Genomic DNA, 48,511 nt, shown 5'->3' on the forward strand with positions numbered 1-48,511 from the left:
GGCGCTCACCCACACCGACACTGGCGCTCACCCACGCCAATCGGGATTCCGACCACGGCGCTCACCCGCACCACCTCTGGACCCCCTGAAGGCCAATATTCAGTGATGAACGTGGTTCCTCGATTCGTGCCCGAAAGTCGTGATCCTGCCGAATCCGGATTGGTGACTCGGGTCGTGTCGCTTCTGCGGTCGGTATCGTCCGCCGCTGATAAGGCCAGCGAGTCGGAGTTGCCGCCGAAAGGCAAAAAATGGGGTGTGCACAATGTGCACACTTTGGGCCTCGGACTGAGGCGTACATCGGTCGGATCGGGCCGGATTCCGCATGTTTCCGGGGGAGTCCAGTGGTTTCGGGGGCTGGATTCCGGTTCGAGTCCCGCCTCGGGCACAGTGTTTCCTCAGGTCAGGGGCTTTTGAGTGTTATTTCGTGTGCACATTGTGCACACTCTGGACTCTGATCTGATGTTCCGGGTGTGTGGGGTCCCGGAAACGGCCTATTCGGTTGTGTGGGGAAGCGGCTGCCTACGGCGGGCCGGGTACCGCCCTGCGGGGTCTCTGCTGGGAGTTCATCCTCGTTCGTCCTTCCGTCGGGTTTTCGCGTTCACTTCTTCATGGTGGCTAGAGCCGCGTACAACATGACTTGCTGGTTATTCTTTGGATGGACCTGGGTTTGCGGCCGGTCCGGAATTTTCCGCTCTGATACCTGTTCATGCAGGACAGCGGGGGGAACGGCATGACATAGCCACTGATTCGGAGCTGATCATGAGCTTGCTGAGCCTGGCCAGTCGGCAGGCGGGGCCGGCCTCGAGGGCGAGTTGTAGGAACTGGTGGGCCCTGCTGCCATGGCCTTCCCACCATTTAGCTCGCCGCCGCAGCCATCATTTTCCCGTCATCGCCGCATCCGGCTTCTGGGTAACCGGCGTCTCTGTCCTCGCTGTATTGGCGGTGGGAGCTGGCCACGTTGCCCTCAATCAGATCCGGACGATCTCTGCCTCCGCCGGCGTCAACGCGGCGAGGGCCTCGATCCAGAAGGCCGAAGCGAAGGCGCTGCGGGCCAAGAATCGGGAAGAAGAACAGAAGGCCGTCGCCTCGCAGGTGCCCGAACACAACGAGAGACCGGCCCGCCGCATAGGCTGACCGGTCTCTTCCAGGAGCTCTAGAGCGGCTGGATGTTTTCCGCCTGGGGCCCCTTGGGACCCTGGGTGATGTCGAACTGGACCTTCTGGTTCTCGTCCAGGGACTTGTAACCGCTGGAGGCGATTGCCGAATAGTGTGCGAACACGTCAGCGCTTCCGTCGTCGGGGGCGATGAATCCGAAGCCCTTTTCGGCGTTGAACCACTTGACAGTACCTGTAGCCATGCTGATGTCCTTCACGGGTCGCTGGTCGGTTCCGCTTCTCGGATTGCCGTCCCGGCCACTCACACGGCTGAGCTTATGTGGGTGGTCCGGCCACTGGCAAGAAATTCCGTCAGCGGCGGACAGAGAGCATCCTTGGGCTTGTGCTGAGCGCGTGCTCACCGCGCGACCGGGCCGAAGGCCCCTTATGCGGGACGCCGGGACCGGTTAATGCGTTCAGGGATCTGGTCGTGGACGCCACATTGCGGCGCACGGCCCTTTCGAGCCCGGGCCACCGGAAAACTGCCCGCTGAATAGCCACCATTCCGTGTACGCGGAAAGGCTTAGCCAAGAAGGTCATTTTCTTGCTTCATGTTGTAGTCCACACCGCTGTAGCCGCCGTCAGTGACGATGAACGCTGCTTCCGGGCTTAGTAGAAAAGCGACGACCGAGGCTATGTCTCCAGGTGCTCCGTTTCGACCCAGCGGAGTCAGGCTTGCTGCTTCGTATGATTCGCTGATGATGCCGCTGTCGACCCAGCCCGGGGTCACAGCGTTGACCCGGATTCCTCTGGGCCCAAGAATGTTGGCGAGGCTCCGCGTGACGGAAAGAAGTGCCGCCTTGCTAGCTGAGTAGCCGATGCTTCTGAAGGACCCGATGTGAGCGTCCGTGCCGGCTATGGCGACGGAGGTGGATTTACCATCGGTTCCCGTCCTCGGCCGGTTTTTGTCCCGGCAGTGATCCGCGCTGGGGCGGACCATTGTGCCGTCCGTGGGGATTTGGAATTGGACGTTGTCGGCGGGGCTGCGCGGGGATCATCACGGGCCTCATTGCGGCTTGGTCTCCGCGATGCACGCGGGCGACGGTCCCCACTTAAACTGCCAGAATCAGCCCTTGGCCAGCTGCAGAAGAGTCCAGTCGATACCGTGCGTCGGAACCGCCCACGAAAGCAGCACGCGGATCATGATGGGCGGAATCATCAAAACAGCCAATTCGGCTTCTTCTGCCCAGCGACGCCGGGGGGCTTCCGCATACCATTCGGCGACGGGAACAGTCCGGTTACGAATCGAATTTGGTGTCGAGAATCTCAAAGTCGTTGGATCTCCGCAAGCGACTAATTGCTGAGCAGTATTTGCATGAAGATGCCAAGCAGGATTGAGGAGGCCTAAGACGTGCCGCTAGCAATCCCGGCGTTGAGACTTGGCGTGATCCGCGCGTTCAAGCAGCCGGGACACCATGTAGCCGATGACGAGCCCCCAGAACGCCGGATGGATGTTGAAAAGGCTCAAACCGGAGATGGTCACGACGAAGGTCACCAGGGACCCCAATGTGAAGGCTGTGGCGAAGGCGGTCAAAAAGGCTTGCTGGAGGGCCCTCAGCATCGCAAGGCCGCCCAGGGCCAGGATGAATTCCGTGGGCGCGGCGAGCATGAGACGGGTGAGGGTGGGAGCCAGGAGGGCGCAGATTATGGCCAGAACGCCGTACACCACTGCAGCTGTGTACTGGCGCTGCCTGCTTCCCGAGGAGGTCATGAGGGCGTTCGTGGGGCCGGTCACGCAGGCTGAAACAGCGCCGCAGCAAGCGTTGAGCAAGGAAAACGCGCCTGAAACGATGGCGAAGACATTGATCGGCGGATTGTGGCCGGCGGCACCGAGAACGGCGACGCCCTGGCCATTCTGAACGAACAGCACGGTGAGGGCCAGGGGAACAACCAGTTCGAGCTGGGCAGCCCAGGTGAACTCAGGAAGGGTGAAGACCGGGGTGGCAAGAATCGGTCCGCTTTCCCGGAGGGCAAACTGACCACTTGCCGCCACGGCCAGGCAACCGACCACAAGGGTGCCGAGCACCGGGGGAATGAACCTGCCCAGGGCAGGCACGGCCGAGAGGACCAGGAAGACGGCCACCATCGGGACAGTCACCACGGGGTTCGCCTGGGCTGAGGCAACGACGTCGGTGCCGAATTTCAGGAACACAGCGGCCACCATGGCCATGACGATCGGCATCGGGACGGCTGCCATGATCCGGCGAACCATTCCGGTGGCACCCAGCCCGAGGATGAGAATGCCGGACGTGAAGAACGCCCCGACCACCTCCGGAAAGGACAAGTGCTGCAGGGACGGGCCCAAGAGCACTGTGCCGGGAATGGACCAGGCGAAGCCGAGGGGCTGGCGATAGAGGAGCGACATGAACAGGGTCGCCGCCCCGCCCGAGAAGAGGATGGCAAACACCCAGGACGCGAGCTGGCCTTGGGTAAGTCCGCCCGCCGTTCCAACGGCCAGCGTGACCGCTATCGGGCCGGAGCCGGCAAAGATGAGGCCGATCACCCCGTTGGATACGTAGGGCGTGCCCAGGTCACGGAGGAATTGGCGCACCCCCGCGGGGCGAACCCCCGGGCGTTCGAGCAGCGGCTGGGACTCCGGGGCCACAGCGGCTTCCGCGTGGGGCATAGCGGGCTGGATCTCGCGGGATCGCGGCATTCTGGCTCCTGGGAACGGCGGAAAAAAACACTGGCGCCCCGGAGTTGGCACTCCGGGGCGCCGTCCGTGCAAGAGCCGAGGCGCCGGCACCGATTTCGGGCGGTGGTTCCTACTTGTGCTGGCCTTCCTTGGCGAGGACGTAGTCATAGACCACTTCTTCGCCGGACTGGCCGTCCGTGCGCGGCCGCGGGTCCAGCATCAGCTCGGGCTTGACCGCCGATGCGATGTCATCGTCGTTGTGAGGATCGCCGGGGAAGTACAGCTGCTGGGTTACAGGCTGGAAGCCGGGCGCGGAGACCTTGATGTGGATGTGCGCCGGGCGCCAGGCGTGCCACCCGGCCGCGTTGATCAGCTGCCCGCAAGCTCCGTCCGTGGGAATCTGGTACGGCGCCGGGCGCATCGTGTTGATTTCGAAGCGGCCGCCGTCCTTCGCCTTGACCGTGGCGCGGAAGAGCCACTCGGGGAGGCCCGGGGCGTACTGGGAGTAGAACCCGGCGCTGTCCGCATGCCAAATTTCCACCTGGGCACCTTGGATTGCATTGCCTTCGGTATCAGTGAAGCGGCCCGTGAAGTGCAGTGGGGTGCCCTCCTCGTCCTCGCGCATCTCCACGGTGCCAGGGCTCTGGAGCACGGGGGAGCCGGGGACGTAGTAGGGTCCCTCAATGGTCCCCACGGTGCCCGGACGGTCCTGGGAGTTGACGTCCTCGACAGTGTGTTCCAGCCACACGTCCAGGAACAGCGGCCATTCCCCGTCTGTCCCTACCTTGATCAGCCAGGCCTTGAGTGCGTTGTATTCCTCGTAGGTGACCTCGTGTTCGACGACGATGTCGTTGGCGGCCTTGATGAGTGCCCCTGCCAGCAGGCTCACCCTTTCCTTCGGCACGTCCAGCTGCGCGAGCTTTCCTGAGGCGGTAAAGCGCTCGGTGGCCTTTGAACCGGCTTCGACGGCAGTGCCCTCGTCCTCTTTACGGGCGTCCGTTTGGGTGTCAGTCATGGTGTTCTCCATACTCTTCGTTGAACAGGGGAGGAAGGGTTCCTGCACCCGGTGCGAGTCTCAGTGCGCCGGGGTGTAATTCCGCGGTGACGTGGCTTCGCGTGATGTCTGTCTCATGATAGGCCTCGCGATAAGGACGCCACAAATATCAATTTGGCCGCTTTTTAGTCATGAAGCCTACATAATTTCACCCTTGGTCGAACCTAGGTGTTTGCCTGATGTGAGGGTGGTCACGATAGGGCAGGATTGCCTGACAACGTCCCCCGCCGGCGCCCCCGGCTGGCCCGGACCTTCCGCCAAATTTGTATAGCACCCTCCAATGAAGGAGCAGCCATGACCGAGAACCTGACCCATGTCCGTGAGGTCCTTTCCGACGCCGTGATCGACGACCGTGAGAACGGCGTCATCCGGGCCAAGCGCGAAATTTTCACCGATGAGGATATTTTCGAACTGGAGATGAAGCACATCTTCGAGGGCAACTGGGTTTATCTCGCCCATGAGTCCCAGATCCCCAATGTGGGGGACTACTTCACCACGAACATCGGCCGCACTCCCGTAGTAATCACCCGCGACAAGGACGAGAACCTGAACTGCATCGTCAACGCCTGCTCCCACCGCGGCGCGATGCTGTGCCGCCGCAAGACGGACAACCGCACCACTTTCACCTGCCCGTTCCATGGCTGGACCTTCAAGAACTCCGGTGAGTTGCTGAAGGTCAAGGACTCCCGCAACGCCGGCTACCCGGAGACTTTCAACAAAGAGGGCTCCCACGACCTCACCAAGGTTGCCCGCTTCGACTCCTACCGCGGTTTCCTCTTTGGTTCCTTGAAGGCGGACGTGCTCCCGCTCGAAGAGCACCTGGGTGACGCCACCAAGGTGATCGACTCCATCGTGGACCAGTCCCCGGAGGGACTCGAAGTGCTGCGCGGCTCATCCACCTACACATATGACGGCAACTGGAAGGTGCAGGCGGAGAACGGCGCCGACGGCTACCACGTCACCGCCGTGCACTGGAACTACGCTGCCACCACCGCCCGCCGCAGCGCAGGCGACTCCGCCAACAAGACCAAGGCCATGGACGCCGGCAAGTGGGGCAAGGTCAAGGGCGGCTTCTACTCCTACGACCACGGCCACCTGCTGCTATGGCAGGAGTGGACCAACCCCGAGGACCGCCCGCTGTGGGACCGCCGCGAGGAGCTCGTGGCGAAGTACGGCGAGGAAATGGCCAACTTCATGATCAACATCTCGCGGAACCTGTGCCTGTACCCGAATGTCTACATCATGGACCAGTTCTCCTCCCAGATCCGCCACTTCCGCCCCATCTCCGCGGACCAGACCGAGGTCACCATTTACTGCATCGCACCCAAGGGCGAATCCCAGGAGAACCGCTCCAAGCGCATCCGCCAGTACGAGGACTTCTTCAACGCGACGGGCATGGCCACCCCCGACGACCTCGAAGAGTTCCGATCCTGCAACAAGACTTACTGGGCCACCTCGGCGCCGTGGAACGACATGACGCGCGGGTCCACCCACGAGATCGCCGGCCCCGACGAGCAGGCCCGGGCGCTGGGTATGACCAAGGTCATAGCCTCCGGGGTGCGCACGGAGGACGAGGGGCTCTACCCGATCCAGCACGGGTACTGGAAGGAAGTCATGGACCGGGGCTTGGCGGAGGCGGAGCGCTCCGCTTTGGATAGCCTCCCCGTCACTGCCTGACCGCGTCCACGTCGAACCAGAGAGAGTGCATAACCCATGATCAACCTGACAAAACCTGCTCCGGCGCTCAAGACCGCCGAAGAGATCGCCACGCTCGAAACCGTCCGTGCCTTCCTGTACCGGGAGGCCCGGCTGCTGGATGAGCGCCAATTTGATGACTGGCTCCAGTGCTACCACCCGGACTCCGAGTTCTGGATGCCCGCATGGGACGTCGACGACCGGCTGACCGAGGACCCGCAAAACGAGATCTCGCTCATTTACTACGATAACCGCGGCGGCATTGAGGACCGGGTCTTCCGGATCAAGACGGACCGGTCCTCGGCCACCTCCCTCCCGGAGCCCCGCACCGGGCACAACATCACAAACATCGAGATCGTGGAGCACGACGGCGACCAGGTAAAGGTGCGCTTCAACTGGTTCACCCTGTACTTCCGCTACAACACAACGGACACGTACTTCGGGACCAGCTTCTACACGATCGATCTTGCCGGCGGGGAGCCGGTGATCATGAAGAAGAAGGTCGTCCTCAAGAATGACTACATCCACCACGTGGTTGACGTCTACATGATCTGACGGCAGCGTGCCGGTGCCCGCCCGGCCCCGGCCTTGACCGTTTCAAAACCGTGCCCGGCGGGCACATCCACACTTTCCCGGGTCGCTACGACGCGATCCCCAGCCAGGAGGAAATCATGGGCCACAAAGTAGCCCTCAGCTTCGAGGATGGCGTCACCAAAGTCATCAAGGTCGGCGACTACGAGACCGTGATGGACGCCGCGTACAAGGCACGCATCAACATTCCGTCGGACTGTCGTGATGGTGCGTGCGGCACCTGCAAGGCGTTTTGCGATTCCGGTTCCTTCGATCCGGGTGATTACATTGACGACGCCATGACGGAGGAGGAGCTCGAAAAGGGCTACATGCTCACCTGCCAGGCAGTGCCGGAGTCCGATCTGGCCATTCAGATCCCTGCCACGTCGGAGTCGGCGAAGACCTCGGCCACCACCTTCACTTCCACCGTGAAGGAACTCAACAAGCACACGGAAACAACGGTGTCCTTCACCTTGGACGTGGAAAACCGGGATGCTCTGGCCTTCCTTCCGGGCCAGTACGTCAACGTCAAGGTCCCCGGAACCGACGCGGAGCGTTCCTATTCCTTCAGCAGCGGCCCCGAGGTGCACGATGCGTCGTTCATGGTGCGGGTGACGCCCCAAGGTGCGATGTCCGAATACCTGCGCGACAGGGCAGCGGTGGGCGACACCATAGAATTCACGGGTCCCTACGGCTCGTTCTTCCTGCGCGAGCCCAAGCGACCCCTGCTGCTCCTGGCAGGCGGTACCGGCCTGGCCCCGCTCTTGTCCATCCTTGAGAAGCTCTCCGAGAATCCGCAGTCGGTGCCCGTCCACCTAATTTATGGTTTGACCCGCGAGGCGGACATCGTTGGCTTGGACTGGCTGCGGGAATATGAGGCGAAGCTGCCCGGATTCACGTGGGACTACATTGCTTCCGAACCGGGCACGTCTGCTCCAAACACGGGTTATGTCACCCAGATCATTGCGCCCGCGCACCTGTTCGACGGCGATGTTGACATCTATCTTTGCGGGCCGCCTCCCATGGTCAATGCCGTGTCGAAGTGGCTGGACTCCGAGGGCATCAAGCCCGCCAACTTCTATTTCGAGCGGTTTGCCCCGAAGGAGACCACCGGCGGCGACGCGGAGACAGGTGCACCGGCAGCCGTGGCGAAGATCGAGGCGGAAGGCGACACCATGAGCCGTAGCGAGGCCGTCTCGTCCCTCGAGACCGGCCGGCTGGATTTCCGCAAGGAGGACAGCTTTGCCCAGCTCGACGCGCGCATGGGCCTGGAGCTCGCAGTGAGCGAGCTGATGCTGGGCCGGCTCAGCCAGGAGCAGCTGCACCAGTTCCGCCGGCTTGCCGAGGCCACCACGCGCTTTGTCACCGGTGGCACCATCCAGGACCCGGATGAGTTCGCGCGGACCAACGAGGAGTTCCACGAATACCTCTTTATGGTCTGCGACAACCCCATGCTGCTCGAGTCCTACCGCCGGCTCGACGTCCATGCTCAGATGGCGGCGGCCTTCGAGGCGGGAACCAGCATCTTCATGCGGGTCACGCAGGACCATCTGGATATCGTTGACGCCTTCGAACGTCAGGACAAGGCGCGGGCGCGCGAGGTCATCATGGCCCATGCACACGACGCCAAGGACACCATGGCGAACGCGATCGATGCCAAGGCCGCCCACTGATGACGCAGCCATATGCTGGACAGTTCATTACTCCTGGCCGTTATGCCGGCAAGGTGGCTCTTGTGACCGGCTCCGCCCAGGGCATTGGCCAGAAGGTAGCGGAGCGGATCGGGGCCGAGGGCGGCGCCGTTGTCCTCGTGGACCGGTCCGACCTGGTCCATGAGGTGGCGCAAGGGATCGAGGAGGCGGCCCAGGGTTCCGGTTCAGTAGGCTCGGCTACCTCGGTGACCGCAGATCTTGAGACCTTCGCAGGTGCGCAGCAGGCCGTGGAGGCTGCGCTGGCCGCCCACGGCCGGGTGGACGTACTGGTCAACAATGTCGGCGGCACGATTTGGGCCCGCCCGTACGAAGAGTACGACGAGGAGAAGATCGAGAAGGAAATCCGCCGCTCACTCTTTCCCACCCTCTGGACCTGCCGGGCGGTGCTGCCGGCCATGCTGAAACAGGGCTCCGGTACCATCGTCAACGTTTCCTCGGTGGCCACCCGCGGGCTGCACCGGGTGCCCTATGCAGCGGCGAAGGGCGGAGTCAATGCCTTAACGCAGTCGTTGGCAATGGAGGTGGGCGGACGAGGCATCCGCGTGGTCGCAACCGCACCGGGGGGTACCGAGGCGCCGCCCCGCAAGGTCAAGCGGGGGCCCGAGGCCGAATCCTCCACGGAAAAGGCCTGGTACCAGGTGATCGTTGACCAAACCGTGGATTCTTCCTTTTTCAAGCGCTACGGGACCTTGGACGAACAGGCCGCGCCGATCGTATTCCTTGGATCAGATGAAGCGTCTTACCTCACCGGAACCATCCTTCCAGTTGCTGGCGGGGACCTGGGCTAAGGCCGCCGTGATGAATTCCCGCCGCCAGGGCCGTACGGTCCGCTCCAGTAGGATTGCGGTCATGACGACGGGCTCCATAAGCGGTGAAATGGCGGAGGACCTTCCGCTCGTTGGCCGGCGGGAGGTCTTCGAGGAGCTGTTGGAGATTCTCCGCACTGTCCGCAAGGGACATGTGGGCGCAGTGGTGATCTCCGGGCCATCGGGCTCCGGGAAGACCGCAGTGCTCGATTTATTCCTTGAGCACTGCCGCACCGGGGTCCGTGGTGTCCGCGTACTGTCCGCCATGGGCGACGAATGGGAGGCGCAGTTTGCCCTCGCCGGTTACTCCCAGCTTATGCTCGCCGCGCCGCTTCGCTCGGCAAAGGATTACGACGGCGGCCCGCCGGTTCCCGCTGGCCCCGTCGCGGCTCTCATGCCGGCCCAGGTGGTCAATTACGCTTCGACGCTCAGCGCCCACCTTGAAGGACTGCAGTCGCACGGCACCGTAGTTGTCGCCGTCGACGACGTTCACAAACTCGACGCCGAGAGCCTGCGCATCCTCACCTTCGTCATGCGCCGGCTGCACGGAAAAATGATTCTGTTCCTGCTCACGATCAACCCCGATGACGCAACACGTGTCCCCGTAGGTGCCCTGGACTTCCTTTCAGGTCATCAGGTCACCCGGATCCCGCTGGATCCGCTCACGCCCAAGCAGGTCCAGCATCTTGCCCGGACGAGGCTCGGCATCGACCTTAGTGCCACGGCGGCCCACGGTCTGGTCCAGCACACCGGCGGAATTGCGCAACCGGTCGTCGAGCTGCTCCAGGAGTTACCAGCGGAGACGTGGCAGACGTGGTTTCCTACCCTGCCTCCGAGCTCCCGGGTGCGCGCCCGGATGCGCAGCGTCCTGGCGGCCGCGTCTCCCGGGCTGGTCTCTGTGGCAGAGGCTGCGTCCGTGCTCGGACGCAGCGCGGGTCTGGCGGAGGTTTCCCAGGTCAGCGGGCTGGAGTCGGTCATGGAGGTACTCGACGAGGGACACCGGGCAGGGCTGCTGGGGTTGACTGTTGATCAGGCCCGTTCTTCCGTTGTGTTCTTTGAACCAGGCACAGCTCAGGCCATCTACGAACAGATCGTCCCCAGCCGGCGCATCGCGCTGCACCGGCTGGCAGCTGAGGCCGTGCAGCCCGAGGGTGAACGTCTGGGCCACCGCGTCTCAGCGACTCCCGGAGCAGACGAGGCCCTTGCTGAGGAGTTGGAGGAGCACGCCCGGGGCCAGGCCCTGCTGGGGGTGTGGCAGGATGCCTCGACGGCGCTGTTCTCCGCGTCCCGGCTTTCCCAGGACACCCGTTCCCGGAACGACAGGCTGTTGAGAGCCGTGGACGCCCTGGTGGGTTCCGGCAATATAGCCCAGGCCCAAATGTGGAGCGCGGCAGTGGACGCCCTGCCGTCCTCACCGCTCCGCTCCTCAGTCCTGGGATACCTCTCTACTGTGTCGGGACAAAATGACAGCGCGCAGACGCAGCTGGAGATGGCGTGGCGCACCTGCAACCCGCAGCGTGATCCCGCGGCCGCCGCGCAGGTGGCGCAGCGCTTCGTCCTGCACGGGGTAGCGTCCTGGGACGGCCCGCTGATTACCGGCTGGGCCGAACGGGCGATGGAACTTACGCAGCCGGGAACCCCTGCGCACATTGAGTCAGAGGCAATCTACGGCTTGGGCCTGTATGCACAGGGCCGGCTTTCGGAGGCGGAGGCCTCCTATCACCGGGCCTTCGAACATGCTGCCGAGAACGCCCAGAAGCAGCGGGTCCAGATGGGTGCCGGCTGGCTGGCATTGCGCCTTGACAACGTTGAGTCAGCGTTGATTAACTTCGAGGCGGCTGCTCCCACTGAGTACCGTGGCGGCTCGATGCGGATTTCCCTGTGGGCCGAGGCCTGGCTGGCGCGTACCCACCTGGTGCTTGGCAACTGGGATGCGGCTGCTGCCACCGTGGCGCGCGCATCTGTCCGCCTCGAAACCTCGCGAATGCCGCTGATCCGGCCCCTGCTGTACTGGACAGCGGCGGAGCTTTGGTCCATGCGCGGGGACTGGGACCGGGCTCGATACTACGTTTCACAGGCAGCGGTGCAGCCGGGGACCTACCGGGCCATGCAGGTGCCGGCAAGCCTTGCCCGTGCCCGCTTCCACGAGGCTCGGGCCGACTATGAAAGCGCTTTGGCTGTGCTGCAGCCGCTGACGGAGCTGGACCCCTGGACTGAGAACCGGGTGTCCTTCTGGCCCTGGCAGGACACCTACGTCAACGCCCTTGTCATGACTGATCAGCTCGACGCCGCCGACTCGTTCCTTACCGCGTTTGAACGGGTTCCGCGAGAGCGGGAAGTGCCTTCGGATCTGGCGCGGATGGCGTGGGCGAGGGGCCGACTCGTGGCCGCGCAGGGGGACCCCGACACTGCCAGGGAGCACTTCGAGACGTCCCTGGGCCACCTCCGCGGGCTTAACCGGCCGTATTTGCGGGCGCGGGTCAGCTTTGCCTACGGCCAAAGCATGCGCCGGGCGGGCAAACGGCGCTTGGCGTCCTCGGTCCTGCGCGTGGCCCGCGACCTGTACGACTCCCTTGGGGCGGCCACGTACGTGGAACGGTGCGACCGTGAGCTCAAAGCAACAGGTCTTGACGTCGGTAACCTGCCCGATCCGGCCGATCCCGTGCTCATGGCGGCCAGCGACCACCACCTTCAGTTAACAGCACAGGAACGGGCGGTGGTCGAACTGGTAGCGGCCGGGGCTACCAACAAGGAGGCGGCGCGGGCTCTGTTCCTGGCGGAGAAGACGGTTCAGTACCACCTGACGCGGGTCTACCGGAAGATGGGAATCCGTTCCCGCAGCGAACTTGCGGCTGTGTTCCGGGCCAAGGACTGACCCGGAACACAGCTTGTTCTGAAGTAAGCAGGTGTGACTTGACCCGGCGTTTACTTGACGTCGGACGGGTGCTTGGCGAGCGGCACCACCGAGATGTCCATGAAAGGGAACAACGGCAGGTTCTGCAGGATCTCATGAAGTTCGTCGTTCGAATCGACGTCGAAGATTGAGTAGTTGGCGTACTCCCCAACCACTCGCCAGATTTCCGGCCACTTTCCCGAGTGCTGTAGCTCATGCGAGTAGGCCTTCTCCTTGGCCTTGATCTCCGCGGCTTCCGCGGCGGGGAGGTCGGCGGGCAGGTTTACGTCCATGTGGACAAGAAATTTCACGGATCTACTTTCGGAGGTTGGGATGTCATCGGTCTGAGCGGTACAGGGAGAGCTTGTCTTCATCAACGGCTGTGCCCACGCCTGGTCCCTCGGGAACACGGATGCGACCGCCGGTGATGGCCAGGGGCTCGGCCAGGAGGTCGTCGGCCATGTCCAGGTAATTCGACAGCTCCGCCGCACGCTTGGCCGTATGGGCGAAGGCAGCGCCGAAGACCACCGAGGCGGCGGTGCCGACCTGAGTGTCGATTTGGTTGCCAATATAAACGTCGATGCCCATACCCTCGGCCATCCCCACGATTTTGGCGGCCTCGGTAAAACCGGACCGTGCCGTCTTTACAGCCAGGAGGTTCGCGCCCCCGGTGAGGATTTCCCGTGCGGCCTCACCTAGATTGGCAGCAGACTCGTCCGCAGCGATGGGGATGGGGGAGTTCGCCACGAGGCGACGGCGCCCGAGGACTTCGCGGGCGTCGTCGGGTTCCTCCAGGAACTGCAGGCCCAACTCCGCCGTGCGTCGCAGCACTTCGGCGGCCTCGTTGGCGGACCACCCGCGGTTGGCGTCCATGTAAAGCTCAGCGTCCTCGCCAAGGCCATCGCGCAGTACCCGGGCGGCCTCGATGTCGAGGTGAAGGGGACGGCGCCCGGTCTTGAGCTTGAAGGTGTTGATGCCATAGGTCTCGCGGAACTCCAGCGCCAATGCCAGCAACTCCTGGGCAGGCTTAAAGCCGAGCATATGGGAGACCCGGAGCGAGTCGGAGTACCCGCCCAGCAGCTTTGTCACCGGCTGCCCGAGAGTCTTGCCAATGACGTCCCACAGGGCGATATCCACGGCCCCCTTGGCCGTCTGGTTGTGGACAGTCCGGTACAGGATTTCCTGGACCTTCTCCCGGTCAAAGATGTCGACCCCGATCAGCTGCGGGGCAAAAATATCTTCTACCACCGCGACGATGGACTTCTGCGTCTCACCATAGGTGTAGGGGCGCGGCGGTGTGTCGGCAGTGCCCACCAGCCCGTCGTCTGTGCGGAGCCTGATGATCACATGGTCTGCCTCGTGCACGGACCCGGAGGCGAAGTGCAGGGGGTGGAGATAGGGGATCGAGTAGGGGATCGCCTCAATGGCTGCGATCTTCATCAGCGGGTCAGCCTTTCATCAGTGGGAAACGGCACGGGGCCGGGGTGAGGGGGCAGGCGCCCGGGCTCTGCAGTCGCGGTATCAACGACTTCCAGGAAATTTTGCAGCAGGGTGGAGGGATGCCCGCGCATCCAGGCGACTGCGAGTTCGACCGCGGGGACGTTTTCAATCTCCCGGTAGGCCACGCCTTCGAGTTGGATGGCCCGCACGCTGGACGGCATGACGGCCACCCCGCCCCCAGCGGCCACGAAGGCCAGCATCGTGGAGGTCTCTCCCACCACCTGGGCGATGCGTGGCCGGAAGCCGGCCTGGCGGCACAGGTCCGACGTGGTGCGGTAGAGCACAGATTCGGGTGCATAGGCGATGAAATCCTGGTCCTGCAATTCGTGCATGGCCACGGTCCGGTCTACGGCCAGGGCGCTGAACGAGGGAAGCGCGACGACAAGCGGTTCCTTGGCCACAATCCGGTAGTCGATGTCCGGTGAAGCAACGGGGGGGCGCAGCAACGCGGCGTCGAGTCTACCCTCCCGCAGCCCTGCTTCCATGGAAGGAGTGAGCATTTCGCCGTGCAGCGCAAGGGACAGGCCGGGCAGGACCTGCTTGGCAAGGCGGGCGATCTGCGGCATGACGCCGTAGGTTGCCGACCCTGAGAAGCCCACCCTCAGGACGCCGGTGGCGCCCTTGCCCACTTGAGAGACATCGGCCTGAAGTGTCGCTAACTCGTTGACAATCTGCCGACCGCGATCCAGCAGGAGTTGGCCCGCCGCTGTGAGGTCCACCCTGCGGGTGGTTCGGTTGAGCAACTTCACGCCAAGCTGGTCCTCCAACTGACGAATCTGCTGCGAGAGAGGTGGCTGCGCCATGTGGAGGCGCTTGGCGGCGCGGCCAAAGTGCCGTTCCTCGGCAACCGCGATGAAATAGTTCAATTGGCGGATGTCCAAGGTGCTGCCGTCCTTCTGCCGGGACCGGCCTCAAGGATGCTGCCCTGTGCGCGGTAATTAGTTCAAATAATAACTATAATAATCCCTACTAGGTAATCTGGCACGCGTAATACTGTCAGGGCAGCATCACGCGGGCTACCTGAGTTGCTCCGAAGGGATACTGTCCCTTGTCCGCCCTTCGACGATCTCCTCCACTTTGTGCTCGGCTTCCTCCAGCTTTCGCTGGCGGGGGACCAAAACGGTCACGACTGCGCCGACGAGGGCTACGGCCCCATAGATATAAAATGCAGTGGCCCCGCCAATGCCTGCGGCAGCCAGCCAGCCACCGATGATGGGTCCCAGTATCCCGCCGAAGCGTCCCACACTTGCGCACCATGCCACGCCAGCGGCCCGGGCATTGGTGGTGTAGTAATTCGACTGGAACCCATAAATCAGGACCTGGGTGCCCAGTGTGCCTACCCCGGCGAAGGCGATGAAGGTGAACAGCAATGGCAGCGGGAAGCTGAAGGTCATCAGCACCAGGCTGATGGTCGCCAGAACAAAGGTGGAGGCGATGACCCGCTGGGGGCCGCCCTTGTCAGCGAGGCGCGAAAGCAGCAGACCGCCCGCGACGGCACCCAGGTTCAGCGCCAGGGGGAAGAACAGGGAGTATGTGCGCCCGTAGCCGTAGCCTTCCATGATTTTCGGCAACCATGTGTTCAGGCCGTAAGTCAGGAGCAGGCCACAGAACGACATCAGGCCAAGCAAAATGGATGGCACAGCGAACTGCCGGGAGAACACTGCGGCGAAACCTGTTTTTTGCGGTGCGGCGCCCACCTGTTGAATGACCCGTTCCTCGATAAGCGGAACGCCGGTGCGATGCGAAGCGGCCTGGGCTTCCTGCTCACGGCCGCGGGCCAGCAGCCAGCGCGGAGACTCAGGGAGCTTGAACCAGGCGATGGGCACGAGGAGGACGAGGGGTAGGGCGCCGATCATGAACAGCCCGCGCCAGCCGATGTCATTGAGCAGCAGGATGCCCAGGATTGATGCCAGGACGCCGCCTGCAGGGACTCCGGAATACACAATTGCGTTGTAGAACTGACGCCTTCCGGCGGGTGCGAATTCAGCCATGGTGGCGCCGGCAGTAGCGATAACCACTCCCAGGCCAAGCCCGGTAACAAACCGCAAGGCTCCAAAAGCAGTGACGCTGGTGGCAAAGGCCGTGACGAACATGCCCACCGAGAACCAGGCGATGCCCAGGAGCATCAGCCGGCGCCGGCCGAAGAAGTCGCCGACTGCGCCGCAGATCAGGGAGCCCACGAGGACTCCGATGAGTGCCCAGGATCCCAGGAGGCCGGCGGCGACTGTATCAAAAGCGCCGATCTGGCTAGGGTCCGCAAGCAGCCCCGGAAGGACAGTGCCGTAAATAACGAGGTCGTATCCGTCAAACACGAGGGCTGTGCAGATGATGAAGGCCACCCAATTGGCGGTGCGCGCCTCCTTTTTTGGATTTTCGGCTATAACGGCATGCGGTTGTGTCATGATGCCAGGTCCTCTCTGGGGGAAGTGAAGGCGGAGCAGCGCAGCGAAGGATCTTCGGGGCCGTCTTCCGATTGCTTTCAGCCTGACAGAGCTGTGATGCAAGTCATATGAGGGAAATACCCGGCTTTTCGCCCGGGGGATATTTATATGCTGCACATATCAAATGGGTGTTTTGGGAGCAAGACCCGGGGCAGTCCCGCCCGTCTCAATCCATACGATCTGGATATGGAACAGCAGGGCAGGAACGCTGGTCGGAATACTGACGCGTGGATAGGCTGGCAAAATGATCAAGCCCGCACGCCTTCACTCAGACCTGTCCCGCCTCGGCCGGGAGTCGGACATGTTCCTGGCCACCGTTGAGTCCCTTGTCGACGACGAGATGACCGCTCCCTCGCTGTGTGAAGGGTGGACGCGAGCCGATGTCATCGCCCACGTCGCCTCCAGCGGCCGCGCTTTGGTGAAGCTCATCGACTGGGCCACGTCAGGTGAGGAGCGTCCCTTGTATGCCTCACGGGACGCCCGCTCCCAGGAGATCGCCGCCTTGGCCGCTCTCCCGAGGGAAGAGCTCGTCGGGGAATTGCGGGAGTCGGCCCGGAACTTCGCCGAGCAGGCACAGCGGCTGGGCGGGGGGCTTGCGGCCCCTGAGGTGCAGCTTAACGGCGGTGCGCTCCCTGCCACCTCCATCGTTGCGCTCCGGATTGCCGAGGTGGTGGTGCATCACCATGACCTCGACACTGCCTGGACCATCGAGGAGGCCGATCCGGATTCGCTGCTGAACGCCCTCGAAGCCGTGGTGCGTTCACTCCGGGCCAAGGGGTCGCCGGGAATGACGTTGGTGACCGAGGAACGTGACGAGTGGGTGATCGGCGACGGCGGTCTGCGGGTTGTGTCCGACCGCGAAGGCCTGCTCCAGTGGCTGGCCCGCGGGGACGCCGAACATATTGACGTGGACGGCCCGGTGCCGGTGCTGCCATCCTGGTGAGCGGACGTGCGGTGGCACAAGGCATGACTGCAGCGGTCCAGGACATGGATGCGGAAGGAAGTCGGGCGACGGCCCGGGTGTCCTTGCCCGATTCAACGTTGCCTGCGGCAGGCTGAAAGGGGTGTGCACATTGTGCACACCCTGGGCTTCGGATCGGGTCGTACTGGTGCCGGACTGGGCCGGATTCGGGATGTTTGCGGGGGAGTCCAGTGGTTTCGGGGGCTGGATTCCGGTTCGAGTCCCACCTTGGGCACGTATTCCCCCCTCGTCAGAGGGGGTTTTGCTTTTAATGTGTGTACATTAACCCTCCGCGGGTCCCTCTGATTGTGGCCGCGGTCTGTGGCTGGTCCTAGTGGCCTCGCGGTTGTGTGGGTGGCGGGCTAGGGTCCTGGCTGGTGGGCCCTCCGCCTGCTGGCGTCCTGGGTTGTCGGTCCTCTTTGTGGCTTGTTCTGATGGCCCTTGTTGGCCATCACTCATTCATGGCTACGGGTTGTGTTGACGACATGACCTAGGGAAATTTCCTTCTAGCTTTTCCTCCAATAGCTGCTTCCTGTGGGCCAAGCAGAGCGCGCGCATCGCGGGTTTGTCCGGCCAAAGGGGGTGTGTAGATTGTGCACACGCCCCTGGACGGGCATCCGTTCGGCGTGCATTGCGGTCCTTTCCTGCAACTTTTCGGCTGGTATCAGTTCATGCGTCCTGGCGTTCTGGGTGACATGTCCTGAGGGAAAATCGGTGTCTGTCGCGTTGTTAGGATTGCTGGCCGCCCAGTTGGCCATCACGTGAGTCCTCCCGTTCTTTCTCTTGCTTCAACGACGTGTTCCATTTTCTGGGCGTCGTTTCCGACGTGGGCAGGCGGAGCCCTCGTTTACGCTGACCCGCTTTACGATCTGAGCTTTGGGTACATCCCGCTTCAAATGCAACTTCCTGGCGGGGCGGATACGAGGGCGCTGCATCTTTCGCAGACCGTGCGAACTGCCATACGCTAAAGCTAATGGCACGGGAGCCATGGCGGCCTGCGGACTTGGCTCCGCGGCATGTCAGGCACTCCCGTCGCTTGCGGGGAGCACTGGCGTGGCGTAGGCGTGGCTGGTCTGGACGATGCCGGTGACGGTGTCGAGTTCGGTCGCATTCCGTGGCCCGTAGATCATGACCATTCCGTGGGCGAGGCGGATGCCCGCGAGGGGGTGGGCGACGGCCCATCCCTTGGCGATTGCGTCGCGGCTCAGCGCCAGCGGCAGTGCCAGATGCAGAGAACCGTCGTAGTCGGGGTGGAGGTGTGCGAACTCGCCAATTTGTGGCACGAGGAACGCATCAAGCGGGGCCCCCGGGCCCTGTTCGACCATGAAGCCAGATGCGCCGGGTACGGAGATGGCTGACTGACGGGCGGTTACCCCTGGCAAGGCCGTGATGCTGCTGAGAAGTTGCTCTCGGATATGGAGGGGGCTGTTGTCGGAGCGTTGCTGCTGGGGAATCGACCAGGAAACTTCGGGCCGGGTACCTTGGCGGGCCGGAAGTTTGCCGTCTGGAAGGGTATCCCACCTGCCGGGCCCGGAGGGCAGAATGCTGCGGGTGGCAAGGAAATTCAGACGTTCTGCGATCCAGCCGCCAAGCTCGGCAATGGTGGTGTTGGTGAGCCCGTGGCCGCCGGGGTCGCGGCGTGCGTAGGCGGGTGCGCCGGAATCGCCGAGCAGGTAGGTCCACGTGCGGTCCAGCAGTTCGCGGGGGATGACTGTGTCCGTGTCGCCTTGGGCTATAAAGACCGGCACTCCGGCCAGGCGCGCAGGTGAGGTTGGGACGCCGGCGTCGAACGGTAACGTTCCGTACAGGATTGCAGCGCCGGCGAAGCGCTGCGGATCGGCCAGAAGCAGACCACCGGCGAACGCGGCGCCGCCGCTGAAGCCAACGAGTATGACCTGGCGGCCCGCGGGCGCCACGTCGTCGAGCCACTCCCGGAACCAGGCCATGGTCTGAGTGAGGGACTCCGCGACCGGACGGCCGATTCCGCGGTTGGCGAACCAGGCGTATCCGCCTCCGGCGGGGATCGGTGCGCGGACGGCTGCGTACGATGGTCCGGGTGGCAGGTGTCCGGCTAGGCCAATGATGCCGGTCTCGTCGGCGCCGCGTCCGTGCAATAGGACCACAAGGGGACGGTCGGGGGCGTCAGGGCTGTGCCAGATGGCGGTAGGTTTGCCGAAATCGTCATTCATGAGTTGTCCTCCTCAGTGCTGGCTGTGGCGATGCGGCCGGCGGTGGGCACGCCGGACCATCGGGCCAGTTCGGCGTCGAGCTCCAGCGGCTCGACGGGGGCGGTGTTCTCGTACTCGCCCCAATGCTGCCGGGGAAGCATCCACATAAGTTCGAACTCGTTGCCGTCCGGATCTGCGCCGTAGATGCTCTTGGTGGCGCCATGGCTGGACTGACCGGTGTATGCGCCAGCGTCCGTCAAGGTCCGGCGGGCCTCGGCGAGCTCATCGATGGTGTCCAGCTGCCACGCGAGGTGGTAGAGCCCGACGCCGCCACGCACCTTAGCCGCCGCGGCGGCGCCTACGCCGAAGAGGCCGAGGTCGTGGTGGTTGCCGGAGCGGGGCAGCCGCAGGAATGCAGCGTTCGCAGCCGGTTCGCGGGCGACCACTTCCATGCTGAAGACGTGGGTGTAGAAGCGCTCGGCCCGGTCAAGGTCGGTGACGAATAGTACGGCGTGGTTCAGCCGGACGGGGGAGACTGGCATCGGAGGTAATTCTTTCTCTGTTTGGGGCCATGAGCGTGCCTCGGGAGCCGGCCAGAATGAAGGCGGGGCGGCTCCCGGTGATGCGATGCTGCGGGGTTGGGCTGACCGTCGGGTCAGGCCTGGACGGCGAATCCTCCAGTCCAAGAGATCTTCTCGCCGGCCGCGAGGGCGATCTGAAGGAAGCCCTTTGCCTCCAGCTCACGTGCCCGTCGCAGTGAGCCGGCATCAATGGCGCGCAGGCCGCCGGCAGTGATGACCTCCGCGAGCCGGGATTTCGCGTCGGCGTCGTCCCCGGCGATCAGCACAGTGGTGGGTTGCCCGGCGATCTCGCCCGCGGCCAGGGTGGCCGCGAAGGTGGTGTTGAAGGCCTTCACCACGTGGGAGTTCGGTAGCGCGGCCTGGATTTCGGCAGCGGCCGAGGAATCAGCCGGCACGGTCAGGGAGTCGAAGGTTTCAAAGTTCAACGGGTTGGTGATGTCCACGATGATCTTGCCGGCGAGCTGGCCAGCACGTTGGGCCAGGATCTCCTGCACGGCGGGGTAGGGAACGGCCAGGACGACAATCTCACCGGTGACCGCCTGGGCAGTGTCCTCGCTGCCGAGGACCTGGACGGTGTTGCCGCCTTTTTCAACGATGCCGGCGATGGCCGTGCCCATGTTGCCCGTTCCGAGGATGCTTACAGTGGTCATAACGGTCTCCTTCGTTTCGAACCCCAGTTGATTGAGGCTTCAACTAAATAGTAGCGGCTAAGGTTAGTTGTCGCAACAACAAACTTCGGAGAGAATGGAGCCATGGAAACGAACTGGCTTACAAAAGACGAATTGGCTGCCTGGGTGCGGCTGTATACGGTGGTCGAGCTGCTGCCCAATGTGTTGGACTCCCAGCTGCGCCGTGACGCGGACCTGACCAGTTTTGAGTACTACGTGCTCGCGATGCTCTCCGAAGCCCCTGACCGGACCCTGCGAATGACCGCCCTGGCGGCCCGGACCAGCGCCACGCTGCCCCGCCTGTCCCACGTCGTCAAGCGGCTCGAGGCGCGCGGTCTAATGGAGCGCTTTCCCTGCCCCGAGGACCGGCGTGCAACCAACGCCCGCATCACCGATGATGGATGGCGCAAAATCCTGGAAGCCGCGCCGGGCCATGTGGCAAACGTCCGCAGTCACGTCATTGACGCCCTCACTCCCGAACAGCTCGGCCAGCTCCGGGGGATCGCCGATGCCCTCCTGGGGAAGCTGGATCCTGATGCGGCTATGGCGCCCCTCTATCGCCGTCATGACGTGACTGCATGAGCCCCCTCGCCAGTCCCGCTCAGAAAATACTGCGCACAGTCGACAAATTAGTTGACGCAACAACCATTGACCCTTAGAGTGGTACTTGAAACATCAACTAAACTTCCGAAGGCCGGGCTTGAACCGCCCCCTTCAGGAAGCCAAGACAAAAGGAACGATCCCATGACTTCTCCGGTCTATCCCGCTGCCACGCAGTCCAATCTCGCCCGTACAGTCCTGCGCCTGGCCGTGGGCGTTGTCTTCTTTGCCCACGGCTGGCAGAAGATCTTTGAATACACCATCCCGGGCACGCAGGCCGCTTTCGTTCAGATGGGGGTACCGGCTGCTCAGCTGGTTGCTCCCGCCATCGGCTTTCTGGAACTCCTTGGGGGCGCCGCCATCATTCTTGGCGTACTGGTCCGCCCAGTGGCCGCCCTCCTGGCACTGGACATGCTAGGCGCCCTGTTCCTGGTCCACGCCCCCGCCGGCATCTTCGCTGACAAAGGCGGATACGAACTCGTGCTCGTCCTCGCGGCCGGCGCGGCAGCCCTCGCCATCGTCGGGGCAGGCCGGTTCTCCATCGACGCCCTGGTCTTCGGCCGCAGCCAGAACCGCACTATCGCAGCCCTGGCCTAAGCAGCAGGCAGCCTCAAGACAAAGCACGGCGCCCGGAACCCGCACAAACGGGTGCCGGGCGCCGTTCTTGGTTACCGACTCGATCGGATGATTCTGAGCGTATCCTCCTTGCACCATGTGGAGCCGTGAAATGAGGCATGGAGGGATGCTTGATGCAGGCGTCCTCGAGGAGCTTCTCCAGCCGCTGGATCTCCCGGGTCCGCTCCCGGGTGATGATGGTCCTGGCCCGGGTCAGGTCCCGCAGTTCACGGATCGGCGGCGGTGGCACGAACGAAGCACGGACCAGCCCGTGGGCTCCCAGATCCGCGAGCCAGGCAGCGTCGGAGACATCGGTTTTGCGTCCCGGGACGTTCCTGGCGTCACGGGCGTTGACCAGGACCACGTTCAGGTCTTCGTCTTCAAGCAGGTAATAGAAGGGACGCCAGTAATCACCGGTCGCTTCCATCATCACCAGGCTCACCCGCTCCTTGAGCAGGTGCTCCTTCAGGTCCAGGATCTGACCGGTCATCGCACCCCGAGTGGTGACCGTAGAGGCAGTTGCCTTCGCTCCGCGGCCCTGGACACGGACGCAGACCTTCGCGTCCTTCTTCGAAATATCAATGCCCGCGCACCGCGGGTGGATCACTTCCATGGCGGATCACCCTTCCCAGTCGTTCCGGCAGGAATCAAGATGCATGCGTTCCGGGGAGGGCAGATAAACGACAAATCTGACATTCGTGCTCAAAGGCAACAATCCACGGTCCCGCGGACAACAAAACTGTGCCCTCCACCACCAAACTAGTCCACAGGCTCACCGGCACCATAGGGGAATCGGGGTCCACCGAAACACACACATCAAGTGTGTCCCCACAGCCTCTGCAAGCACCAGAGATCCACCGGATCAGAGGTGACCCGGCCAAATTTTCCATCCCCACGGCGGAGCGAAGCACCTCAGGAACTAGGCCCGGGAGCAGGAAATCGAGCTCGTCCATGCCGACAAATCTGGTGAAAAGGGCGCCCGCTACGGTCACTTTGCGGCGGTGGTTCCGGAGGTTGCGAGGTCGATGCCACGGGTTTCCGGGAGGCCGAAAGTGGCGAAGAGGCTCACCAGGCTCACGCCGGCCAGAAGCAGCCCGATGGCGGGACTCCCCAGGCTGGCGCCGAGCGATGCGGCCACCAGCGGCGTGATGCCGCCGCCGACGAGCGCTCCGAGGTTGTAGGCCATTCCGGCACCTGTGTAGCGGTAACGGGTGGCGAAGAGCTCCGGCAGGAAGGCGCCCACCGGACCGTAGATTCCGGCGACGATCAGCAGCGTGCCGGACAGCCCGACTGCAAACGACCAGGTGGTGCCGATGTCGAGAATCGGGAAAAGCAGGAGCGACCAGGGGATCGCCACGACGCACGAGCCAACGATCACGGCTCGGCGGCCGATCCGGTCGGAGAGCACTGCGCTGCCAATAGTTCCTGCTGCGAAGAACATCGCGCCGACGATTCCCAGCGAGAGGATGGTGGGTCGGCTGTGGCCAAGGCCCTCGGCACTTGTGCCATAGCTGCTGAGAAAGGCTGTGCCGATGTAGAAGAAAGCGAAGAGCATCATGGTGGAGGCGCCGCCCAGGAGGATCTGGCGTGGCTGGTTTCGCACCGACTCCCACACGGGTAGCTTGCGGGGCCCGGCCGGGACGGCGCTCGAGTTGCTGGCCTCCTTGAAGACCGGAGTCTCTTCGATCTTGAGGCGGATGTAGAGACCGATCATAACGAGCACTGCACTTCCGATGAAAGGAATGCGCCAGCCGTACGTGAGGAATGCCTCCGACTTGTCGCCGAGTGACAGATTGATGATGAGGAAGGTTGCACTCGCGAGGGCGAAGCCAATCGACGGGCCCAGCTGGGGGAAGGCTGCGAAGAGGCCCCGGTGTTTGGGCGGGGCGTACTCGGCGGCCATCAGTGCCGCGCCGGCCCATTCGCCGCCGACAGCGAATCCCTGAAGAAAGCGGAGAACAACGAGGATGATCGGCGCGGCGATCCCGATTACGCTGGCGTCGGGCAGCAGCCCGATGGTGACGGTCGCGATGCCCATGATGAGCAGTGTGCTGACGAGCGTTTTCTTGCGCCCCAGCCTGTCACCGAAGTGGCCGAACAGGACGGCACCAAGGGGGCGCGAGACGAAGGCCACGGCAAAGGTTCCGAATGAGGCGAGAGTGCCGGCGGCCGGGCCGAGCGCCGGGAAGAAGACCTGGGGGAAGACGAGGGCCGCAGCCGTACCGTAGATGAGGAAGTCGTAGAACTCGATGATGCTGCCCATCGAGCTGGCGACGGCGACCCTGGCCATCGAGGTGCGGCGCGGACCGGACCGGTTCGCAACCGGTGCGAGGCTTTCGAGCATGCGATATCTCCTTTGACATCGGTCGTCGAAACGAGGTTTGTTTCGACGCGAAGATGTCATCGTGCCAGCGCCGTGCGTTCGCCACCACCTCCCGATGGAGGTGTTTTCGCGCCACCGGTCAGGGCAAAAGGCGGAGCCGGCGTGCGGCCACTACGGCCTCCGCACGGCTGTGCGCGTCCAGTTTCGCCATGATCGTCTGCATGTAGCTCTTCACGGTCACTGCCTTGAGTGAGAGCCGTTTGCCGGTTTCGGCATAGGAACAGCCGAGCGCCACTTGGGCGAGCACATCCGTCTCCCGCCGGGTGAGGTGCGGGACGCCGGCCGGCGCCGCGTCGGAGCCCTCGAGCCGTGCGGTCACGGCGATGATGCGCTGGGCGAGTTCGGGATCAGTCGTGGTGCTGGCCACCGAGAGGAGCTCGGCATGCGCGAGCCGGACGGTCTCGATGAGGTTCCGGTCCGGTGGCTCCGCGGCCAGGCTTTGGACGACCCGGAGAATCGAGACTCGGTGGTCCACCTCGTCCCGAATGGCCAGTTCCCGCGAGATCCTCGAGGCGCCGGTGCTGAGTTCGGTCACCACGGACTCGCCGATCGATGTCCGCTCCCGCGTTGCCGCGTAGAGGACACACCGGGCACGGCCGTCTACGAGGATGGGGAGCGCCACCATAGTCCGCAGCCCCTCGATGCGTACGGCGGCGTCATGATGATGGGTGATGCTGTCCGAGTCAAAGTAATCGGCCACCCCGACCGTGCGCGCCTGGGAGAGGGCCCGCCCGCCCACCCCCTCCCCGGGCTGCACGCTGAGGTTCTTCAGACCGTGCGTCGTGGTGCCGAAGAACTCGGTGATGGTGAGCTCGGTGCGGTTGACGAGGCCTGCGAAGAACACCGCTGAGCCTGTCCGGGCTGCGGTTTCCCGGATCGCCCGCTTCAGCAGGTCGCGGTCGCTCGGACGGTAGACGTCGTTGTCACTCCCTGTCATAGGGCCCTTCCCCGGTTAGATGGAGCAGGTGGACTGAGCAGCCGGATGGAGCAGGCTAGACGGAGCGGCCGTCGATCTTGTCCTGGATGCGCCGCGCCAGCTCAGCAGTGGGTGTCGAGCGGGGAAAAACAGCCACAACCAGGTCGTCCCCGGCCGGGACGGATGCGGGGCCGCCCTGCGGCAGTACCCCGAAAATACGGCGCACCGCCAACAGCTCGTGTTCCAGGTTCTGGAGGGAACCGCGGGAGGAGTCCAGCATCATTTCGCGCAGCACATAGTTATGGGTTGAGGTGACAGCAGCGGCGAACCGGATTGCATCAAGCGTTGATATGCCCGGCAGTGCCTGGCGAAGGTAGTCCGAGAAAAGACGTTCATAGCGGGAGACCATGATCGTTTCCCGGTCCCGCAGCGCGGGCACCGCCTGCACCACGTGGTAGCGCTTTTGGGACAGCTTTCGGCGTTCGGAAAATTTCACGAAGACCAGCTCTGCGGCCTGGCACACAGCCTCCCACGGATCGGGATGGCTGGCTGCCAGGTAAACCGTCAGCTCGGTGAGCAGGGCTTCGTGGTCCGCAAAGATCACGTCTTCCTTAGCGCGGAACTGACGGAAGAAGGTGCTGCGGGAGATTCCGGCAGCGAGGGCAATATCGTCCACGCTGGTCGGGTCGTAGCCATTGTCGGTGAACAGATCCAGCGCGGCCTCGGCCACGCCGGAACGGAAATTAGCCACTGATGCCATCCCGGTACAGTAGCAGCGCGTCACCCTGTCCGCCGCCGCCACAAAGCGCGACGGCGGATTTGCCGCTCCCGCGCCGCATTAGTTCATGGACGGCCGAGACCACCAGCCGCGCTCCGGAGGCGCCGATCGGATGTCCGATGGCGATGGCTCCGCCGTTGATGTTCACCTTGTCCAAACCGACGCCCAGGGCTGCTGCGGAGTGGGCCACCACCGAGGCGAAGGCCTCGTTGATCTCCACAAAGTCAAGATCCCCGGCCGTCCAGCCGGCGCGCGCGAGGGCCGCGGTGATTGCCTGTGCCGGCTTGTCCGGCAGTGTTGTGTCGGGCCCGGCGATCTGCCCGGCGGGCCCGACGACGGCCAGCACCTCGAGCCCGTGGGCATCGGCGTACTCGCGGGTCACCAGCACGACGGCGGCGGCGCCGTCGCTCAGCGGTGAAGCATTTCCGGCGGTGACTGTTCCCTCCGCGGTGAAGGCCGGCTTTAGCCCGGCCAGCACCTCCTGCGTGGATTGCGGGCGGACGCCCTCGTCATCGCCTACCAGTACGGGCGCGCCGCGCTTCTGCGGCACCGAAACAGGGACGATTTCGGCGCTGAATCTTCCCTCGGCCCGGGCCGCGGCTGCCCGCTGGTGGGACAGCGCCGCGATAGTGTCCTGCACCTCGCGGGAGAGCTGAAGGTCCGCGTTGGCGCGGTCCGTGGCAATGCCCATGAGCTCCTGGTCAAAGGCATCCGTGAGCCCATCATGGCTGGCCGAGTCCACGGCCGTGATGCCGCCGTAGAGGTAACCGGCGCGCGAGCCGGTGAGCAGGTGCGGCGCCTGACTCATGGATTCCTGGCCGCCGGCGACCACCACATTCGCCTCGCCCAGTTTGAGCAACCGGACGCCCTCGATGATGGCACTCAGCCCGGAGAGGCAGACCTTGTTCACCGTGACGGCGGGGGCACTGAGCGGTATTCCTGCCGCGACGGCGCTTTGCCGCGCGGGGTTCTGGCCCGCGCCGGCCGTCAGGACCTGGCCCACGATGACCGCGTCGACGGACGCCGGTCCGATCCCGGAGCGCTCCAGGGCCGCGGCGATGGCCGCGGCGCCCAGCTGCACAGCGCTTTGTGAAGCCAGCTGGCCCATCAGCTTTCCTTGAGGGGTGCGGGCCGCGCCCACAACAACTATGTCCTGGCTACTCATTTAGTGGGTTCCTTGCTGGGGGCGGGGGCGCTGAGGTCCAGGGCACGTAGCCGCGACTTCAGGACTTTGCCGGTGGAGTTGTGAGGGAGCTCTTCGGGGAAAAGGATCCTGTCCGGAACCTTGAATCCTGAGAGCAGGCCCTTGACGTGCGAGCGGATCTCCTCGGCCGTGACCGAGCTGGAGCTGCTGCGGATGACAAAGGCCACCGGGCGTTCGCCCCATTTCTCGTGCGCGACGCCGATCACGGCCACGTTCAGCACCGCCGGGTGGCTCATAATGGCTTGCTCCACCTCAATTGTGGAGATGTTTTCTCCGCCGGAGATGATGATGTCCTTGGCCCGGTCCTTGAGCTGGATGTAGCCGTCGGGATGCATCACGCCGAGGTCGCCGGTATGGAACCAGCCGCCGCGGAAGGCGTCGGCCGTGGCCTCGGGATCCTTGAAGTAACCGAGCATCACGTTGTTACCCCGCAGCACGATTTCGCCCAGCGTTGCGCCGTCGGCCGGGACATCGAGCATGTCCAGATCCACGATGCGCGCCGTCTCGGCCTGCAGCATCCCCACCCCCTGGCGGGAGATCTTGACGGCCCTGTCCTGGGCGGAAAGATCATCCCACTCGGTTTGATGCTCACAGATCGTGTACGGGCCGTACACCTCGGTCAACCCGTAAACGTGGACCACGCTGATCCCGATTGACTCCAGTGACGCGATGATCGCGGGCGACGGCGGCGCCCCCGCCGTCGTGATCCGCAGCGGCACCTTGAGCTCGTGGGCCTGGGGTGCGCCGGCAATAATGCTGCACACCGTGGGGGCGCCACAGAGGTTGGTGACTCCGAGAGTGTCGATGGCGTCCCAGACGGCGTCGGCGCGCACTGCCCGCAGGCAGATGTGGACGCCTGCGGCCGCCGTCACGGCCCAAGTGGTGCACCAACCGTTGCAGTGGAACATCGGAAGGGTCCAGAGGTAGCGCGTGTCGCCGGTGAAGTGATTGTGGAAGGTTTCCCCGAGCGAGTTCAGGTAGGCACCGCGATGCGAATACAGCACTCCCTTGGGCTTGCCCGTGGTGCCGGAGGTGTAGTTGAGCGTGATCGGGGCGCGTTCGTCCTCTACGCTCCACGGAAGATCTGCGTCCTGGTGTCCGGACGCGGCGAGGAAGTCTGCGTACTGCGTCGTGCCGATGCCTGCCGGGACGTCCGGATACGGGATGGTGCTGTCAGGCACTTCGATCACCTCAGCCAGCTGTGTCAGGCCCAGGTCCATTCCCGCCACGGTGGCCAGCAGTTCCGAATCGGCAAACAGCAGCCTGGCTTCGGAATGCTCCAGGATGTATTGGAGTTCCCTGGCGGACATCCGCGAGTTCAGGGCCACCAGGACGCCGCCAGCCAGGGGGACGGCGTAATGGGCAATCAGCAGTTCCGGCACATTAGGACACAGGAAGGCCACCCGGTCTCCGGGCTGGATCCTGCTCTTGATCGCTTTGGCCAGCCCCTGGGCTTCGGCGGCGAAGTCCCGGTACGTATAGGAGCGGTCACCGTGGATGATCGCCGTCTTCTGTCCGAACACCTCGGCGGAGCGCTGCAGGAACCGCAGGGGGCTCAGCGGGGTTTCATTGGGAAGTTCAACTGTGGTCATGGCGAATCCTTAGGCGAAGGCGCTTTGTCCGGTGACATCGCGGCCGATCAATAGGGTCTGAATGCTTTGCGTTCCTTCGTACGTATGTATGGATTCGATGTCGAGAAGGTGCCGGATCACGTGGTTTTCCAGCAGGATGCCGTTGCCGCCCAACATGTCGCGGGCAATGGACGCCAGCTCGCGGGCCTTGCGGGTGTTGTGGTACTTCGCCATCGAGGCCTGGGTGGGGCGCATCTCGCCGGCCGCATCAAGTCCCGCGAGGTGGAAACAGTGCAGCTGCATGCTGGTCAGCTCCGAGAGCATGTACGCCAGTCGCTCCTGGACAAGTTGGAACTTTGCCAGCGGCTTGCCGAACTGTGTCCGCTGCGTGGCATAGTTCAACGCGGCTTCGTAGACGGCGGTGGCGTGGCCGAGAGCGGACCAGGCGACCCCCAAACGCGTGGCAACAAGGATTTCGGACGTGTCCTTGAAAGTGCGGGCGCCGGGGAGAAGATTGGCCTTTGGAATGCGGACGTTGTTCAGCTTGATCCGGGCCTGGTGGATTGCGCGCAGCGAGGCCTTTCCGGTGATGGTTTCGGCCTCGTAACCCTCCCGGTCCTGTTCCACCAGGAAACCACGGACATCGCCGTCGTCATCGCGTGCCCATACCACCGTGACATCGCCTACGGAGCCGTTGCCGATCCACTTCTTCTCGCCATTGAGGACGTAGTCCTCCGCGTCGAGCGAGGCGGTGGTTTCCAGTGCCACGGAATCGGAGCCGTGGTCCGGTTCCGTCAGGGCGAAGGCGCCGAGCTTTTCGCCGCGGGCCAGCGGACCGAGCCAGGTCCGGCGCTGGGTGTCGGAGCCAAAAAGGGCAATCGTCCGCAGTACCAGGCCGCCCTGGACTGCGATGACAGTGCCCAGGGAACCGTCCCCGCGGGAGACCTCCATGTTGACCAGGCCGGCGGCCAGCGCGGACATGGGCTCCAGGCCCTGTACGTCAATGCCATCGGCCAGGAGGTTCATGGTGCCCATCCGCTTGGCCAGATGGGCGGGGAACTCGGCCCGTTCCCAGTAGTCGTTCATCTGCGGTATGGCCTCCGCGGTGAAATCCCGGGCACGCCTCCACGCTTCGCGGTCGGGTGCGGAAATGTTGGCGAAGACGGAGTAGTAGTCCGTGTCCAGCGGTTCAGCGACGTCATAGTCGGGCATGGGCTTACATCCTTTTTTGGGGAGGAATTGAGAAATGGCGCGGAGGTGGCGGCGCTTGTTTGAGGCGGGCCGCGCGGCCCTGGCTATCAGGCGAAGCCGGACCCGGGGTGGAAATCTTTACCCCACACACGCCGGGAGGCGCCGCTTTGGTCTAGCAGCGGGGTGAGGCCCCCCAGACGCTGGGGGAAGTTGGCGCCCAGCAGCATGCACAAATCCACTTCCGCCGGACCGGCCACCACCTTTTCGGCGAGCATCAGGCCCACCTCCTCGGCCAGGGCGTCAAGTATCCCTGCCCTGATGGCCTCCGCGTCAGGTGCCGGCACCGAATCTCCGGCATCGGCAGACGGCAGCAAGGCGGCCGCCTCGGGAAGCACCGTGCCGGACTTAGCGAGGTAGCCGCGCAGCCGGGCATCCGCAATGGCTGCCAGGCTGGTACTGACATAAAACCGGTCAGGGTAGGCGGCGTGCATGGTCTCGCAGATGTGCAACTGGACCGCGGGTCCGATGAAACCCAGCAGCGTCAGCGGGGTCATGGGTAGCCCGTGCGGGTCCAGGGCATGGTCCGCCAGCTCGATATCCGTCCCGTCATCAATGACCTGCAGCAGTTCGCAGAACAGCCGGGTCAGGATCCGGTTCACGACAAAGCCCGGCGTGTCCGTTACCAGGACCGCAGTCTTGCCCAGAAGCCGGGCAAGCGAACAAGCGGTGGCGACGCTGACGTCGTCGTTGCTTTCAGTGCTGATGATTTCCACGAGCGGCAGCACAGCCACCGGATTGAAGAAATGCAGTCCCACCAGGCGTTCCGGATGGGCCAGGCCGTGACCCATCGCCGTCACGGAAAGGGACGACGTATTCGTCAGGAGCAGCGCATCAGTGCGCAGCAGGGGCTCGATCTCCGCGAAGACGGCGCGTTTGACGGCCAACTCCTCGAACACCGCCTCGATGACCACATCGCAGTCCCGGTACTCGCGCTTATCCACGGTGCCGCGGACAAGACTTCCCAAGTCGCGGGCCGCCGTTTCGCTGAGTTGCCCCCGGCTCACCAGCTTCTCCAAGTGCCCGGCGATCCAGCCAAGCGCGCCATCCACCTTTGCCTGGGAAAGATCCGTGATCAGGACCGGAACGCCGAGCTGTTTGGCAAAAACAAGGGCAAGCTGGCTCGCCATGAGCCCGGCCCCGATTACGCCAACGCTTCGGACGGGGCGCGGATCGGCGCTGGGTGCGCCCGCCGGCCGCTGCCGTTGAGTGTCCAGTAGGGCCGCGGCATACGCCTGCGCCGATTTTCCGGGCGACTTGCCGGCGTCGACGGCAGCGCCCGTGAGTGAGGCAGTTTCTACGACATTGTCAGGAACCATGTCACCGTTCTACAGTGAAACTGAGTGTCAAGTCAACTGATACTCAGTTTCAAAGAAGGTGATTGTGGCTTTGGAACGGCTGGGTTGGCGCGATGATCTCCGAGATAGTTCCCTTTTCTGTGCGCCTCAATTCGGCTGATGTCGCAGTAGGGCGAGACTAAATCGGGGCTATGCGAGACAATGGGAACGGCGGCCGCCACGCGCAACAGTGAGAGCAGTCACATTGGCCGGACGTCTGTTCAGCCGGTGTGGACTGTAAGTCTCAATGAGGAGGAACGATGGGTAACGAAGCCGAAACTCCGGACGCAGCGGCGTCCGTGGACTTCGAACAGGTCCAGTCGACAGAGCGGTTCCAGGAACTGCGCAAACGTCACCGTAGCTTTGTCTTTCCCATGGCCATTGCATTCCTGCTCTGGTATTTCGCATACGTCCTGCTGGCTGACTACGCCGTCGAGTTTATGTCCACCAAAGTGTGGGGAAACATCAACATCGGCCTGATCCTGGGCCTGCTGCAGTTCGTCTCCACGTTCGCCATTACCGGTTGGTATGTGAGCTACTCCAACCGGAAACTGGACCCCATCGCCGCCGAAATCCGCCACGAAATCGAAGGCCACGAGTTCGACCAATCCGGCAACCGAGTGGACGGAGCGGCGAAATGAGAGGGACCCGGTTCCTGTGAGAAGCCGTGTCTTACGGCTTGAGAGGCGGAATCCCGGCTTTTCCAGGGGTCTGCCCTTTCGCCTTGGAGCCCTTCCATAGATGATGGGAGCGGTGGCTGCTTTCGGTATGCAGCACCAAGACGGGGCAGTCCGCGTGGGCAACACACGCAGTGCTCACGGAGCCGAGGTGCATGCCAAGGAAGCCCCCATGGCCCCGGCGTCCAACCACCAGCAATGAAGCGCCGGCCGCCACTTCCACGAGCTTCGCCGCAGCCGGTCCGCGGACCAGTTGCGAGGTCAGTCTTTCCGGAGTCTCCTCACCGAACGCCTTTTCCAAGGCGTCCGCAAGAGTCTTCGCCGCAGCCGCTTCAAACCGGGCGAAATCGGGTGGAACATATCCGGCGTAAATCTCCGGAAAATCCCAACAGGCAATAGCGACAATGGTGGCGTTCAGGGCCGGAGCCAGCTGTGCCCCCAGACGGAGGGCCTGGATGGACGATTCCGAACCGTCCACACCGACAAGAACCTTGGCTTCCGCATCCATGATCATTCTCCTTCGAAGGTGAATCCCCTGGTTGTTCCTAGTCTGCAGCTCCCATTAGCGGTAGCTGTGTGCCGAGCATATGCGCACCCGCAGGCGAACGGAACTGCCTACGGATGTTTCTCGGGTCTGTCCGGGAATCCGATGCTATTTAGGTCCAATCACCGAAGTAGCCGCATGGGCTAAAGCAGTGTCCACGGGTCCGTCCAAACCGTGTAACCACTCGCCTTATCGACAAATTCGCGGGAGCAAGAGCCTTGAGCTGCTATCCAGAGACCGGATGAGTCGGGCATGACATCACCCTGGGCTCCTCCTTCTACCGCTGTGGGCTGATTTCGTTTTCGTAGTCATTCATAGTGGGCCACGACTGGAGCTACAAACTTGAGGAACTGCCTGAACCGGAGAAGCTTCCGCCGCTGCTGCCATAGCCCGTGGTTCCGCCGGCGCCCCTGGCAGAGCTGACGCTGCCCACGCCGGTGTTCAGGCCGGAGTTGGAGGCAGGAACAGAGAAGAAATAGTAGGACGGGTAGACGGGGCCGAGGATGCTGGGTTCGTAAGTCTGCTTACGGTGGCGGTCCGTGCCTTCCTGCGCGTTCTCCATCTCCGTGCGCATGAGCTTTGCTTCGCGGTCGGTCTTGGTAAGACCCTCGATCACGGTTTCTGCGTGGTTCTTCAGGAGAACTGAAAGATGGCTCCTGGCGTCGCGCAACCCGTCCAAGGCAGTTTCCGGTGTGATCGTGCCGTCCGCGAGTTCTGCGGTCCAGCGCTCGATCTCGGGCAGGCTCGCGTCACGGAAGGACCTGAGGGCCGCGGCGGTGGCGGAGTCACGTTGCCCGTGACGTTTGCTGAGCAGTTGCTCCACGCCCGCCAGATCGCTGCGGAAGGGCGCCAGCTGCCGGTCCCAAGCTGTGGGCCAGGCAGTGAGCTTGTTGAGCAACGCGTTGCTGTCGGCAATGACGTCGTCCAGGGCGTCCAGTTCCGCCGCCGCATCTGCGTACTCCCGCACCAGCTTGAGGTTCGACCGGCGGCCCAACGCCTTCGGTGTCAGGGCATGGACCCGGTTCGAGAGCCCGGTGGTGGCGTTGTACCGGTTGAGGAAATTGCGGTGCTTTTCCACAACACTGCTGCCATAGGAAGAGGACTGGGGGATGGTGCGGGCATTCAGTTCCGTGACATCCAGGTCCGTGCTCACACTGGCATAGCTCCGGTCTCCGCGCGCCAAGTCCTTCCGGCTGCCCGCCCTTGTCACCGCACCCACCGTTAGCCATGCCGCAATGCCCAGGGCGGCCAAGGCGCCGGTCACCCACGCAGCGACCTGGAATGCCGTGGACCGGTACCAGGGCTGGTTGATCAGTTCGGCACCGCGCCGGACTCCGGCGATGGTTCCGTCCGTCCATTGGGCGTCCCGCAGGAGGTCCTTTGCGGCATTTTGGATGTCATCCCTTTATTCCAGCGAGACCTTGCGGTCCTCGCCCATATAGGTGCTCACATGCCGGCCGACAGGATCGAGCGCAAAGATGAAGAGCCCGTTGGCCCACTTCTGCCCGTCGGGACTGATCCAGTCCGGGTGTTCCGCGCAGGCGAACCTGAGAACCTCCTCGTTCAGGTTGTCCGCGGCGCTCCCGTTGTAGGTATACACAGCCACCTTGGTGGGCTCATGGAACTCGATCGCAGTGATGGCCGGGACGAGGGTGTTGCGGTCAAGAACTCCTGCCCGGTCCTCAACAACGACGTTGGTCGGCGGGAGCCCGAGGGCTGCAGCGCAGCCGACAAGCAGTAGCGCAAACACTAAGAGCAGCCTGAACGTCTTGAGCATCATGCAACCGGCCACACAATTTTTGTTTGCGGTTCCGGGGTCAATCCATTCAAAAGGACAAGAATCCGCTGTGGATCTGCAGCGGGACAAGGGCCAGGCACGGGGGTTACGGAACTAATCGCGACGACCTTGCGGTTTCCAAGGGAATAACCTCTATCCGAGCTACTTGACCGTCCGCAGGCCCGATCACCAGCAGGACGCGCTCGGCGGCGACACCGGCAAGCGCAGCGACCACCCGTCTAACCAGCTCAGGTTCCGAGGCGAAGACGACGCCGGCAGGTAGCGTTGTGCCGCCGGCGTCGGCTCTTTTCCAGACAGTGACTTGGGCGCCTGTCGCGGTGGTGATGGCTTTGGACAGCGGCGCTGGATCGGCGGCCGTCACCATGGTGACGTGATCAATGGTTCGCGCCGAGGCCGGCGAGGCGGCTGCCAGGAGCACGTGCTCGCGGCGCCACAGGGCAAAGTGGTAAGCGGCTACGAATCCGGCCGCAACCAGGAGACCGAGCGGCGCGCGGACACGGTCCAGGAGGCTGCCTCCGGTTACCTCACCCAGCAGAAACTCGAAGAGCCGGTAGCCAACGACGAGGAGGGCGATCAGCGCGACCACCGCGCTGATGCCGAAGAACGCTACGAGGTAAACACGCCTGCCTGGCGGAATAGTGTCCGCGGTTCGCGGTTGCCTCGTAGGCCTCCACGCCCGCCACCAGACAGGACCGCCCACAACGAGGGAACTGATACCTCCCAGCAGGAGGGTTCGTGTGCCGCTGCCCGCGAGGGGTGAAACGGCCATGGCAAGCGAAGCATTGATGACTACGCCGACGCCGGACGCAGCCGCTGCCAAGGCAACCCCCGATGTCACCAGCCGACTCGCACGCCGGGTGGCAACAGACCGATGAGCCCCGCTGACGCGGTGATAGCGCCACACCAAAGCACCGACGGCAGCGGCGGCGATGGCTGGACCCAGCGGGGCCAGCAGTTCGTTCATAGGCTCACCCCGATCGAATGCCGTTCTGAGGAGCACAAAAACCACGACGCCGGCGCCACCGAGTGCTGTGATGCCCGCCGCGAAGATCCCCACACCAATCAACGCCACATCCACCAGAGTGGTGTCCAGTTTTCGCGCGCCGCCCCGAAGCCAGTGCCACCGCCACACCATACTTCCGCCAATGGCCCAAACCATCGCCCGGAGCGCCGACTGCCACCACGCGTCCCCGCCCGGGGTGAGGCTGATGTACCCCCGGATCGCGACGTCAAGCAGGCCGCCCAACGCCGTGATGGCGGCAACCGCGCCCACCGCCAGGCCGAAAACCAAACCGATGACCGCCGGGACATCCTCAAGGTGGACTGGATGTTTGACGGGGTGCCGCCACATCCAGCGGTGCCAGACGAAGATGCCGGCCCAGACAAGCCCATCCGACAAGGGCGAATACCACTGAGGTTCCGCCCGGCCGATGAACGACGCCGCCATCCCGAGGAAGGCCGTCACAGATGCGATCAGTGAGACCGCGTAGATGGCAGACAAGTAGATGCCCCACCCCACTGAGCTGCGCTCCGCGCCGTCGTCGAGCCTTTTCCAGACAACCCACCACAGAAGCGCGGCGAGCGGTCCTCCGATCAGCGTGAACGCAAGGGAACGCGCCACACCGGCCACATCGGTTGACGCCAGCACCGCGCCCGTGCTGAACAGGCGCTCCAAGAGGCCACTGAGCCCTACCGCCGCGATCAGCACCAAGGCGAACAGCAGTACGTAGACGATCAGGCGGCGGAGGGTGAGTTGGGCGGAACCTGCCGCTGAAATTGTCGTCGGCACGTCCGAATTCATGGCTTCACGGACGTTCCGGTGCACGACAGGAGCTGGTACGGTGCCTGGTCGATCAGCCATTTGCCATCTGTCTTGACCAGGGAGAAACGATCCTCCATCTCGTACTCGGACGGTCCGAACGGGCCGCCCGAACCTGAACTGACGACGGAGACCTTCACGAGAGCCGAGTTGTCCCGCTCTGTGGCAGAGATCAAAACCACCCGGGTGGGCAGCGGGCCGCTTTCACGGAAGCCGCCGCACGAGGAACTGGCCGCTTCCGTGAGGTAGGAATTGGCTGTGGCCGTATCGCCGCCGATGACCGCGGTGCTGTAACGCTGGACCACTCCCTGGGGTGTCGACCCGTCCAGTGCCTCTGGCTCGCCGCGTGTAAAAACGACTGCCAGTGCCACGATCACCAAACAGCGCAATTGCGGAAAGGATTGCGAGGAGAATCCGCTCGGGCTTTCTCGTCGCAGCGTTCATGCCGTCAGTATGGCGCAGCAGCAGCCCTTTGTATGTGTCGTCCGGCCCTGAGCCGGCATTCTCAGAGAATTTCGACCTGCCGCGGGGCACTGCGACCCAGCCGCAGTAGGAGGAAGCCAAGTTCAGCCATCCCCGGCGGCAAAGTAGACGGCTTGGAGAATGCTGAAGGGCACGAACACCAGCTGGATGAAAATCCAGATCAGGATCGAACGCGCTCAGGTGGATTCCGCCAACAGTGAGCGCGAACAGGAGCTCTGGTACGAAGTAGGCCCTGAATTTGGCGATTCCTGTGCCTCGACTGCTCCTATGGGTCCTGCGAATACGTCTCAGGAGTAGGGTTGCCCTAGTCGACGAAGGGGTCAACATGAGCTACAAATATCGAACCGTCCGCGTTCGCGGTACCGGGCTGGTTGGAACAATCGCCCGGAAGCATGGAAGCGGACCTGACATCTACGAAACGTCCAAGGACCCGAACACATCAGTGGTTCCGGTGTTCTTCGAGGCAACTGGCGAGGTCCGTTTTTTCGACAGGTCGATGCTTGAGGACGTCGTGGCGCCTGTCAGTTAGCAGCGAAAGTAAAGCAACGGTCATAGGTGTGGAAGGCAACCGCACCTGGCGGTGAAGCCAGCGCCGGTGGCGCGGTTCCACCCGCTGATCGACGGCAACAACGCACGGCGTGGGCTCTCGTGCTCTCCGTTAACGCCCACCGCCATGATTTGAGCACCGCTGTCGCTGAAGCTCGCGTCGCCGCGGCCGCGAACCGTGCCGGTTGAGGCCGCCATAGCGGCATCTGCGCGAGGGATGGGGCCCTGGAAGACGGAATGCCTGAGGGTACGTTCAGCTGCCTGACATGTCTCCCCGACGAGATCGCCACGCTCTGCAACTCCGGAAACTGACCTCCGGAAACAGCTGTATCGTTACCGGCCAATCCACTGCATCCCGGGCTACTAGCCGGGTAATGCTGGGATAACGCAGTCGCCGAGAATTTCTCGCACCTCGATCAGGAATCCTTGGCCGCGTAACCGAAATACAACGACGAAACTGTCTCAAAAACTTGACGTGCGCATGCTCTATGGAATGGGCAGATGAGGCACCAGCCAAGAGCGTCGCCCGACCACCTGAATTGTCCCGGGCCCTCGCCCTGGACAACGTCGGGTGGCCGCCAACCGCATACCCTAATAACCGACGGAAGTCACCTCCGCCTGTTCCACCGGACCGACGCGTAGACCACACTCCTGGACTCTACGGACTCGAGGGACTCCTTCCGCCGGGAAACCAGCATCACCCGTGGCATCAACAGCGCCGTCTAGAAGCAGCACGGGGCAGGAATATCTTACGAATGACGCCAAAGCTACGTGGACCGTTCGCCACCGTGACGGTCCGGGGTGCTTGGAAGGACAGGAGTCTGATCCAATCAGGCTGGTGGTCCTGCAGCTGCACGTCCGTCAGTGCAGTGGCAGTCTCCTGGACAACTAGGGCGGCCTCCAGTTCGGCGAGCTTGGCGCCGAGGCAGCGGTGGATGCCGGAGCCAAAAACAATGCCATGGCTGGTGGATTGACCGCGGTGGGCCGTCTCCGCAGGCATGGACTGGCTCGCGAGTGCGGCCGGTGACGTGATTTGGTTGCCGCTGAGTTCGAGGAGGATTTCGGTGCCTGAAGGAATTCGGGCGTCACCGAGGTTCGTATCGTGGGCTGCCACCCGGCGCCACGTGGGGACGGATGATTCGGTGGCCAGCACGTGCCGGACCATGGCCCTGGAACCGGCGTCGGATGCCGCGTCCTTCCAGCCCACGGGCGTGGACCCTTCCAGGAGCCGGAACAGCGTGGTGCTGATCAGTTGGGTGGTTGTTTCCTGTCCGGCGATCAGCAGGAAGTAGCCCAGCGAGCAGATTTCAGTCGTCGACAGGCCGTGCTCTGCCAAGGATTTGAACAGGTTCCGTCCGGGGGCCGCCCTGGATTCCGCGACGAGCTTCCGCAGCCAGACGTAGAAATCTGCGGCGCTGTGGGCCAGTTCGAGTTGCCGGTCTTGGTCCGGCCAGCCCCAGAACAGCTCCATGGACTCACGGCCCCACCGCTTGAGGTCCGCAAGATCCCGAACGGGCAGCCCGAGGAGTTCGAGCATGACGACTGCCGGGGGAAAAGCAGCCACCGCCTGCACGAGGTCCACGCTTCCGGAGAAGCCGAGCTGGTCCGCGGCGTTTCGTGCCGCTTCCTGGGCCAGCTCCCGGATCCGCGGCTCCATGGCGGCGACCGTGGCAGGGGTGAAAAAGCCCGCCACGACCTTGCGGATCCCGGCGTGTGTGTCCGTGTCGTTGCTGGCCAGCACGGGAGGCAACGCAAAGCGGACGCGCTGCAGCACGCGCAGGGCGGGCCCTTCCAGTGGCGTCACGGCGACCAGGGCATTCGCGGGGCTGAAGTCGGCAGGCCGGTGCAGCACTTCGCGGACCGCGTCCGGGTCGCGCACCACGAGGTACGGGCAGCGGGCCCCGTCGGAGCCTTCCGTCTGACGCATGGTCTCCGTCTGTCCCGGACCTCCCACCCGCGGCTTCTCGGTTCTGGCGGTCATCATCGCCGGATTCATGCGGGCAGGCCGTTCAGCCATGCAGCCGCACCGGCGCGGAAAGCAGCCGGGGGCAGTTCCGAGGCCTGCTCGGGAAGGGCGCCGAGCAAGGGCGCCCGCAACGAATCGAGCACCTGCCGGTTGCTGTGGTGTACGAAGTCGGGTTTTCCGGGCCAGCTTCCGAGCACCACCCCAAGGACCTGCAGGTCCCGCGCGTCCAGCGCTTCGAGGGTCAGGGCGGTGTGGTTCAGGGTACCGAGCCCCGGCCGGGCGACCAGCACAAATGCGGCCGCCAGGAGGGATCCAAGCTCCGCCAGGGTGCCGCCGTCGGAATCCAACTCCACCAGCAGGCCGCCTGCGCCCTCCACCAGGACGTGATCGTGGGACGCGGCGAGCTCGCGGACCTTCTTGGCGTGCGCAGCCAGCGTTGGGAGCGGCGTTCCGTCGACGGCGGCAGCGGCGACGGGCGCCAGCGGCTCCTGCAGGACAACTCCGGTTTCTGCTGTCACGGCGCCGGCGAGCCGGACAATCTCGGCAGCGTCGGAATCGCCGTCGGCTGCTCCTGACTGGCACGGTTTGTAAACCGCGACGCTGCGCCCCGTTCCGTGGAGGACGGCGGCGAGGGCCGCCGTCGTGATGGTCTTGCCGACGCCGGTGTCCGTTCCGGTTACGAGGATGATGCCGGGCAGGTTCATGGAAGTTCCTCCAAAATGCCGCGCAGCACTGCGCAGCTGTCTTCGATTTCCTCGTGCGTCAGGGTGGCACGGGCGGTGAGCCGCAGCCGGGAGATTCCGTCCGGAACGGACGGTGGGCGGAAGCATCCGATCCGGACACCGGCAGTCCGCGCCGCCTCGGCAGCTGCCAGGGCTGATGCGGCGGACGGCATGGCGATGGACTGGACGGCCCCCGCCGTTTGCTCGACGGCGGCCCGGTCGGCCGCTGTCTGCTCGACGACGGCGCCGCGGGCTGCAAGGGCAGGGCCAAGCCCGGCGGCCAGGGCTGCAGCGTTGCTTCGCACGGATTCCGCCCGCCAGGGCTCATCCCGGATGATCCGCACCGCCGCGAGGGCTGCGGCGGCGGAGGCCGGCGCCAGCCCGGTGTCGAAGATGAAGCTGCGTGCCCGGTTGAGCAGGTGTTCCCGCAGCAGGGCGGATCCCAGGACCGCTCCGCCCTGGCTGCCCAGGGCCTTGGACAGCGTCGCGGTCACGACCACATTCGGGTGCCCGGCAAGGAAGGTTCCGGCCACCGCGCCGCGGCCCTGGAAGTCACCGGTGCCGATGACTCCGAGGCTGTGGGCCTCATCGATGAGCAGCACGGCGTCGTGGTCCTCGGCCAGGGCCAGCAGGGCAGCGAGCGGGGCTTCGTCGCCGAGGACGCTGTAGAGGGATTCGACGGCGATCAGCGCCCGCGGCTCCGACCGGCCGGCAAGCAGGCGGCCGGCGTCCTCCACGCTGTTGTGGGTGAACGATTCGGTGCGGGAGCGGCTGAGCCGGAAACCGTCGATCATGGAGGCGTGGCAGTGTTCGTCCGCAATGATCAGGGTTCCGGGGCCACCGAGCGCCGTGATCACACCGATGTTTGCCAGGTAGCCGGAGGAGAACACCAACGCCATTTCCATCCCCGCCAGCAGGGCCAGTTCCTCCTCGAGGTCCAGATGCAGCCGGGTGGTTCCGCCCACCAGGCGCGAGGACGTGGCGCCCGCGCCCCACAGCGACGCGGCCGCCGCAGCGGCCTCGGCAACCCGAGGGTCCGCCGCGAGGCCCAGATAGTCGTTGCTGGCCAGGTCGATGAACTGTTCGTCCGCGGCACGGGGGAGCGGGCGGCGGACCAGGCCCCGGCGGTCCCGGACCGCGGCCTGCCGCTCGAGCCACTGGATCATGGAGCGGCTCATGCCGCACCTCCCGCCCGTGCCGGGACGCGCTCATGTACGACGCGTCCGTGTACTTCGGCGACGGCGGCCGTCATGCCCGCCGTGATCTGTTCAATGTCCGCTGCGGTGCTGATGTACGGGGGCATGGTGTAGACGAGGTTCCGGAACGGCCGGACCCAGACCCCGTGCCGGATGGCCGCGGCGGTGACCGCGGCTACGTCGACGGCGTCGTGCAGCTCGATGACTCCGACGGCGCCGATGGTGCGGACATCCCGGACCGCCTCAAGGTCCAGGGCGGGAGCGAGCCCTGTTTCGAGGCCGGCGCCGATCCGGGCGACGTCGGCCCGCCAGCCGCCGTCGCCGATGATGCCGAGGCTGGCGTTGGCAACCGCACATGCCAGCGGGTTGCCCATGAAGGTGGGGCCGTGCAGCAGCGCACCGGCCTGGCCGCGGGACACAGTCGACGCAATCTCCGCGGTGCAGACCATGGCGGCGAGGGTCAGGTAGCCGCCGGTCAGTGCCTTGCCCACGCACATGATGTCCGGCACGACGCCGGCATGATCGGCCGCGAACAGCTCGCCGGTGCGGCCAAAACCGGTGGCGATCTCATCGAAGATGAGCAGCAGGCCATGCCGGTCCGCCACGTGCCGCAGTACTGTCAGGCATTCGGCCGGGTACGCGTGCATGCCGCCGGCACCCTGCAGGACCGGTTCGACGATGATCGCGGCCAGCTCCCCGGAATGCGCCGCCGCGATGTCCCCGAGTTCGGACGCCCACGCACGCACGGTTTCCGGGGTCGCGGAGGCGGCTGCCGGGGGACGGGGCGCGAACACGTTGCCGGCCAGCAGGCCCGGGAACGCGGAGTGCATCCCGTCCACGGGATCACAGACACCCATCGCCGCGAACGTATCGCCGTGGTACCCGCCGTGGATGCTCAGGAACCGCTGCCTCAGCGGGTGCCCGGACGCGGTCTGGAACTGCACCGCCAGCTTCAGTGCAACCTCCACTGCGACCGAACCCGAGTCCGCAAGGAATACCCGCTCCAAGCCCGGCCGGCCGGGCGCGGACGGGGCCATGTCCACCAGCTGCTCGGCCAGTTCCACCGCCGGGGCGTGCGTGAGTCCGCCGAACATCACATGGCTGAAACTCTCTAGCTGCCGCCGCGCGGCGGCGTCCAGCACAGGGTTGCGGTAGCCGTGGATCACCGACCACCACGAGGACATCGCATCAACCACCTCGTGGCGTGCGCCGTCCTCGGCCCGAAGCCGCAGCCGCACGCCGTCGGCCGCCTCGACCTCCCACAGCGGAAGATCCGGGGACGCCGGCGCGTAGGGGTGCCAAAGCCTGGCGCGGTCCCGCTGGATCAGGCCCGGCGGTGTCTCGCCACTCATGGTGCGAGCATTCCGTGGCGGGAGCATTCGGCGGTCCAGCCCAACGGAGTCACCTGGACTTTCATGCGGCGCCGGCAGGCGGCGCAGTACCGCGGCGGCTCCATTGCGAGCCGTTCGCCGCAACGGTGGTGAACGTCCGACGCCGGGCCGGCGCCGACGTCGGACGGTTCACCGCAGTGCCCGCAGAACTCAGCCGTGGTTGCGGTTGCTGCATCGCCGGTGGTTGAGCCTGTCGAGCCTGGGGAGCGGTGGGGGATCATAGTGTCTTCTGGAGTTCCTTGATGGGCATGTTCAGCTCGACGAGCAGGTTCAGGTCGGCGTCTGCCGGGCGGCCCAGGGTGGTCAAGTAGTTGCCGACGATGACGGCGTTGATGCCGCCCATGAGGCCTGCCTTGGTTCCGAGGTCGCCGAGGGTCAGCTCCCGTCCGCCGGCGTAGCGCAGCACGGTGCGGGGCATCGCAAGGCGGAACGCGGCGATCGCGCGGAGGGCGTCCTTGCCGTCCATGATGCCCTGGTTTTCCAGCGGGGTTCCAGGGCGGGGGTTGAGGAAGTTCAGCGGGACTTCGTGGGGTTCGAGGGCCGCGAGCTGGGCGGCGAGTTCCGCGCGCTGCTCCAGGCTCTCGCCCATGCCGATCAGGGCGCCGCAGCACAGTTCCATGCCGGCGTCTTTAACCATGTTGCAGGTGTCCAGGCGCTCCTCGTAGCTGTGGGTGGTGACGACCTCCGGGAAGTAGCTGCGGGCAGTTTCGAGGTTGTGGTTGTAGCGGTGGACGCCCCAGCTGGCGAGCTGGTCCACCTGGCGCTGGGTGAGCATACCCAGGGAGCAGGCAATGTTGATGTCCACGGCTTCGTTGATCCGGTCGATCGCGAACTTGATCTGGTTCATCAGCTTGATGTCGGGGCCGCGGACGGCGGCGACGATGCAGAACTCGGTGGCTCCCGTTGCAGCGGTTTCCTTCGCGGCCTTGACGAGTTCGGGAATGTCGAGCCAGACGCCACGGACGGGGGAGTCGAAGAGGCCGGACTGGCTGCAGAAGTGGCAGTCCTCGGGGCAACCGCCCGTCTTGATCGAGATGATGCCTTCCACCTCCACGTCCTCACCGCAGTGCCGCAGCCGGACCTCGTGGGCCAGCTGCAGGGCGGCGGGCAGATCCCGGTCCGGTAGCCTGAGGATTTCCAGAAGCTGGCTTTCGGAGAGGCCGATGCCCTGCTCCAGAACCTGGTTCCGGGCGGTCTCGAGGATTGGGCCGGGGTTGGCCTGGAGCTCTGGCTGCATCGTCATCGATAGTCCTTTGGGGGTGCATAGCTGCGGATATTGCCTCGGAACAAACGCTAGTTCCCAGTTACAAGCGAGATTTTGTTGGGTTTCGACAAAGTGGTGAAGCTGAAATTAGAAGGACCAATACCCAAGCGACGGGACGCTGGACGGAATGTCTTGACTACCTGCAGCCGGGCAATGTGGTGATGGTGGCAGATCTGTCCAGGCTGGGCCGTAGCATCGCTGACCGGCTGACATCGTGACAGTGCTCCGCCAGCGGGGGGATAGTTCCGTTCCCTTGGTGTGGACGGCGACAGCGGAATCCATTCTCGAAAAAGTCGCGCGCGGACGAGTTGCACTCCAAGCCGTCAAGCAAAACTGAGACACACCACTAGAGCATCGCTCCGCCCCTGTGATGGTGTTCGGCGGCGCTGGAATTCAATGAAGGTCAGGAGGCCGCAGGCTCAGCAGCCAGGCTCGGGGGAGAGCGGATGCTGGCCAGGGATGTTTAGGGCAGACTGGTGGCGTGAGCGGAATCCGGTGGGTGCTGCATGTCGATCTCGACCAGTTCATCGCGGCGGTCGAAGTGCTCCGGCGGCCGGAGCTTGCGGGGAAGCCGATAATTGTCGGCGGTCGGGGGGACCCCACGGAACGAGCGGTGGTATCGACCGCATCCTACGAAGCCAGGGCGTTCGGTGTGGGTTCCGGGATGCCCTTACGCATTGCGGCCCGGAAAGTGCCCGACGCTGTGATCCTGCCCGTCGATCAGGAGGCTTACCTCGCGGCGTCTGAAACGGTGATGGCTACGCTGCGCGCGCAGCCCGGCGCCACCCTGCAGGTGCTGGGTTGGGATGAAGCCTTTATGGGCACTGAGACAGAGAATCCGGAAGCCTACGCCCGGCAGGTGCAGGCGGCTGTCCTGGAGCGAACGCAGCTGCATTGCAGCGTGGGCATCGGCGACACGTTAGTCCGAGCCAAGGTCGCCACCGGATTCGGCAAGCCGGCCGGCGTTTTCCGCCTCACTGCCGGGAACTGGCTCGACGTTATGGGCAGTCGGCCCACCAAGGACCTGTGGGGTGTCGGAATCAAGGTGTCGGGCCGGCTGGCCAAGCTCGGCATCAATACAGTGGCCGAGCTCGCCGCGTCCGACCCCCAGAACCTGGTTCCGGAGTTTGGCCCCAGGATGGGTCCTTGGTACGCGGAGCTCGGACGCGGGGACGGCGCCAGCGTTGTGGACGATACGCCGTGGGTTGCCCGCGGGCATAGCCGGGAGACCACCTTCCAGCGGGACCTGACCGAGCCCGCCCAGGTGGACGACGCCGTGAGGGAGCTGACAGCGCGTGTCCTTGAGGATGTTGTGGCTGAAGGACGGCCCGTGGTTGGGCTGACTCTGAAGGTTCGGTACGCGCCGTTCGTGACCAAGAACCACGGGAGGAAGATTCCCGAGACATTCGACCGGGAGGAAATTCTCGCGAGGGCTTTGGGCCTCGCAGCAGGAATCGAAGCGGGCCGTCCGATCCGACTCCTAGGCCTGCGGGCCGAAATGGCCATGCCCGACGATGCCCGAAAGGGACATACGCCTACGCGGGGCGGTTGGTGAGTGAGATGAAGTGTTCCGTCTGGGTTTTATTGGCCGCCGTCCTGTGGTTGTGCGGGTGCACCAGTCCAAGCGGTCCGGTCACGGGGCATTCCGGGGACGTTGCCGGTGTGGTCCTGACCGCCCCGGTCTGTCCCGTCGAACGTGTTGGTCAGGAGTGTCCACCGCGCCCAGTATCAGGGGCCGCGGTTGTGGCTTTGGACGGGGACGCCGTCCGGGGCTCAACACAAACCGATAGCACCGGTGCCTTCCATCTGACGCTGCCTGACGGACGTTATGTAATCAGGGCGACCAAAGTCGACGGCTACCGAGCTTGTGGTCATCTCGGACAGGCCCGTTCACATCACGCTGGTTGTTGACAGCGGGATTCGCTAAGCCTGGTCCGCGCAGGGCCGGCAGATGTCGGCACCGAACCAAGCTATTCCGGCGGCATACGAATGGGGAAACCCCGCACCGTAAGGAGAACGATGACCGAGCCGGATCAAGGACGCGGCTGGTGGCCCGAAGAGTGCTGCCCGGCGGCGTAGAGCCGGACCCGCGGTTCACCCTGGCCAACGAGCGAACCTTCCTGGCTTGGGTCCGCACCGCCCTGGCCTTTCTCGCCGGCGGGCTGGCGCTGGAAGCCTTCGCGATTGAGGCATTCCCCGAACCCTTGCGCAAAGCGCTGGCCCTACTCCTGGTAGCTATCGGGATGCTGATCAGTGCCGGCGCCGGTCACTGCAGCTGTGGTGATCATCCTGATCGCACTGAACTAATGCCGGGAGCTCGAGCTGCTCCCACGCACCAGGACCCCGGGCTCCAACCCGAGCGCACGGTGCTCTGCTGGGGCCGGACCGCGATGGCTCTTTTTGCCGCCGCGCTGGTTTTCCTGCGCTGGCTGCCTCACTACCGTTTCTGGATTCTGATTCTCATCGCGGTGGCGGGCACCATCGCGGTCAGCTTTTACGCCACACAGCGCGGCCGCTATTCCGCGCGCGTCAGGGGCATCGCGGCGGAACAGTTTCACTCAGACGTGGCTGCCGTCTTCTGGTCCAGCGGCTCCGCTCTGCTGATGGGGATCCTGGGCCTGATCATCCTGTTCACGGGCTAGCGTCCAGCATCCGGGTTCTCGTCCCGCGCTCTCGGCCGACAACTCTGGTGAGATCCGCTCGGTGGCGGCTGCCGCCGTCGTCCGGCATTTCCACTGTGGCACTGACGCCGCCCACGGCGGCACGGCCGCGCCTACCTGGCGGAGACCAACACCGGCTGGCCGCGTGCACGCTGAGCCGCGATTCCCGCCTCGTCCGGTCTCCTAGGGGCTTTCCTTCTGCCGGGCCGACGTCTCCGATGGTCTGCGTTGATGCTGGCGGACTGCGAGCAGCGGAAACAGGAGCACCGATAGCATTCCCGCTCCAACGAGGGCGGAGGCGATTCCGCCTGAGATCAGCCCCTCGTCCCGGCCAATGCCTGTCACCGCCACGACAATCGGCAATCCTGTTGCACCAAACAGGATGATGGCCCGCTTGTCGGCATGGCTGGACTTTGGGGGAGCAGCGGGAAGCGACGGCAGACCTCGGATGATGAGCAGGAGGAGCAGGAACAGGGGGACCAGTGCGAGAGCTGCGGGGCTGGCGGTTAGCGCGCGTAGGTCGAAGTCTATGCCTGTGTCGATGAAGAAGAGCGGCACCAGGAATCCGAAAGCGATGGCGTCGATTTTCCCCTCAATGACTTTCCGGTCTTGCTCGGGAGCGCGCGCGATGGCGACTTTCCAGAGGACTCCGGCGGCGAATGCACCCAACAGCATGTCGAGTCCCAGGACCATGCTGAGTACAACGAGCACAGTGAGGATAAAGATGATGGACCGGAGGGCGAACTGGCCGCTGGTGTGGAGGGTCCTGGTGACCTGGGAATGGAGCAGTGAGTGCCGTGCGCGCGACGCGAGATAAATCGCCAGGCCGGTCAGGAGAACAAACCCGAGGGGTATAGCTGTTGCCGGGCCCAACTGCCAACGAAGAAGAGCATGGCCAGCCCGAAATCGGCGAGCGTATCCGTGAACTGGGCGGGTTGGATCCATCCCAACAGGCTGGGGCCGAGCATGATTCCGAGGACAATTTCGAAGACCACGATCGGCACCTTGACCACCCGATCAAGGAAACGGGCCGCAAGGGGCGCCGCGATAGCCAGCAAGGCGATCAGAACCATTGACGTCGACAAGCCATCCATCGGCGGTACCTCCGGTAGCTCGGCTGCTTCGAAGGAAAAGTAATCCAAAGCTACCGCCACTGTTGGGGATGGCGCCATAACAGCCACCTCCCACTGGGACACGATCAGGAAGTCGTACTGACGATCGCGGTGGGCGAAAGCGTTAGCCCGCGGGTCCATCCGGCTGGCCACCCCCATGAGATATAAACCGAGTGGCTTGCCGCGACTTCGGACACGGTTGAACCGGCTCGTCCCGCCATGGCATGTTGCGCGACCGGTGGGATCATCCGGTCAGCGGAGGCGATCAGGTACCAACCGGGCAAGGAACGCAAGGCAGGTTGGGTGATGGCTCCTTCGAGGGCATCGACGCCCCAAGGGACCTGCGAGTGAGATGGCGCGACCCTGACCAGCTGAGGACGAGGTTCGGCGGGACGTCAGGTTTCCCTGTTCCGCCGGGAGAACTGGCGGTGGAGTTTGTTCCTGGCGCCGTGTTCGACAAGGGTCGGGATGTAGGTCCGGATCCGGCCGGCATCCAGTGTTTCGTACTCCTCTGTGACGACCCGGACAACCAGCGGCCGGGGTGCGTCGGGATAGCGTGCGGCGAGGAGGTCGCTGACTTTGGCGATGGTGTCGTGCTTCTCCGTATCTTCCATCCAACTAGTTTGATGCCGAAGACTTGTGGCGTCTATCACATTTTGCTGGGATGGGGGAAGCGCTGAAGACCCGCTCGACGCGCGCACGTCCGGTTTCCGTTGCGGTGTCAGGATCCCGGGCGCCCGGGCCACTGCTTGCCGGCCCACGGGTCGTAGTCGGCGATGAGCTCCTCCTGTGGCGGACGCTCCGGTTCGGGGACGTGCTGCAGGTTCACCCGCACCCGGTACC

General features: G+C 64.2%; 43 protein-coding genes and 3 pseudogenes. 14 read left to right on the forward strand and 32 right to left on the reverse strand.

Annotated features, from left to right (window positions below):
• Positions 1 to 759 precede the first annotated feature (759 nt).
• Positions 760 to 1,134 carry a hypothetical protein gene (locus NG698_RS20030; protein ID WP_252598674.1) on the forward strand — a complete coding sequence of 125 codons (375 nt, stop codon included), beginning with the start codon at positions 760 to 762 and terminating at the stop codon, positions 1,132 to 1,134.
• A gap of 19 nt (positions 1,135 to 1,153) precedes the next feature.
• Here the strand turns inward: NG698_RS20030 and NG698_RS20035 are convergent, their stop codons facing one another.
• The 4 genes from NG698_RS20035 to catA form a co-directional block, all read right to left on the reverse strand.
• Positions 1,154 to 1,357, reverse strand: a complete 204-nt coding sequence (locus tag NG698_RS20035; protein WP_091256599.1) for a cold-shock protein — start codon at positions 1,355 to 1,357, stop codon at positions 1,154 to 1,156.
• A 320-nt stretch (positions 1,358 to 1,677) separates the two neighbouring features.
• Entirely contained in the window at positions 1,678 to 2,094 is a 417-nt protein-coding gene (locus tag NG698_RS20040; protein ID WP_252611959.1) for an SDR family NAD(P)-dependent oxidoreductase, read from the reverse strand.
• A gap of 417 nt (positions 2,095 to 2,511) precedes the next feature.
• Positions 2,512 to 3,810, reverse strand: coding sequence for a benzoate/H(+) symporter BenE family transporter (locus tag NG698_RS20045; RefSeq protein WP_252598676.1), 1,299 nt, complete (start codon positions 3,808 to 3,810; stop codon positions 2,512 to 2,514).
• 109 nt (positions 3,811 to 3,919) lie between these two features.
• Positions 3,920 to 4,816 carry a catechol 1,2-dioxygenase gene (gene catA, locus NG698_RS20050; protein ID WP_252598677.1) on the reverse strand — a complete coding sequence of 299 codons (897 nt, stop codon included), beginning with the start codon at positions 4,814 to 4,816 and terminating at the stop codon, positions 3,920 to 3,922.
• A gap of 321 nt (positions 4,817 to 5,137) precedes the next feature.
• On the opposite strand from catA, the gene benA reads away from it, so the two are divergent.
• From benA to NG698_RS20075, 5 genes are all read left to right on the forward strand, one after another.
• Complete coding sequence (gene benA / locus NG698_RS20055) at positions 5,138 to 6,520, forward strand: benzoate 1,2-dioxygenase large subunit (protein ID WP_252598678.1); 1,383 nt, start codon at positions 5,138 to 5,140, stop codon at positions 6,518 to 6,520.
• 36 nt (positions 6,521 to 6,556) lie between these two features.
• Positions 6,557 to 7,093, forward strand: coding sequence for a benzoate 1,2-dioxygenase small subunit (benB, locus tag NG698_RS20060; protein ID WP_252598679.1), 537 nt, complete (start codon positions 6,557 to 6,559; stop codon positions 7,091 to 7,093).
• Positions 7,094 to 7,209: 116 nt separating this feature from the next.
• Positions 7,210 to 8,781, forward strand: coding sequence for a benzoate 1,2-dioxygenase electron transfer component BenC (gene benC, locus NG698_RS20065; protein WP_252598680.1), 1,572 nt, complete (start codon positions 7,210 to 7,212; stop codon positions 8,779 to 8,781).
• Positions 8,781 to 9,608 (forward strand): 1,6-dihydroxycyclohexa-2,4-diene-1-carboxylate dehydrogenase, encoded by an 828-nt coding sequence (locus tag NG698_RS20070; RefSeq protein ID WP_252611961.1) that lies wholly within the window; start codon positions 8,781 to 8,783, stop codon positions 9,606 to 9,608. The genes benC and NG698_RS20070 overlap by 1 nt, the downstream gene beginning before the upstream one ends.
• 61 nt (positions 9,609 to 9,669) lie before the next feature.
• The gene (locus NG698_RS20075; protein ID WP_252611963.1) at positions 9,670 to 12,501 is read left to right on the forward strand and encodes an AAA family ATPase; all 2,832 of its coding nucleotides are present in this window, start codon (positions 9,670 to 9,672) and stop codon (positions 12,499 to 12,501) included.
• 50 nt (positions 12,502 to 12,551) lie between these two features.
• On the opposite strand, the gene catC is transcribed toward NG698_RS20075, so the two are convergent.
• The 4 genes from catC to NG698_RS20095 form a co-directional block, all read right to left on the reverse strand.
• Positions 12,552 to 12,830, reverse strand: coding sequence for a muconolactone Delta-isomerase (catC, locus tag NG698_RS20080; protein WP_252598683.1), 279 nt, complete (start codon positions 12,828 to 12,830; stop codon positions 12,552 to 12,554).
• Positions 12,831 to 12,855: 25 nt separating this feature from the next.
• On the reverse strand, positions 12,856 to 13,959 hold the full coding sequence (locus NG698_RS20085; protein ID WP_252598684.1) for a mandelate racemase/muconate lactonizing enzyme family protein: 1,104 nt from the start codon (positions 13,957 to 13,959) through the stop codon (positions 12,856 to 12,858).
• The gene (locus NG698_RS20090; RefSeq protein ID WP_252611965.1) at positions 13,959 to 14,900 is read right to left on the reverse strand and encodes a LysR substrate-binding domain-containing protein; all 942 of its coding nucleotides are present in this window, start codon (positions 14,898 to 14,900) and stop codon (positions 13,959 to 13,961) included. Before NG698_RS20090 ends, NG698_RS20085 begins: the two co-directional genes overlap by 1 nt.
• Positions 14,901 to 15,035: 135 nt before the next feature.
• On the reverse strand, positions 15,036 to 16,421 hold the full coding sequence (locus NG698_RS20095) for an MFS transporter (RefSeq protein WP_252611966.1): 1,386 nt from the start codon (positions 16,419 to 16,421) through the stop codon (positions 15,036 to 15,038).
• 283 nt (positions 16,422 to 16,704) lie between these two features.
• Here NG698_RS20095 and NG698_RS20100 point away from each other — a divergent pair, with 283 nt between their 5' ends.
• The gene (locus NG698_RS20100) at positions 16,705 to 17,403 is read left to right on the forward strand and encodes a maleylpyruvate isomerase family mycothiol-dependent enzyme (protein WP_252598687.1); all 699 of its coding nucleotides are present in this window, start codon (positions 16,705 to 16,707) and stop codon (positions 17,401 to 17,403) included.
• A gap of 1,037 nt (positions 17,404 to 18,440) precedes the next feature.
• Here NG698_RS20100 and NG698_RS20105 read toward each other — a convergent pair.
• The 3 genes from NG698_RS20105 to NG698_RS20115 all read right to left on the reverse strand — a co-directional run bounded on the left by NG698_RS20105 (position 18,441) and on the right by NG698_RS20115 (position 20,820).
• Entirely contained in the window at positions 18,441 to 19,610 is a 1,170-nt protein-coding gene (locus NG698_RS20105) for a luciferase domain-containing protein (protein WP_252611968.1), read from the reverse strand.
• Complete coding sequence (locus NG698_RS20110; RefSeq protein ID WP_252611970.1) at positions 19,607 to 20,131, reverse strand: VOC family protein; 525 nt, start codon at positions 20,129 to 20,131, stop codon at positions 19,607 to 19,609. Before NG698_RS20110 ends, NG698_RS20105 begins: the two co-directional genes overlap by 4 nt.
• Positions 20,132 to 20,244: 113 nt before the next feature.
• On the reverse strand, positions 20,245 to 20,820 hold the full coding sequence (locus tag NG698_RS20115; RefSeq protein ID WP_058929036.1) for an NADPH-dependent F420 reductase: 576 nt from the start codon (positions 20,818 to 20,820) through the stop codon (positions 20,245 to 20,247).
• 102 nt (positions 20,821 to 20,922) lie between these two features.
• Here NG698_RS20115 and NG698_RS20120 point away from each other — a divergent pair, with 102 nt between their 5' ends.
• Both NG698_RS20120 and NG698_RS20125 read left to right on the forward strand, forming a co-directional pair.
• Complete coding sequence (locus NG698_RS20120; protein ID WP_252611971.1) at positions 20,923 to 21,420, forward strand: MarR family winged helix-turn-helix transcriptional regulator; 498 nt, start codon at positions 20,923 to 20,925, stop codon at positions 21,418 to 21,420.
• A gap of 162 nt (positions 21,421 to 21,582) precedes the next feature.
• The gene (locus tag NG698_RS20125) at positions 21,583 to 22,035 is read left to right on the forward strand and encodes a DoxX family protein (RefSeq protein ID WP_058929034.1); all 453 of its coding nucleotides are present in this window, start codon (positions 21,583 to 21,585) and stop codon (positions 22,033 to 22,035) included.
• Between the two features lie 136 nt (positions 22,036 to 22,171).
• Here NG698_RS20125 and NG698_RS20130 read toward each other — a convergent pair.
• The 8 genes and pseudogenes from NG698_RS20130 to NG698_RS20165 all read right to left on the reverse strand — a co-directional run.
• A pseudogene (locus tag NG698_RS20130) lies at positions 22,172 to 22,666 on the reverse strand (IS110 family transposase); the annotation flags it as partial.
• 375 nt (positions 22,667 to 23,041) lie between these two features.
• Positions 23,042 to 24,397, reverse strand: a complete 1,356-nt coding sequence (locus tag NG698_RS20135; protein ID WP_252611973.1) for an MFS transporter — start codon at positions 24,395 to 24,397, stop codon at positions 23,042 to 23,044.
• A gap of 118 nt (positions 24,398 to 24,515) precedes the next feature.
• Positions 24,516 to 25,373: a LuxR C-terminal-related transcriptional regulator gene (locus NG698_RS20140; RefSeq protein ID WP_252611975.1), complete on the reverse strand. Its 858-nt coding sequence runs from the start codon at positions 25,371 to 25,373 to the stop codon at positions 24,516 to 24,518.
• A 55-nt stretch (positions 25,374 to 25,428) separates the two neighbouring features.
• The gene (locus tag NG698_RS20145) at positions 25,429 to 26,112 is read right to left on the reverse strand and encodes a TetR/AcrR family transcriptional regulator (RefSeq protein ID WP_252611977.1); all 684 of its coding nucleotides are present in this window, start codon (positions 26,110 to 26,112) and stop codon (positions 25,429 to 25,431) included.
• The gene (locus NG698_RS20150) at positions 26,096 to 27,295 is read right to left on the reverse strand and encodes an acetyl-CoA C-acyltransferase (protein ID WP_252611979.1); all 1,200 of its coding nucleotides are present in this window, start codon (positions 27,293 to 27,295) and stop codon (positions 26,096 to 26,098) included. The genes NG698_RS20145 and NG698_RS20150 overlap by 17 nt, the downstream gene beginning before the upstream one ends.
• A complete protein-coding gene (locus NG698_RS20155) occupies positions 27,292 to 28,926 on the reverse strand; it encodes an AMP-binding protein (RefSeq protein ID WP_252598695.1) in 1,635 nt (544 codons plus the stop codon). The genes NG698_RS20150 and NG698_RS20155 overlap by 4 nt, the downstream gene beginning before the upstream one ends.
• Before the next feature lie 9 nt (positions 28,927 to 28,935).
• Positions 28,936 to 30,117 carry an acyl-CoA dehydrogenase family protein gene (locus NG698_RS20160; protein WP_252598696.1) on the reverse strand — a complete coding sequence of 394 codons (1,182 nt, stop codon included), beginning with the start codon at positions 30,115 to 30,117 and terminating at the stop codon, positions 28,936 to 28,938.
• A gap of 86 nt (positions 30,118 to 30,203) precedes the next feature.
• A complete protein-coding gene (locus tag NG698_RS20165; RefSeq protein ID WP_252611981.1) occupies positions 30,204 to 31,472 on the reverse strand; it encodes a 3-hydroxyacyl-CoA dehydrogenase family protein in 1,269 nt (422 codons plus the stop codon).
• 278 nt (positions 31,473 to 31,750) lie between these two features.
• Here NG698_RS20165 and NG698_RS20170 point away from each other — a divergent pair, with 278 nt between their 5' ends.
• Positions 31,751 to 32,131: a DUF485 domain-containing protein gene (locus NG698_RS20170; RefSeq protein ID WP_252598698.1), complete on the forward strand. Its 381-nt coding sequence runs from the start codon at positions 31,751 to 31,753 to the stop codon at positions 32,129 to 32,131.
• 31 nt (positions 32,132 to 32,162) lie between these two features.
• Here the strand turns inward: NG698_RS20170 and NG698_RS20175 are convergent, their stop codons facing one another.
• The 4 genes and pseudogenes from NG698_RS20175 to NG698_RS20190 form a co-directional block, all read right to left on the reverse strand.
• Positions 32,163 to 32,675 carry a universal stress protein gene (locus NG698_RS20175; RefSeq protein ID WP_252598699.1) on the reverse strand — a complete coding sequence of 171 codons (513 nt, stop codon included), beginning with the start codon at positions 32,673 to 32,675 and terminating at the stop codon, positions 32,163 to 32,165.
• Positions 32,676 to 33,045: 370 nt separating this feature from the next.
• A pseudogene (locus tag NG698_RS20180) lies at positions 33,046 to 34,491 on the reverse strand (DUF5129 domain-containing protein).
• 103 nt (positions 34,492 to 34,594) lie between these two features.
• A complete protein-coding gene (locus tag NG698_RS20185; protein ID WP_252598700.1) occupies positions 34,595 to 36,298 on the reverse strand; it encodes a DUF5671 domain-containing protein in 1,704 nt (567 codons plus the stop codon).
• Positions 36,299 to 36,306: 8 nt separating this feature from the next.
• Positions 36,307 to 36,699, reverse strand: coding sequence for an LpqB family beta-propeller domain-containing protein (locus NG698_RS20190; protein WP_308216154.1), 393 nt, complete (start codon positions 36,697 to 36,699; stop codon positions 36,307 to 36,309).
• Between the two features lie 437 nt (positions 36,700 to 37,136).
• On the opposite strand from NG698_RS20190, the gene NG698_RS20195 reads away from it, so the two are divergent.
• A complete protein-coding gene (locus NG698_RS20195; protein ID WP_104061341.1) occupies positions 37,137 to 37,340 on the forward strand; it encodes a hypothetical protein in 204 nt (67 codons plus the stop codon).
• Between the two features lie 726 nt (positions 37,341 to 38,066).
• On the opposite strand, the gene NG698_RS20200 is transcribed toward NG698_RS20195, so the two are convergent.
• The 6 genes from NG698_RS20200 to bioB form a co-directional block, all read right to left on the reverse strand.
• The gene (locus tag NG698_RS20200) at positions 38,067 to 39,284 is read right to left on the reverse strand and encodes a cytochrome P450 (protein ID WP_252611983.1); all 1,218 of its coding nucleotides are present in this window, start codon (positions 39,282 to 39,284) and stop codon (positions 38,067 to 38,069) included.
• A 65-nt stretch (positions 39,285 to 39,349) separates the two neighbouring features.
• Positions 39,350 to 40,027, reverse strand: coding sequence for a dethiobiotin synthase (bioD, locus tag NG698_RS20205; RefSeq protein WP_252598702.1), 678 nt, complete (start codon positions 40,025 to 40,027; stop codon positions 39,350 to 39,352).
• Positions 40,024 to 41,211, reverse strand: a complete 1,188-nt coding sequence (locus NG698_RS20210; protein WP_374209985.1) for an aminotransferase class I/II-fold pyridoxal phosphate-dependent enzyme — start codon at positions 41,209 to 41,211, stop codon at positions 40,024 to 40,026. The genes bioD and NG698_RS20210 overlap by 4 nt, the downstream gene beginning before the upstream one ends.
• An 8-nt stretch (positions 41,212 to 41,219) precedes the next feature.
• On the reverse strand, positions 41,220 to 42,593 hold the full coding sequence (locus NG698_RS20215) for an adenosylmethionine--8-amino-7-oxononanoate transaminase (RefSeq protein ID WP_252611985.1): 1,374 nt from the start codon (positions 42,591 to 42,593) through the stop codon (positions 41,220 to 41,222).
• A complete protein-coding gene (gene bsaP, locus NG698_RS22060) occupies positions 42,590 to 42,853 on the reverse strand; it encodes a biotin synthase auxiliary protein BsaP (RefSeq protein ID WP_445260443.1) in 264 nt (87 codons plus the stop codon). The genes NG698_RS20215 and bsaP overlap by 4 nt, the downstream gene beginning before the upstream one ends.
• The gene (gene bioB, locus NG698_RS20220) at positions 42,850 to 43,875 is read right to left on the reverse strand and encodes a biotin synthase BioB (protein WP_252598705.1); all 1,026 of its coding nucleotides are present in this window, start codon (positions 43,873 to 43,875) and stop codon (positions 42,850 to 42,852) included. Before bioB ends, bsaP begins: the two co-directional genes overlap by 4 nt.
• 502 nt (positions 43,876 to 44,377) lie before the next feature.
• On the opposite strand from bioB, the gene NG698_RS20225 reads away from it, so the two are divergent.
• The 3 genes and pseudogenes from NG698_RS20225 (at position 44,378) to NG698_RS20235 (ending at position 46,538) form a co-directional block, all read left to right on the forward strand.
• On the forward strand, positions 44,378 to 45,451 hold the full coding sequence (locus NG698_RS20225) for a DNA polymerase IV (RefSeq protein ID WP_445260444.1): 1,074 nt from the start codon (positions 44,378 to 44,380) through the stop codon (positions 45,449 to 45,451).
• Positions 45,452 to 45,941: 490 nt separating this feature from the next.
• Positions 45,942 to 46,160: pseudogene (locus NG698_RS20230) on the forward strand (YidH family protein); the annotation flags it as partial.
• A complete protein-coding gene (locus tag NG698_RS20235; RefSeq protein WP_374209900.1) occupies positions 46,140 to 46,538 on the forward strand; it encodes a DUF202 domain-containing protein in 399 nt (132 codons plus the stop codon). The pseudogene NG698_RS20230 and the gene NG698_RS20235, both read left to right, overlap by 21 nt.
• 201 nt (positions 46,539 to 46,739) lie before the next feature.
• On the opposite strand, the gene NG698_RS20240 is transcribed toward NG698_RS20235, so the two are convergent.
• From NG698_RS20240 to NG698_RS20250, 3 genes are all read right to left on the reverse strand, one after another.
• Positions 46,740 to 47,429: a cation:proton antiporter domain-containing protein gene (locus NG698_RS20240; protein ID WP_252611987.1), complete on the reverse strand. Its 690-nt coding sequence runs from the start codon at positions 47,427 to 47,429 to the stop codon at positions 46,740 to 46,742.
• A complete protein-coding gene (locus NG698_RS21845; RefSeq protein WP_252611989.1) occupies positions 47,387 to 47,821 on the reverse strand; it encodes a cation:proton antiporter domain-containing protein in 435 nt (144 codons plus the stop codon). Before NG698_RS21845 ends, NG698_RS20240 begins: the two co-directional genes overlap by 43 nt.
• A 242-nt stretch (positions 47,822 to 48,063) precedes the next feature.
• Positions 48,064 to 48,282 (reverse strand): three-helix bundle dimerization domain-containing protein, encoded by a 219-nt coding sequence (locus NG698_RS20250; RefSeq protein ID WP_252598706.1) that lies wholly within the window; start codon positions 48,280 to 48,282, stop codon positions 48,064 to 48,066.
• Between the last annotated feature and the right edge of the window lie 229 nt (positions 48,283 to 48,511).

Origin of the sequence: Pseudarthrobacter raffinosi, assembly GCF_023913735.1 — a bacterium.
Classification (GTDB): Bacteria; Actinomycetota; Actinomycetes; order Actinomycetales; family Micrococcaceae; genus Arthrobacter; species Arthrobacter raffinosi.

Coding starts and splice junctions, on each gene's coding strand:
- NG698_RS20030 (WP_252598674.1), top strand. CDS start 760: ATGAGCTTGCTGAGCCTGGCCAGTCGGCAGGCGGGGCCGGCCTCGAGG.
- NG698_RS20035 (WP_091256599.1), bottom strand. CDS start 1,357: ATGGCTACAGGTACTGTCAAGTGGTTCAACGCCGAAAAGGGCTTCGGA.
- NG698_RS20040 (WP_252611959.1), bottom strand. CDS start 2,094: ATGGTCCGCCCCAGCGCGGATCACTGCCGGGACAAAAACCGGCCGAGG.
- NG698_RS20045 (WP_252598676.1), bottom strand. CDS start 3,810: ATGCCGCGATCCCGCGAGATCCAGCCCGCTATGCCCCACGCGGAAGCC.
- catA (WP_252598677.1), bottom strand. CDS start 4,816: ATGGAGAACACCATGACTGACACCCAAACGGACGCCCGTAAAGAGGAC.
- benA (WP_252598678.1), top strand. CDS start 5,138: ATGACCGAGAACCTGACCCATGTCCGTGAGGTCCTTTCCGACGCCGTG.
- benB (WP_252598679.1), top strand. CDS start 6,557: ATGATCAACCTGACAAAACCTGCTCCGGCGCTCAAGACCGCCGAAGAG.
- benC (WP_252598680.1), top strand. CDS start 7,210: ATGGGCCACAAAGTAGCCCTCAGCTTCGAGGATGGCGTCACCAAAGTC.
- NG698_RS20070 (WP_252611961.1), top strand. CDS start 8,781: ATGACGCAGCCATATGCTGGACAGTTCATTACTCCTGGCCGTTATGCC.
- NG698_RS20075 (WP_252611963.1), top strand. CDS start 9,670: ATGACGACGGGCTCCATAAGCGGTGAAATGGCGGAGGACCTTCCGCTC.
- NG698_RS20085 (WP_252598684.1), bottom strand. CDS start 13,959: ATGAAGATCGCAGCCATTGAGGCGATCCCCTACTCGATCCCCTATCTC.
- NG698_RS20095 (WP_252611966.1), bottom strand. CDS start 16,421: ATGACACAACCGCATGCCGTTATAGCCGAAAATCCAAAAAAGGAGGCG.
- NG698_RS20100 (WP_252598687.1), top strand. CDS start 16,705: ATGATCAAGCCCGCACGCCTTCACTCAGACCTGTCCCGCCTCGGCCGG.
- NG698_RS20105 (WP_252611968.1), bottom strand. CDS start 19,610: ATGAATGACGATTTCGGCAAACCTACCGCCATCTGGCACAGCCCTGAC.
- NG698_RS20110 (WP_252611970.1), bottom strand. CDS start 20,131: ATGCCAGTCTCCCCCGTCCGGCTGAACCACGCCGTACTATTCGTCACC.
- NG698_RS20115 (WP_058929036.1), bottom strand. CDS start 20,820: ATGACCACTGTAAGCATCCTCGGAACGGGCAACATGGGCACGGCCATC.
- NG698_RS20120 (WP_252611971.1), top strand. CDS start 20,923: ATGGAAACGAACTGGCTTACAAAAGACGAATTGGCTGCCTGGGTGCGG.
- NG698_RS20125 (WP_058929034.1), top strand. CDS start 21,583: ATGACTTCTCCGGTCTATCCCGCTGCCACGCAGTCCAATCTCGCCCGT.
- NG698_RS20135 (WP_252611973.1), bottom strand. CDS start 24,397: ATGCTCGAAAGCCTCGCACCGGTTGCGAACCGGTCCGGTCCGCGCCGC.
- NG698_RS20140 (WP_252611975.1), bottom strand. CDS start 25,373: ATGACAGGGAGTGACAACGACGTCTACCGTCCGAGCGACCGCGACCTG.
- NG698_RS20145 (WP_252611977.1), bottom strand. CDS start 26,112: ATGGCATCAGTGGCTAATTTCCGTTCCGGCGTGGCCGAGGCCGCGCTG.
- NG698_RS20150 (WP_252611979.1), bottom strand. CDS start 27,295: ATGAGTAGCCAGGACATAGTTGTTGTGGGCGCGGCCCGCACCCCTCAA.
- NG698_RS20155 (WP_252598695.1), bottom strand. CDS start 28,926: ATGACCACAGTTGAACTTCCCAATGAAACCCCGCTGAGCCCCCTGCGG.
- NG698_RS20160 (WP_252598696.1), bottom strand. CDS start 30,117: ATGCCCGACTATGACGTCGCTGAACCGCTGGACACGGACTACTACTCC.
- NG698_RS20165 (WP_252611981.1), bottom strand. CDS start 31,472: ATGGTTCCTGACAATGTCGTAGAAACTGCCTCACTCACGGGCGCTGCC.
- NG698_RS20170 (WP_252598698.1), top strand. CDS start 31,751: ATGGGTAACGAAGCCGAAACTCCGGACGCAGCGGCGTCCGTGGACTTC.
- NG698_RS20175 (WP_252598699.1), bottom strand. CDS start 32,675: ATGGATGCGGAAGCCAAGGTTCTTGTCGGTGTGGACGGTTCGGAATCG.
- NG698_RS20195 (WP_104061341.1), top strand. CDS start 37,137: ATGAGCTACAAATATCGAACCGTCCGCGTTCGCGGTACCGGGCTGGTT.
- NG698_RS20200 (WP_252611983.1), bottom strand. CDS start 39,284: ATGCGTCAGACGGAAGGCTCCGACGGGGCCCGCTGCCCGTACCTCGTG.
- bioD (WP_252598702.1), bottom strand. CDS start 40,027: ATGAACCTGCCCGGCATCATCCTCGTAACCGGAACGGACACCGGCGTC.
- NG698_RS20210 (WP_374209985.1), bottom strand. CDS start 41,211: ATGATCCAGTGGCTCGAGCGGCAGGCCGCGGTCCGGGACCGCCGGGGC.
- NG698_RS20215 (WP_252611985.1), bottom strand. CDS start 42,593: ATGAGTGGCGAGACACCGCCGGGCCTGATCCAGCGGGACCGCGCCAGG.
- bsaP (WP_445260443.1), bottom strand. CDS start 42,853: ATGATCCCCCACCGCTCCCCAGGCTCGACAGGCTCAACCACCGGCGAT.
- bioB (WP_252598705.1), bottom strand. CDS start 43,875: ATGACGATGCAGCCAGAGCTCCAGGCCAACCCCGGCCCAATCCTCGAG.
- NG698_RS20235 (WP_374209900.1), top strand. CDS start 46,140: ATGCTGATCAGTGCCGGCGCCGGTCACTGCAGCTGTGGTGATCATCCT.
- NG698_RS20250 (WP_252598706.1), bottom strand. CDS start 48,282: ATGGAAGATACGGAGAAGCACGACACCATCGCCAAAGTCAGCGACCTC.